The organism is Bradyrhizobium jicamae, from assembly GCF_001440395.1.
GTDB lineage: Bacteria > Pseudomonadota > Alphaproteobacteria > Rhizobiales > Xanthobacteraceae > Bradyrhizobium > Bradyrhizobium jicamae.
Genome location: NZ_LLXZ01000046.1, coordinates 18,529 through 64,935, shown reverse-complemented (window position 1 = coordinate 64,935; position 46,407 = coordinate 18,529). Strand labels below are relative to the sequence as shown.

Genomic DNA, 46,407 nt, shown 5'->3' with positions numbered 1-46,407 from the left:
GGACTGTTGTTCTGGTTCAGCGGCGGGAACACCACCCGCGGCGCGCCGGACCTCGTGACATCGACTGGAGTCTCTTCGCGCGACACCAGCTTCTCGCCGCCATCGCCGGACAGCATCCGGTCAGGGTTCTTGGCGGCGCCCCCGTCGGATGGCGCCGGGATTACCTTGGTCGGGCTGTTGTCGGCCCGGATGATCGGCGGCTCGCCTGAGCGCGGCGAACCGACATAGGTGCGATAGGCAAAGGCAGCGCCGGTCCCGACCACGGCGAGCGCCAGCACCGCGGCGACCGTGATCAGGCCGCTCGAACGCTTCTTGGGCTCGGGCTCTTCCTCGTATTCGCTCTGGTAGGCATAGGGATCGTCCGGATAGGCCGGATCGCGCTGATAATCGTGCTCGCCGTTTTCCAACCGGCCGTACAGCGCATCGTCGTAGCGCGACGGGTCCTGCTGCTGCGGATCGTCGGCATATTGCTGGTGTTGCGGAGCCTCGTAATAGTCATCCCGCACGGGCGCTTCGTGCGTAGGCACCTGCGGCGGCTGGGCCGAATAGCGATGCAACGGATGCACCGGCGGCGCCTGATAGTCCGGCTCGTCGTCGTAGTTCTGCGGCAACGGTGACGGAAGCGGCGGCGGCGGGGTGGTGGTTTCCTGACGCGCGCGCTGCATCCATGCCGGCAGTGCCGGCGGCGCACCGCGCTCCTCTTCCGGCGGATCATACGTCGGCGGATCATATTGCGGCGGACGCGCATTGGCCCGCGACTGCAGCGGGTACGGCGCCGGCTTGGGGGCGTTCGCGAACGAGTCGTTCTGCCCGATCAGCCTTGCGAGCTCAGCCAAAGGATCGCTCTCGCCGCGAGCCTGGTCGGCGGAGGGAAAAGGTCGGTCCTGATATCGATCAGCCATCGTGATGATGCATCCCTACGGGACAGCGCCAACCCGCCATGTCAAACAAACCATGACGAGCGGCCCCTGCCAGATACCCTCACGAACCCCCATTCGTGAAGGCCTTCGCCCCTGCCTACCGCATCTCGGTCGGAGCGTGGACGCCGAGAACGGCTAAGCCCGATGCCAGAACCGAGACGACGCCCTGGACCATAGCCAGTCGCGCCCTCGTGATCTCTGCATCATTAGTCATAATGAAGCGTAAATAGGGCAAATCCCGCCCCTTGGTCCACAACGCATGAAATTCACTGGCCAAATCATATAGATAAAAAGCGATTCGGTGTGGCTCATGTGCGACCGCCGCCGCCTCGATTATTCGCGGATAGAGCGCCAGCCGCTTCAAAAGGTCCGTTTCGGCCGGATCTGTCAGCCGCTCGACCGGGGCGGAACCCAGCCAGGCGGCCCGTGCGGCATCGTCCTCGGGCAACTCGGGAACCACTTCGCGGGCATTCTTGAAAATCGAATGTCCACGGGCGTGACCGTACTGCACGTAGAAGACGGGATTGTCCTTCGACTGTTCGAGCACCTTGGCGAGATCGAAATCGAGCACGGCGTCGTTCTTGCGGAACAGCATCATGAAGCGAACGGCGTCGGAGCCGACTTCGTCGACGACCTCACGCAGCGTGACGAAATCGCCTGAGCGCTTCGACATCCTGACTTGCTCACCGGCGCGCAACAGCCGGACGAGTTGCACGACCTTGACGTCGAGCGCGGCCTTGCCGTCGCTGACGCCCTTCACCGCCGCCTGCATGCGCTTGATGTAGCCGCCGTGATCGGCGCCGAACACGTCGATCATGTCGAGGAAGCCGCGATCGACCTTGTTCTTGTGATAGGCGATGTCGGACGCGAAATAGGTGTAGGCGCCGTTCGACTTGATCAACGGACGATCGACATCATCGCCATAGGCGGTGGCGCGAAACAGCGTCTGGATACGATCTTCGTAATCCTCGACCGGCTTGCCCTTCGGCGGCGGCAACCTGCCTTCGTAGATGTCGCCCTTGGCGCGCAGGAAATCGATGGTCTCGGCGACCTTGTTGTTGCCGGTCTCAATCAGCGACCGCTCCGAGAAGAACACGTCGTGCTTGATGTTCAGCGCGGCGAGATCGCCCTTGATCATGTCCATCATCATGGCGATCGCCTTGGCGCGCACGATCGGCAGCCGGGCGGCCTCCGGCATCGCCTGCAGCTTGTCGCCATGTTCGGTCGCAAGTGCCTGACCGACCGGCACGAGATAGTCGCCGGGATACAGCCCTTCCGGAATTTCGCCGATGTTCTCTCCCAGCGCTTCGCGATAGCGCAGGAACGCGGAGCGCGCGAGCACGTCGACCTGCGCGCCGGCGTCGTTGATGTAGTATTCGCGCGTGACGTCATAGCCGGCAAAGTCGAGCAGGCCGCACAGCGCGTCGCCGAACACTGCACCCCGGCAGTGGCCGACATGCATCGGCCCGGTCGGGTTGGCCGAGACGTATTCGACATTGACCTTGGCGCCGTGGCCGATCGCGCTTTGGCCGTAGGACGCGCCCTCACGCAGCATCGTGAGCAGTTCGGCTGTCCAGACCTGGGGCTTCAGGGTGAGATTGATGAATCCCGGACCGGCGACCTCGACCGCGGCGACCAGATCGTCAGCACGCAATTTTTCCGCGATTTTGTCGGCGAGTTCGCGCGGTTTTACCTTCGCGTCCTTGGCCAGCACCATCGCGGCGTTGGTCGCCATGTCGCCATGGCTGGCGTCGCGCGGCGGCTCGACCACGACGCGGGAGAAATCGATGCCGGCGGGCCATTGGCCCTCGGCTGCGAGCGCGGCGCAGATCGCCTGCACGCGCGCCAGCGCGTCGGCAAACAGGTGTTGTGAAGCTGGCTTGTCGGACATGGGCGCCGCCTAACGCAAATCCGGGGTCGAGTCAAAAAGCCTTTGATGCTCGATTAAGGCAAAACGATCGGTCATTCCGGCGATGAAATTGCCGATCCGGCGCGCCCTTTCGCCCTCCGTTTCGCGCTCGGTGCCTTCGACCCATTCGGCCGGCAGGTCACCCGGCGAGGATTGGTAGCGCGCGAACAGGTCAAACAGGATGCCTTCGGCCTCGCCCATCACCCGCATCACCCGGTGATGCCTGTACATATGCAGCTTGAGGAACGACTTGATGGCGGCCTCCTGCTCCGCGACCTCGGGCGGAAAGGCGACCAGCGGCTGATGGTAATGGCGGACGTCATGGGCCGATTGCGGTTTCGCCGCCGCAAGGCGCCTGCCCGCCTCCGACATGACGGCGCCGATCATGTAGGAAATCAGCTCGCGCACCAGTTCCGCGCCACGCCTGGCGTCGTCGAGATTGGGATAGTGACGGTCGATCTCGCCGATGATCGCCTGCGTCAGCGGCATCACCTTGAGGTCGTCGACGGCAAACAGGCCGGCGCGCAGGCCGTCATCGATGTCGTGGGCGTCGTAGGCGATGTCGTCGGCGAAGGCTGCGACCTGCGCCTCCAGCGAGGCATAGCTCCACAGCTCCAGATCGAATTTCCGGTTGAACTCGGCAATGCCGATGGGAATCCCGCTTTCGGCCGCCACGCCCCGCGCGGTGAGCGGGCCGTTGTGCTTGACGATACCCTCCAGCGACTCCCAGGTCAGGTTCAGCCCGTCGAACTCAGGGTAGCGGTGCTCCAGCGAGGTTACGACCCGCAGCGCCTGCGCGTTATGATCGAAGCCGCCATGGGCGGCGAGGCACTTGTCGAGCGCCCGCTCGCCAGCGTGACCAAACGGGGGATGGCCGAGGTCATGGGCCAACGCCAGCGTCTCGGTGAGGTCCTCATCGAGGCCAAGCTGGCGGGCCAGCGCGCGGGCGATCTGCGCCACTTCCAACGAATGGGTCAGGCGGGTGCGGTAATGATCGCCCTCGTGGAACACGAAAACTTGTGTCTTGTGCTTCAGCCGCCGGAACGCGGTGGAATGGATCACCCGGTCGCAATCGCGCCGGAACGGGCTGCGGGTCCGGCTCGGCGGCTCCGAAAACAGCCGGCCGCGGCTCAAATCGGGATCGCAGCCATAAGGCGCACGGGGGGCAGCCATTCCGACCGACACGATTTTTTAGTCCTTATCCATTTGATTCCGCGAGACTACGCACTTAACTATGTCTGAGGCGCCATACCAAATGAATTGGGTATGACGGCTCTGGAGACGATGCCATGACCACTGCCATCACCGTCAGCGAGCGGGCTGCCCGCCGCATCGGCGAAATCCTCAAGGGCGAAGGCGACGGCGCCATGCTGCGCATCTCCGTCGAGGGCGGTGGCTGCTCCGGCTTCCAGTACAAGTTCGACGTCGACCATGCCAAGGCCGAGGACGATCTGGTGATCGCGCGCGAGGGCGCGGTGGTGCTGGTCGACCCGGCCTCGGTGCCGTTCCTCGCGGGCTCGGAAGTCGATTTCGTCGACGATCTGATCGGCGCGTCCTTCCGCGTGGTCAATCCGAACGCCACCGCATCGTGCGGCTGCGGGACGAGCTTTTCGGTCTGAGGCCAAGGCGCGGCCTATTTCCATCTGGCTCCGTGAAGCTTGCAATGACGCTGAGATAGCGGTCGCGCACCGCCACGACCCCCGTCGCTGCCAGCGTGGCGCCTAGTCGTCTCGGGGCGGCACATTCCTCGGACCTGATACGTCAAGCCGCTCGGCAATCGTGACGAGTTCGGGCAACGTTCGAACCTTCATTTTTTTCATGATCTCCTGCCGATGAGCCTTGATCGTTCGCTCGGTGCATCCGAGTTCGCGCGCGGCATGCTTGTTCGTCTTACCCCGCACGACCAGCTCAAAGACCTGCCGTTGACGTGGCGTCAGCGTCGATAGCCGAGCCCGTAGCGCCTCCAGTTCGCTGTTTAGCGCGCGCTCTGAATCGTGCCGCGCTATCGCCGTTCCAATTGCTCTCAATAGCTCATCCGCGCTTACAGGCTTGATCAAGAAGTTATCTGCCCCCGCCTTCATTGCCTTCACCGTGGTAGTGATATCCTGGTAACCCGTCAGAAAGATGATCGGCAGGATTGAGCCGCGTTCAGTCAAACGGCGCTGCAGCTCAGGCCCGCTCACGCCGGGCAGTCGGACATCCAGAAGAATGCAACCTCTCGCATTTTCGTCTGGCCGCTGATTCAGTAATTGCTGAGCCGATGGATAAGTGATGACTCTGTATCCGGCCACTTCCAGTAGTCGCTGAATGGCTGTTCGGAACGACGCGTCGTCATCCACGACATGGACGATGCCGGGCAAAATATTCTCCAGGGACGAAAAGTAGCGCTGTGCTTGCTTTTCTTGTTTGTTGTTGCAGCGCCTTCTCGCCCGGCCATTGCCAGTCGTGTCGCTCTTGGAGGGCAACTATCGATTTGGGATTGGGAGGGCAAATTAAATTCAACACCGCTTGCCGCACCGAAAGCCGGGGTGTGTCCTTCTGATTGCAAATGCCTCGCAAGTGCGGGCCGATCTGCTGAACGGGATCAGGTGCGTTCTTGAGCCATTAAGTTTGCTTATGGAGATTACGTTACCGCCGCGCCCTCAGGAGCATGCGCGCTCGCCGCTCCTCCGTCTCTAACAAATGATGTGGTGCTGACAACCGCGTGAAAGCGAAGCGTGCCTACCATCAAGCAGCGCATTCGGTGATGGATGGTGCGCAGGTTGCCGGCGCTGCTTGCTCACCCTGCGCGACTTCAGATCGTCATTGCGAGCGCAGCGAAGCAATCCATAGTGCCGCAAGTGGAGACGTGGATTGCTTCGCTTCGCTCGCAATGACGTTGGACCAGATTGCACCGAGCCCCTACGCCTCTCGCGCGTAGCGCGGCAAATCGGCTTTCAGCATCTCCAATACGTCGTCCCTCACGGGATCGCGCGTGCCGCGGGTGAAGGCAGCCGCGAGCGGCAGCTTGTTCATGTCGGAGGTGGCAAGGCGGATGAAGCGAACGCCGCGGGTTGCCATGCGCGATGTCCAGCGCGGGACGATGGCAACGCCAAGACCCGTGGAGACCAGGTTGACGATGGTCTGCTTCTCGTCGGCGATTTGTGCGACGCGCGCCTCGCGCCCGGCTTCGGCGAACAGTTTCATGGTGAGGTCATGGCTGTGCGGGCGCGACCGGCGTTCCGGTACGATCAGCGGCTCATCTTCGAGATCGGCGATGGTCAGGCGTTTGCGCTGTGACAGCGGATGACGCTCGGCAACGGCGACGACGGCCGTCTCGTGCAGCAGGAAGAGAAACTCCAGCCGCTTGTCGGGTCTATCCGGCGGACGCACGAAGGCGAGATCGAGCCGGCCGGACAACAGCCGCGGCAGCAAGCGCACGGTCTTGTCCTCGACCAGTTGGACGGTGACGCCGGGGCACCGCTTTCGGAAATCGTGCAGGAGCGGTGGCAGCAAGCCCGCGGCGGCGCTGTCGATCGCGCCGACGCGGATGATCGCGGCCCGCTTGCGACCGCGTGTGCGGAATTTTCCGGCGAGCGCATCGGCCTGCGCGAGTAGCGCCCTCGCCTCCTTCAGCAGCACGGCGCCATCGTCCGTCAGCGCGACGCTGCGCGTCGTTCGCATCATCAGCCGCGTGCCGAGGTCGTCCTCGAGCAGCCGGATGAAGCGACCGAGCGCCGACGGCAGCATGTCGAGCCGCTGCGCGGCGCGGCCAAAGTGCAGTTCCTCGGCGGCAGCCACGAAACAGCGCAAGTGATGCAGGTCCATCGGTCCTCCCGGGACGCGATTATATCAATTTTTTGTATAAACGCGAAGCTGTTGTCGATCAACAAAAGCGGCCTCAGGATGCCCTGAGAGCAAGACCCGCAGCAGCCCCCGTCATTGCGAGCGCCGCGAAGCACCGCTGGTGGAGAGGTGGATTGCTTCGCTGCGCTCGCATGACGGCAAGATGGCCGTTCTCAAGGAGATTTCGATGCGTGAATACTCAATCGCGGCGATCCCCGCCGATGGTATCGGCCCGGAAGTGATCGCCGCCGGCGTTCAGGCGCTCGAGAGCCTGCAGAAGCGCCTCGGCGACGTGAAATTCAATGTCGAGACCTTCGACTGGGGTTCCGATTACTACCGCAAGCACGGCGTGATGATGCCGGCCGACGGCCTCGCGACCTTGAAAAAGTTCGATGCGATCTATTTTGGCGCGGTCGGCGCGCCGGACGTTCCCGATCACATCACGCTGTGGGGCCTGCGCCTGCCGATCTGCCAGGGCTTTGACCAATACGCCAATGTGCGGCCGACCCGAATCCTGCCCGGCATCACCTCGCCGTTGCGCCATGCCGGCCTCGGCGACCTCGACTGGGTGATCGTGCGCGAAAATTCCGAAGGCGAATATGCCGGCTGCGGCGGCCGGGTGCATCGCGGGCTGCCGGAGGAAGTCGGCACCGAGGTTGCGGTTTTTACCCGCGTCGGCGTCCAGCGCATCATGCGCTATGCGTTCCGTCTCGCGCAGTCGCGGCCGCGAAAACTGCTCACCGTCGTAACCAAATCGAACGCGCAGCGCCATGGCATGGTGATGTGGGATGAGATCGCCGACGAGGTGTCGAGAGAATTTCCTGACGTCACCTGGGACAAGATGCTGGTCGATGCGATGACGGTGCGCATGACGCTCAAGCCGCAGAGCCTCGACACCATCGTCGCCACCAACCTCCACGCCGACATCCTGTCCGACCTCGCCGGCGCGCTGGCCGGCAGCCTCGGCGTGGCGCCGACCGCGAACATCGATCCCGAGCGGCGGTTCCCTTCGATGTTCGAGCCGATCCATGGCTCGGCGTTCGACATCACCGGCAAGGGCATCGCCAATCCGGTGGCGAGCTTCTGGACGGCGTCGCAGATGCTCGATCATCTCGGCGAGTCCGAGGCGTCGGCGCGGCTGATGCGCGCCGTGGAAAAGGTCACGGGCGCCGGCATTACTACGCCCGATGTCGGCGGCACCGCGACGACAAAGGATGTCACCCAGGCCGTGGTGGACGCCATCCATAGCTCCAACGTGTGACGGCCCAACACCGGCGTGGCCAACCGTGCGCGAGGCAAAAATGCCCGCGCTACAAATCAGAACAAGAATATTGGGAGGTGCAGATGAAAATGAGAAAGACGGCCGCTATCGCGCTCGCGTTGGCCATGGTCAGTTCCGCAAGCCAGGCGCAGAACTACCCGAGCCGGCCGATCACGCTGCTGGTGCCCTTCGCCGCCGGCGGCGCCACCGACACGGTGGCACGGGTGACCGCGCAGTCGATGTCGAAACTGCTCGGACAGACGATTGTCGTCGAGAACGCCACAGGCGCCGGCGGCACCATCGCGGCGACGCGGGCCTCGCGCGCCGAACCGGACGGCTACACGATCCTGATCCACCACATCGGCATCTCCACGGCTGCGACGCTCTACCGCAAGCTCGCTTACGACACCAAGACGGCGTTCGCGCCGATCGGCCTCGTCACCAACGCGCCGATGACGATCATCGGCCGCCCCGATCTGCCGCCGAAGACGCTTGCCGAGCTCGTCACCTACATCAAGGCCAATGGCGACAAGATGACTTTTGGCAATGCCGGGCTCGGCGCGGCCTCGCATCTCTGCGGTATGCTGTTCATGACGGCGGTCGGCAAAGAAATCCTCACCGTGCCCTACAAGGGCAATGCGCCTGTGATGAACGATCTGATCGCCAAGCAGATCGACCTTTCCTGCGATCAGACCACCAACACCACGAGCCCGATCGCGTCCAAGCTGGTCAAGGCCTACGCCATCACCACGAAGACGCGACTCGCGTCGATGCCCGATCTTCCGGCTGCCGACGAGTCCGGCTTGAAAGGCTTTGAAGTCGCCGCCTGGCACGGCATCTATGCGCCGAAGGGCACGCCCGACGACATCATCCAGAAACTATCCAAGACACTGCAGGAGGCGCTGCGCGACCCCGATCTGGTGAAGCGGTTCAACGACATCAACACCGAGCCGGTGCCGCAGAACGAAGCGACGCCCGAAGCCCTGAAGGCGAAACTGATCAGCGAGGTCGACCGCTGGGCGCCGATCATCAAGGCGGCGGGACAGTTCGCGGATTGAGTAAACCGCTGATTGGAGTGCGCGCTGCCTTAAAACTTGTAGCGGTGATAATTGGGCAGCCGCACTGCCGAAAGCATTCGCCAAAAAAATTCTGGTAGGTCCATTTCCGAACAGACACGCGGTTTTGGTTGCCAATATAATCAAGCCTCATCATTTTCATTCCGCGCGAGGGCAGGCTGATGAAGAATTCGTCAGACGAGGCCATGACACCCCTCAAACAACATGCCGTCGACGCGCTGCGGCGCGCCCGAAAATTACCTGTGGGGCCGCATCGCAATGACCTGAGACAGCTGGCCATGGGGCTGCGCCGCCTCGACCGGGAAGGGATCGGGAGAAATTTCCATCATCGGGAAGCCGGTCTGCAAGGGGGCGCCGAAGCGCGATATCCGGGCTGACGTTGCGCTGCCTGAAAACCTCAACGTTCGCCGGTTGCGTAGCGTGAACTCATGCGCATGAGCGGAGCCGCGCCTCACGGCACTAGCGTGGCGGAGGCGCGGCTGCGCATAAGGCGTCTTATGTGCCAGGCGTTCTGACGACCAGTTTTATGTTGAAGAGGTTGACGCCCTTGAACGGGTTCGGCGCGCTTTCGATGGTGCCCGTACCCGTGGCGTTCGCATAGGCGCCCGTGCCCGAGAGGATGGTATATTCGCCGTTTGAGCGACCGTCTTTGACCGAGCCGGTGTAGCGCGCCGTGATCGAGCCCTCCTCGAACGTGTAGGTGCTGTAGCCGAAGAAGGAGCCGGTGCCTTTGAGCGTGTCTGAGGAATTGACGAACTCTTTCACCCCCATACGGCCATCCTTGAAGACGGCGACACCGAACAGTTTGCCGGACGCGACGGTCTGTCCCTCAATGTTTGCGACCTCTGTTATTTTGAAGTCGATTGGCTTGGTGACGAGTTTGAATTCGAGTACCTGCTCTCCGGCCAGAGCGGGCGACGCCGCCATGGCCAGAGCCACGCCGGAAAGGAAAACGGCGAGTGACTTGCGCATGTGCTCCTCCTGCGTTTGCTGATGTGGAATGCTTGCCGTGCCTCGCCAGCGGCTGACGTTCCCGGAATTGTCCAGCATGCAGGCTCGGACACAACTATAGGTCTTAGCGAGGGAGGAAAGGTTCAGCACTTGTTCTCGTGATCCGGAACATGATGCCGTCAATTGCCCAGGAAGCCTCCGAAACCGCCTGCGTCCTGCCATTTTCGACGATGAAACCCGGCTTCCAGCGCGGGAACCGTCGCGGCGCGCGTCGGTGTTCACCGAAAGACGCTGGCGTCACGTCATCTCGGAATTCCGCTTCGGCAACATCGTCGGACGCGAGCTATTTGGCTGCAGCACGCGGGTTTGCGGATTGAGGCGTCCGCTCACCGCGCCCCGCCGAACAGCGCCCGCGCATTGCCATGCGCGACCTGTGCTGCGATCTTCGGCGGCAACTGCGCGAGCCATGCGCGATAGCCGGCCATGATCTGGCCGTAGCTGTCCCAACGCTCGTTGATCCAGGTGTCGGAGCCGAGCAGGAAGCGGTCCGGAAACCGCTCGAACAGCGCGCGCCATTCGGCCGTCAGCTTGCCGCCGCCGTCGGTGATGCCGCCGCGATAGGACAGTTCGCCCCACAGTTTTGGATATTTTGTCAGCATCTCCGCGACGCGATCGGTCGAGAGACCAAGGCCGGTATGGGCCCAGATGATGCGCGCACGCGGGTTGTGGCGCATCAGGATTTCGACGGCGACGTCGTCGGCATGGGCATGCAGATAGAGGTCGTGCTCGACCGCGAAATCGACGGTCTTCTTCACCCACTCGGTATCGGCGGCCTTGCCCGAGATGTGGAATTCGCCGATGCCGCGGTAATAGCCGCGTTTGAATTCGTCCTGCACGAGGTCGAAGATGAAGGGATCGCCGAACCAGGTCTGGATGTCGGCGCGCACCCGGTACGGCCGGATGAAGGGGACGATCTGCAAGCCTTGCGGTTTCGCGTCCATCAGCGCATGCGTGCCGGTATTCGGACGGCTGGTGGCAAGGATGCCGGTAACGCGGTGCTTTCTGAACAGCGCCAGCACCTCGTCGATGCCAAAATGGGGCTTTGGCTCCCAATTGTAGTGCAGGTGGGCGTCGAAGATCTCGATCGGTTCGTCCGCCCTCGCCTGCCCGGCTGTCCCCGCCATCCATGCGAGCGCCACGACGGCGGCGCATCGCAATGCGGATCGAACCAGCTGCCCGATGGCGCTCATTCGGCGGCGACCACGTGTGGCCGCTCCTCGCCCGGCTCTTCCAGTTGCGGTTCGAGCTTGCGCCGCAGGCGGCGGTCGATGCGGTCGAGATAGATGTAGATCACGGGCGTGATGTACAGCGTCAGCAGCTGCGACAGGCAGAGGCCGCCGACGACCGCAATGCCCAGCGGCTGGCGCAGTTCGGCGCCGGCGCCCGCGCCGATGGCGATCGGCAGCGTGCCGAAGATCGCGGCAAACGTCGTCATCATGATCGGGCGGAAGCGCAGCAGCGCCGCCTCGCGGATCGCGTGTTCGGCGCTCAAGCCGACGCGGCGGCGCTCCAGCGCGAAGTCGACCATCATGATGGCGTTCTTCTTGACGATGCCGACCAGCATCACGATGCCGATCATGGCGATGACCGACATCTCCATGCCGAACAGCATCAGGGTCAGGATCGCGCCGATGCCGGCCGACGGCAGGCCCGAGATGATCGTGATCGGATGGATGAAGCTCTCGTAGAGAATGCCGAGGATGACGAAGGCGGCAAACACCGCGGCGAGGATCAGGACGCCCTGCCCGCGCAGCGAATCCTGGAACACCTGGGCGGTGCCGGAGAATCCGGTCGCAATCGTCGCCGGCAGGTTCGAGGCCTGTTCGAGCTCGGTGATCTTGTCGACCGCATAGCCCAGCGAAAAGCCGGGCGCGAGGTTGAAGGAAATCGTCACCGCCGGCTGCTGGCCCTGGTGGTTGATCTGCAGCGGCCCGACGGTCGGAACCAGTTTCGCCACCGCCGACAGCGGGATCGTCTGGTTGTTCTGCGTCTTCATATAGAGCTTGGAGAGGTCAGACGGATCGACGCGGAATTGCGGCTGCACTTCCAGAATGATCTGGTAGTCGTTCGACGGCATGTAGATGGTGCCGACCTGGCGCGAGCCGTAGGCGTTGTAGAGCTGGTTGCGGACCTGATCGACGGTGACGCCGTAGACAGCAGCCTTCTCGCGATCGATATCGACCGTCATCTGCGGGTTCTTGATGTAGAGATCGGTGGTAACGTCGAGCAGGCCCGGCAGCTTCTCGATCTTCTCACGCATCTCCGGCGCCAGGCGGTACAGCGACTCGGTATCGCCGCTCTGCATCACGTATTGGTACTGGCTCTTGGAGATCCGTCCGCCGATATTGAGGTTCTGGATCGGCTGGAAGAACGCCTGAAGGCCCGGGATCTCGCGGGCCTTGAGGCGAAGCCGGGCGATGATCACGTTGAGGCTGTCGCGCTCCTTCTTCGGCTTCAGCGCGAGGAACAGGCGCCCATAGTTGGCCGTGGCGTTGGGGCCGCCGGCACCGACGGTGGAGTTGATATATTCGATCGCGGGATCGGCTTTCAGCACGTCGACCAGTGCCTGCTGCCGCTCCTTCATCGCATCGAATGAGGTGTCGGTGGCGGCCTCGGTCACGCCGATCAAAAAGCCGGTGTCCTCCTGCGGGAAGAAGCCCTTCGGCACGATCATATAGAGGTAGATGGTGCCACCCAGCGTGCCCAGCGTCACCAGCAGCATCAGGAATTTGCGCGCCAGCACCCAGTCGAGCGTCCACTCATAGGCCCGCAGCCAGGAATCGAACATCGCCTCGAAGACCCGGAGCACGATGTTCGGCCGCTTGGTCGCATCATGCGCCCGCAGCACGCGCGCGCATAGCATCGGCGTCAGCGTCAAAGAGACGAAGCCGGACACCACGATCGCGACCGAAATCGTCACGGCGAATTCGCGGAACACGCGGCCGACGATACCGCCCATCAGCAGTACCGGAATGAACACGGCGATCAGCGAGAAGGTGATCGAGATGATGGTAAAGCCGATCTCGCGCGCGCCCTTCAGCGCGGCCTCGAACGGCCGCATGCCGTGCTCGATATGGCGGACGATATTTTCCAGCATGACGATGGCGTCGTCGACCACGAAGCCGACGGAAAGCGTCAGCGCCAGAAGCGTCATGTTGTTGATGGAATAATCGAGCGCGTACATCACCGCGCAGGTGCCGAACAACGAGATCGGGACCGCCAGCGCCGGTATGAAGGTCGCGGACGCCGAGCGCAGGAACAGGAAGATCACCAGGATGACCAGTCCGATCGCGATCAGCAGCGTTTCTTCGACGTCGGCCACCGCCTGACGGATGGAAATCGAGCGGTCCATCAGGACGTTGATGGACACCGATGGCGGAATCTGCGCCCGCAATGCCGGGAATTTGGCGAGAATGGAGTCGACCACCGCCACCGTGTTGGCGTCCGGCTGCTTCTGGATCCCGAGCACGATGGCACGCTCGTTGTTAAGCCAGCTCGCAACCCGCTCGTTCTCGACGCTGTCGTAGATCCGCGCCACCTCGTCGAGCTTGACCGGGGAACCGTTGCGCCAGGCCACCACGATCTGGCGATAATCCACCGCCTTGTCCATCTGGCCCGAGGCCTGCAGCGCGACGTCCTGTTTCGGCCCGTTCAACGTGCCGACCGGGGTCGAGGAATTGGCGCGGGACACCGCCGTGCGGATATCATCGAGTGACAGCCCGCGCGCCGCGGCGGCTTCGGGATCGGCCTGGACGCGAATGGCGAATTTCTGCGCGCCATAGACACTGACCTGGGCGACGCCCGGAATCTGCGAGAGCGTCTGGCCGATGGTGATGTCGCCATATTCGTGGACCGTCGACAACGGTAGCGTCGACGAGTTGAGCACGACGAACAGAACGGGGAAATCGGCCGGGTTCACTTTGCGGAAGCTCGGCGGGATGATCATCTCGACCGGCAACCGGCGCTGCGCGATCGTCAACGCCGTCTGCACGTCGAGCGCCGCGGCGTCGATGTTGCGGTTGAGATCGAACTGGATCGTGATGGTGCTGATGCCCTGCGACGAGTTCGACGACATCGAGGAGATGCCGGCGACCGTCGAGAGCTGACGCTCGATGACGCCGGCCACAGATGCCGCCATGGTGTCCGCGCTGGCGCCGGGCAGCGTCGCGGTCACCGCAATGGTCGGGAAATCGACCCGTGGCAGCGCCGAGACCGGCAGCAGGCGGAAACCGAAGATGCCGAACGCGATGATCGACGCCGTGATCAGCGTCGTCATGACCGGCCGGCGGATGCAGAGTTCGGAGAGGGTCATCTTCTATGCCCCGGCCTTCTTGACTCGTGCCTCGACCCGCGATCCATCTGACAGCAGCAGCTGGCCATCGACAACGACGCTTTCGCCGCCGCTAAGGCCTTCCGAGATCACCGACATGCCCTGCGCGGTACGATCGACCTTGACCGGCTGGACCTTGGCGACACCGTCCTTGACCATGAAAACGAAATTGCCGCTCTGGCTGCGCTGCACGGCGACCGTCGGCACCACGATCGAATCCTCAGATCGGATGATGAGCTTGGTGGCGACCAGGGTTCCCGGCCACAGCGCCTCCTTCTCGTTGGCCATGATGCCGCGCACGGTGACCATGCCGGTGGTCTGATCGACAGTGTTCTCGACCATCGCGACCTTGCCGCTCTCGGAATGCTGAGAGCCGGGGATGGTGGCGGTGACGCCGGAGGCGCCCTTGGCCATCGACCCGCGCAGATCCACCAGCACGCGCTGCGGCACCGTGAAGGTCACGTAGACCGGCGCCATCTGGTTGATGACCGCCAGCGGGGTGGTGTCCGCCGGGCGGACGAAATTGCCGACCTTCACATTGGCGACGCCGATGCGCCCGGAGAACGGCGCGCGGATCGTGGTGTAGCTCTTCTGGACTTTCAGATTGTCGAGCGCGGCCTGGTCGGCCTTGATGGTGCCGGTCAGGATGTCGGACTGGGTCCTGGCGTTGTCGACATTGACCTGCGTGGTGGCGCCCTTGCTGACGAGGTCGTTGAAGCGGCGGAGGTCGCGCTGCGCGCCCTCGAGCTGCGCCTGGTCCTTGGCGAGCACGCCCTCGGCCTGCTCGATCTGCGCGTCGATCTGGCGGCTATCCAGCGTGAACAAGAGATCGCCCTCGTTGACCTTGGCGCCGTCCTCGAAATGAACCGCGACGATGGTGGTTTCCAGCCGCGACTTCAGCGCCACGCTGGAGATCGGCGTTACCATCCCGATGGCGTCGACATCGACCGGCATCGATTTGCGCTCGGCCTTGGCGAGCTCGACGGAGACCATGCGCGGACGCTGCGGGCCCTGGGCGTTGCTGCTGCCGCCCATCCACGAGGAGCGAGTGATAAAGCCGGCTGCCGTGGCAATGGCGATAGCGCCGACGAGAAGGATTACGGAACGCTTTTTCATATTTTTTTCACGCCCGCCGGTCCTCAAAAAGAAAGGACGGGAAGGTCTTCTCCTAGCCCCTTGACGGCGATCTTCGCGCCTTATTTCTAAACGGTTATCACAGCCTCGCTGCACATGGTATGCCACTGGCGGAACAATGTGTAGTTACAATCCCGAGCCATTTTCATGCGCGTTGCAACCTGGAACGTTAATTCGATCCGCCAGCGGCTCGAGCACCTTCTGACCTGGCTCAGGGAATGCTCGCCCGACATCGTCTGCCTACAGGAAATCAAATGCGTGGACGATGCGTTTCCGCGACTTGAGATCGAGGCGCTCGGCTACAACGTCGTCACCCACGGCCAAAAGACCTTCAACGGTGTCGCGCTACTGTCGAAACTGCCGTTCGACGAGACCAAATCCGGCCTCGCTGGCGACGACGAGGATGCCCACGCCAGATTTCTCGAAGGTGTGGTGACGCTCAAGACCGGGGTCATGCGGATCGCCTGCCTTTATCTGCCCAACGGCAACCCGCCGGACACCGATAAATACCCCTATAAACTCAAATGGATGTCGCGGCTTCTTGAGTATTCGAAGGAGCGGCTTAAGGCGGAAGAACCGCTGGTGCTCGCAGGCGACTTTAACGTCATTCCCGCGGCAGCTGACGTTTATAACCCCGCCGCCTGGGGCAATGACGCGCTGTTCCGCCCGCAGACCCGCGAGGCCTTCCAGTCCCTGCTCGGCCTTGGCCTCACCGATGCGCTGCGTGCGGTGACCGACGAGCCGGGCCTCTACACCTTCTGGGACTATCAGGCAGGCGCCTGGCAGAAGAACTGGGGCCTGCGAATCGATCACCTGCTGCTGTCGCCGCAGGCAAGCGATCGGCTGACCGATGTCGGGATCGACAGCTATGTGCGCGCCTGGGAGAAGCCGTCCGACCATGTGCCGGTATGGGCGGATTTCGATCTGGAGACGGCGTGAGCGCGGCCTTTGCCGCAAAGGTGGAGATTCGCGACGCAACGCCCAGTGACGCTGTCGCCGCCTGCCACGTCCTCAGGAAATCGATCTCGCAATTATGCTTTGCCGATCACCGCAATGATCCGGTGATCTTGAACGCCTGGCTGGCCAACAAGACACCGGAAATCGTGGCGGGATGGGCAAGGCAGAACGGAAGCTCGCTCCTGCTCGCGGTCGAGGGCGATGCCGTTCTGGCTGTCGGGGCCGTAACCGACGCTGGAGAGATCAGACTGAACTATGTCGCACCCAATGCGCGGTTTCGCGGCGTCAGCCGTGCATTGCTGAGGGCGCTCGAAGCCAGGGCCGTGGAGCGAGGCAATAAGCGTTGCACGTTGACCAGCACCGAGACCGCGCATCGCTTCTATCGGTCGGCGGGGTACATCGACGACGGCGCGCCGACCGGAAAGTTCGGCACGGCCGGCGGCTATCCGATGTCGAAGGAGATTGTTGCGGAATCATAGGGTGGGCAAAGGCGCCCTAGCGCCGTGCCCACCATCTCTCGGAAATCGTTGATGTGAATGGTGGGCACGCTGCGCTTTGCCCACCCTACGGCAGTGTCCGTGCCGTTCAGTCCCGCTTGCCCTGCACCCAGTGCTCGAGCATCTGCAGCGCGGTGGCGCGGTCGTCGTCGGAGGCCTTGGCGAAGGCGCGGTTGTAGCTTTCGCGGATCCAGGTCTCGTCGGGAGCGGCATTGTCGCGCGCCAGTGTCAACCACATCAGGCCGCGGGCAGCCTGCCGCGGCAGCCGGTCGCCGTTGAACAGCATCTGGCCGAGCATGGCCTGCGCCTGATGCTGACCCTTCTGGGCAGCAAGGCCGAGCCAGCGTGCGCCGTAGCGGAAGTCGTCCCGCGAAGCGTCCGGGGTCTTCAGGTAGAGCCGCGCCAGATCGTATTGCGCGTCGGCATTGCCGAAATAGGACGCGGCATAGGAGAACATCTCCCGGGCGCGATCAGAGTCCGGCTTGATCTTCGAGTTCGGGATGCCGTTGAGGTAGTAGCGTCCCAGCGCCACGAAGGCGTTGGCGACGATCGTGGCCTGCGGCGCCGACGGGCTGTCCTCGGCATGCGCGTTGGCGATACGGCTGAAATATTCGAAGGCGCGCAGATCGTCCTGCACGACGCCATCGCCATCGGCATACATCCGGCCAAGCTTCCACTGCGCCACGGGATGGCCGCCCTCAGCGGCGTATTGCAGCGAGTTCAGGGAGGGAGCTGCGACCGCCGTCGCCGTCGGCGCTGTGGCCGGGGCCTTCTTCAGCGCCTGTGCGGTGACGGCCTGCGCGGCAGCCGGCTGGTTCATCATGGGCAGCGTGGCGTCCGGCTTCACCGGCGCGCCATCGAATGCGAATCCGGGAGCGGCCACCGGTGTGGCCCCCAGCATCAACGCAAGAATGATACGCCTAGATGTCCGCATAACACTGTTTCTCGTGCGCACCGCCAGGATGGGTCACAGCCCCGTCCACCGCCGGCCCAACCTGTTGGGCATATTTCCACAGCGCACCCGACGTATGGTTAGTCGGTCGAGGTGCCCATTTGGTTTTACGTTCTGCGAGTTCGGCGTCGGTCAATTTTACGTTAAGAGTCCCGACCTCGGCGTCGATCTCGATAATGTCACCATTCTGCAACAGGGCGATCGGACCGCCCACGGCGGCTTCCGGCCCGACATGGCCGATGCAGAAGCCGCGGGTGGCGCCGGAGAACCGGCCGTCGGTGATCAGGGCGACCTTGCCGCCCATCCCCTGCCCGGTCAGCGCCGCCGTGGTCGAGAGCATCTCCCGCATGCCGGGACCGCCGCGCGGCCCCTCGTAGCGGATCACGATGACCTCGCCTTCCTTGTAGGTTCGCTTCTGGACGGAATCGAAGGCGTCCTCTTCCCGATCGAAGCAGCGGGCAGGACCGGTAAATTTCAACTTCGACATTCCCGCGACCTTCACGATCGCACCCTCCGGAGCGAGATTACCCTTCAGCCCGACAACGCCTCCCGTGACGGTGATCGGGTTGTCGGCGGACCGCACCACATCCTGGTGCGGATTCCATTTCACGCTCTTGAGGTTTTCGGCGATCGTACGGCCCGTTACGGTTAGGCAATCTCCGTGTAGGTGGCCATTGTCGAGCAGCGTCTTCATCAGAAGCGGTATGCCGCCAACCTCGAACATGTCTTTGGCAACATAACGGCCCCCCGGCTTCAAATCCGCGACATAAGGAGTCTTTTTGAAGATTTCGGCGACGTCAAATAAGTCAAACTTGATGCCGCACTCATGCGCGATGGCCGGTAGGTGCAGCGCAGCATTGGTCGAGCCGCCGGAGGCCGCGACCACGGCCGCCGCGTTTTCCAGCGAGCGGCGGGTGACGATGTCGCGCGGCCGGATGTTGGCTGCGATCAGCTCCAGAATCTTCTCGCCGGCGGCGGCGCAAAACGCGTCGCGAATCTCGTAAGGCGCTGGCGCTCCTGCCGAATACGGCAGCGCCAGACCGATCGCCTCGGACACCGTCGCCATGGTGTTGGCAGTGAATTGTGCGCCGCACGCGCCAGCCGACGGGCAGGCCACCCGCTCGATTTCGTCGAGATCGGCGTCTGACATTTCGCCGACCGAGTGCTTGCCGACCGCCTCGAACATGTCCTGGACCGTGACCTGCTGGCCGCGGAAATTGCCCGGCAGGATCGAGCCGCCATAGATGAAGATCGAGGGCACGTTGAGCCGGACCATTGCCATCATCATGCCCGGCAGCGACTTGTCACAGCCGGCCAGCCCGACCAGGGCGTCATAGGCGTGGCCGCGGACGGTCAGCTCGACCGAATCGGCAATGCATTCCCTCGACGGCAGCGACGAGCGCATGCCGTCATGGCCCATGGCGATGCCGTCGGTCACGGTGATGGTGCAGAATTCGCGCGGGGTGCCGCCAGCGGCAGCGACGCCCTTCTTGACCGCCTGGGCCTGGCGCATCAGCGAGATGTTGCAGGGTGCGGCCTCGTTCCAGCAGGAGGCGACGCCGACGAAAGGCTGGTGGATCTGCTGGGTGGTCAGCCCCATCGCGTAGAGATAGGACCGATGGGGAGCGCGCTCCGGCCCCTCCGTCACGTGACGGCTCGGCAATCTCTTCTTGATGTCGGTCTTGGCGTCCATCCGCGGAACCTGTTTCCAGCCATCTCCTTATCGGTCTCGGGAGCAATTTCCCGTCGCCTTCGGGCCAATCAGCTTTGAAAGAAATGGTTTCATCAAGGGGTGTGGCTAAATAGCGGCGCAAGCAAGAGGCCGCCGGGGTGGTTAACCAAATCTTCCCTTACTGTTGCGACCTCGCAACAATCGTGGCTTGGCGGCAACCATTATTCGGACTTATCAAAGCCACCGTGTTGCCCGCTTCCGGGTAGAACGCCCCTTGATTGCGAGCCTGGGACCCCTCGTCGCATACAACCTCGAAGCGATCGACGGGAATGTCTCTCCGCCGTTGCGTCGGCCTCGCCTCCTCCGTCCTCATCGAATTTCGACGTTCGACTTGCGTGCGCAAATGTCATTCGAGCGACAAACGCCGCAGCATCGAATCGTTTCGCGTCTCGCGCAATTGCAGCACGTCGAAAGTTCGCGTGCTTGCGTTCGAAGCGATCGCGTCAACATTGTGCGACCGGCACTTTTTGCGTCAGTTTTTCGTCACGCATGATCCTTATCGCGATAGGCGCGCATCAACGAATTGATCTGTTGATAGCCGAGATGAAACAACGTCGTACGTGATCTGCCGCAGCGGTTTTGATCGCCGACACAATTCAACGGATGCGCGGAAGATCGGTCGCAGTGATGCCTTTCGCGTCACCGTATTGCCCCTGCGAAACGCAAATCCGCCGCGCGCACGTCCAGCCACCGGCCCGTTTTCCTGTTCTTCCTTCGATGCGAGTGAAGGATCCTGCCTCACGTCCTTCCCGCGCGTCACGCGAGGCTTTCCCAAAGTCCGTGATCGTTTTCTAGTTCGTGAGGCCTCTGAGTAAGAGGTTTGAATAATGGCACGCTTCAATCTGAACAGATTCTTCGATGACGGCCGCTTCGAAGATATTTTCGCCAGGTTCGGCGGCGGCAGCTCCGACCATGATCATCTGAACGGCACGACGGGCAACAACACGTTGTTCGGGGGTGCCAAGGAAGACACCCTCGCCGGCATGGCCGGCAGCGACACGCTCAACGGCGGCTCCGGCGACGACAAGGTGTGGGGCGGCTCGGGCAACGACACCCTCTCGGGCGGCTCCGGCGGCGACCTTCTCGTCGGCGGCTTCGGCGCCGACCGGATGGACGGCGGCAATGGCAACGACGTGTTGCTCAGCCGGTCGGATTCCGGCGAGATGGTCGCGGCGCAAGATGGCACGACGCGGATCTTCGCGGCCGAATCGGCGGCGTTCAAGGCGGTCAACGACACCATCACCGGCGGCAGCGGGTCTGACACCTTCCGCTTCGAGATGAACGTAAATGCGAAGGAGGAGATCGTCGCCAAGCACGTCAATGCCGACGGCACCATCGACTGGGTCGGCGTGACCGGCGAGAACAACGCCACTCACGACCACTGGGTCGACGGCATCGGCAACGACGTGATCCGCGACTTCAACCGCGCCCAGGGCGACAAGATCGAAATCTCCGGGCACACCGCCGAGGTCAAGTCGATCCAGCACAAGGACAGCAACGGCGACGGCAAGAACGACTACAGCGTGATCACCGTCATCAGCCAGCAGGGCAATGCCGGCGCGCATGACGAGGATCTGCTTGGCACCATCACTGTCTACGGCAACCTCGTGAACAAGAACGATATCGCCGTTACCCAGACGGTATATGGCGCCTACGAGAAGGTCGATTCGCTCGCCGATGGCGTCCACTTCCAGCTGGAAGACGACGGCGTGCTGGCCAATGGCGGCACCGACGGCGGCCACCACAACGAAGCCACCGCGATGGCCAACATGTACATGTAAGCCGAAGACAACAAGACACGATCACGAACAAGGGCCGCCTCCCGGCCCTTGTTCTCCAGCGTCCGGTGTCGATTGCAGCGTCGCCGGGCGCTGGACTGCGTCGAAGCGTTCTCCTTAAGCCATCCGGCAAGTAGCCCCGCATGGATGAAGCTACATGCAGGGCTACCATCCCGGATGTCGCTTCCGTTGAATTACGGCGTACACGTCGCCCTAACGGGACGGCGCCCGCTGCTACATTGGAACTCGTCGCGTTCCATCTGCCTCATTTTGCGCGTGTTTGTTGTGTAGATGCGACAATTGCATCTTGTGGGTTGTGGCAATCTTTCGAACAGTTGGGGCCACACGCATCACGCGATCTCTTGGTTTTGACAGTGTTTGTGACGTGGCTTTCGCAGGGGGACCATGGAATGAACCGATGCTTGCGCTCGCTGTCCTGTTTTTTCACGCTGGCTGGACTCACCCTCTTCTCGACGGATGCGACCGCGCGGGCTAGCCATAAGCCACACGCCCAGAAGGCACACGAAGCGACCAAGAAGTCGCACGCGGTGAAGGAATCTCGGCCGCATCGCAAGGCTGCGCTCGGAAAAAATCGGCACGCCAAAAACGCTTCCGCCCAACGCAAGGCGAAGCGGCCGGAGGCTCCGCCTGCTCCCAAGGAGGCCATCGCGCCGCTAACGGGCGATCTGGCACTGGTGAAGGAATCCATCGAGCTCGCGCGCAAGGCAAAGACCGAAGAGGCTACCGACATCAGGAACAGGATCGCGGATCCGGCAGCGCAGAAGCTCGTCGAATGGTTCATCCTGCGCCATCCGGCGACGACCACGACTTTCAGCCGCTACGCGGCGTTCATCGCCGCCAATCCGCAATGGCCGAGTGCGGCGTTGCTGCGCCGACGCGCCGAGGCGCGGCTGTGGGAGCAGCGCATCGACGCGGCAACGGTCCGCAGCTTCACCGCCGATCGGCCCACCTATGCCAAGGGCAAGTTGGCGCTGGCACGCGTGCTGCTCGCCGAGGGCGATCAGGACGGCGCAGCCAGGCTGGTGCGCGACGCATGGCAATCGGACGAATTGTCGGAGCGCCTGGAGACCGATGTGCTCGAGACGTTCCGTGACCTTCTCAATCGCGACGACCACCGCGCGCGCATGGACAGGCGCATCGGCGCCAAGGATCTCGCCGGCGCGAAGCGCGCCGCGCGGCGCCTTGGCGACGACGAGCTTGCGATCGTGAAGGCTTGTGCCGCGGTCAGGGGAAAATCAGACAAGGCGAAGGATGCACTCGACGATGTCGCAGCCGAGGCACGGCAGGATCTCGGCTACACCCTTTGCCGCATCCAGTGGATGCTCGCCGAAAAGCGCATTGACGATGCGGCCCGCCTGATGCTGGCCGCGGCTCCTGAGACCATGGCGCTGCAGGACACCGATCAATGGTGGCGCGAACGGCGCTTCCTCGCCCGCAGGCTGCTCGATGACGGCAAGTTCCAGACGGCCTACGATGTGATCCGCCCCGCCGCGCTGCCGGCCAATGAATACTACCGGTCCGACTACCACTTCATGTGCGGCTGGATAGCCCTGCGCTACCTCCACGACCCCGCCACCGCGGCCCGGCATTTCGCCCGCATCGATGAGGGGCAGGTCAATCCGACCGTGCTGTCGCGTGCGAACTACTGGCGCGGACGCGCGGCCGAAGCCCTTGGCCAGGCGGATGCGATGCGCTTGAGCTATGAGGCGGCCGCCCGCTATCCGACCGCCTATTACGGGCAACTCGCGCGCGCCAGGCTCGGCCGTGACCAGATCGAGCTACGCGCGCCCTCACCCGTTCTCGCGTCCACCGATGCTTCCGCCACGGACGAGCGTGTGCGCGCCGCCGAGATGCTCTACGAGATCGGCGAGCGCGATGTCGTGCTGTATTTTGCTGCCGATCTCGGCGAACAAAGCTCTGATGTTGCCCTGCTCGAGGCGCTGGGCGAGCTCACCGGCCGCCGCAACGACGCCCGCGCGATGCTGCAGGTCGGAAAGCCCTCGCTCGGCCGCGGACTGCGGCTCGACCATTACGCGTTTCCTATCATCGGGATTCCGCCGCACCGCCAGCTCGCCCCCGAAATCGAGCACAGCATGATTTATTCGGTGGCGCGCACGGAGAGCGCGTTCGACCAGCGCGACAAGTCCACGGCAAATGCCGTCGGCCTGATGCAGGTGACGCCGGAAGCAGGACGCGATACCGCGAAGCGCTTCAAGGTCAGCTACGACTGGGACCGCATGGTTTCCGATCCGGTTTACAATACGCAGATGGGCGCGGCCGAACTGAGCGCGTTGCTGAGCGAATACAAAGGAAATCACATCATGACCTTTGCCGGCTACAACGCCGGCAGGGGCCGGGTGCGGGACTGGATCAAGGCCTATGGCGATCCGCGTGACCCCAAGGTCGATCCCGTCGACTGGGTCGAGCGCATTCCGTTTTCGGAGACGCGGAACTACGTCCAGCGCGTGATGGAGAATCTGGCGGTCTACCGCGTGCGGTTTGGCAGCGACGCCGCGGTGGCGTCGAAGGCCGACCAGCGCGTCAATACGCGGGAGGTGAATGCGGCAGCACCGACAGGCTCGCAGTAAGCGGACCCCGGCGAGCAAATGCGAGTTGTGCCTTCCGCCGTCGGGCCGCGCTACGTCCGCGGGCCAGAAACACCGATTTGCGGTGGTGACATCAATTCACATTCACCTAAGTGAGAAATCCCATGCGCCGAAGCGATCGCACGAACTCGTCGTCGAGCGTATCGAGCCACAGGACGCATGCCTCGGGAATTACAGCGATGCCATCGTTCGCCAGTTGGATAAAGTCCGGCGGTACCCAAGCGATCAGGTAGTTCGCCTCCATTTCCCCGCGGGCACCGTCCGCATACGCGAAGGTTCTGACATTTCGGACCATCCACACCCAGGTATCGTATGGAGGGATGTTGTTGACATCGAAAAAGCCCTGCGATTCCGCCTCTGCCGTTCCACAGGCGAGGTTGTCATCAGGGAAATACGCCAGAAGCCGGCCTCCGCAGAGATCGGCGACCGGCGAAAGATCGCGCTTTCCGGAAGATGAGAGGCGTCGTGAGCGCTCCAAACACACACTGAAGACCTGAGTGCCTTGGGACGTCAGGTCGTCCAGCACGGGCTTGCATGTTCGCAAGGACGTTCTTGGCTGTGCTGGCGAGCCCGCATCGCGGCACCAGGCAATCGTCTCAGTGAGGTACTTGATGAACGCCCGCTCGTCCTGAATATTGTTGAGGCCAGTGGCCATCTCACTGCACCCCGCCATTAGCCCAGATCTTTTCAAAATCGCTTTGCTCGAACTTGTTCGATCTGCCTTCACACTGGCCGGGGCGAAGAACCAGAATACCGACGCGATGCACGCAAACGCCGCGCTGGACGCGCGCCACGCCACTGCAAGATTTTTCATTGGCGTTTCGCTTGCGCGAGATCAATCCACCTTCACGTTGGCGGCCTTGATCATCGGCCACCATTTTGCGATCTCGGCCTTCTGCCAGGCGCCGAGCGCTTCGGGTGTCAGCTTGTCCTTGGGCGGCATCTGCAGGCCGAGGTTTTCGAGTTGCTTGCGTACGGCCGGGTCGCTCAGCGCATCGACGGTCGCGTCATTCAGCTTAGCGACGACATCCTTGGGCGTGCCCCTCGGGACCCAGAGGCCGGACCACAGCGTCATGTGAAATCCCGGCAGTCCCGCCTCGTCCACGGTCGGGATGTCGGAGGCGGATTCGACGCGCTTGGAATCCGTGATGGCGTAGGCACGGATGTTGCCGGCGCGCACTTGCCCGATCGAGTTCGAGGTCTGGTCGACAATCAGATCGATCTGGCCGGCGACGAGATCGTTCATCGCGGGACCCGTGCCGCGGTACGGCACATATTGCAGCTTGATGCCGGCGACGTTCTCGAAATAGAGCCCGGCGATGTGGCTGCCGGAGCCGGCGCCTGCCGTGCCCGCGGTCGCCGGCGTCGGCTGCGCCTTCAGCCACGCCAGGAACTCCTTCAGCGACGTGGCGGGCACCGCCTTCTTGCTGACGATGATCATCGGATTGCTCGGCAGCAGCGCGACCGGTTCGAGATCGGTGACGAGGTCGTAGCCGAGCTTGTAGATCGCACCGTTGGCGACGTGGGTGCCGAGATGACCAAAACTGACCGTGTAGCCGTCAGGCGGTGAACGCACCGCGCGGCCGACGCCGACCGAGCCGCCTGCCCCGGTCACGTTCTCGACCAGGACCTGCTCGCCGAGCGTGACCTTCATGCGCTCGGCGAGTATCCGCGCCATCGCATCCGAGGGACCGCCGGCGGAGAACGGCACGATGATGGTCAGGGGACGCGAGGGGAAGTTCTGGGCGGTGCCCGAACTGACGAGAACGAGCGTTGCAAATGCGGCCAGAACGAACCTTCGCATAACTACCTCCCTGAAACGCCCGCCACCGTCATTGCCTGCGACTAACGCGAAGCGTTTGTGCAAGGGAGCGAAGCGACGAAGCAATCCATACTTCCGTCGCAGCGAGATGGATTGCTTCGCTGCGCTCGCAATGACGGCTTAAAGGCTAGCGTAGTCGATCGGCTTGTGTCGGTCGAGCGTGCGCGTGACCGGCGGCAGCGGATATTTAAGCCCCGTCGCGCAATTGAACAGCATGACGCGATCGTTTTTCGTCACGCGGCCCTCGGCGAGGCTTTGCTGATAGGCAGCATACGTCGCCGCCCCTTCCGGACACAACAGCAGTCCCTCCTCGCGCGCGACTTCGTTGAGCGCAGCAGAAATCTTCTCGTCCGGGACCGCAATCGCAAATCCCTTGCTCTCACGGACCGCGCGCAGGATCAGAAAATCTCCGACCGCCTGCGGCACGCGAATGCCAGAGGCGATGGTGTGCGCGTCCTCCCAGCGCGGCGCGTGCTCGGTGCCTGCTTCAAAAGCACGCACCATCGGCGCGCAGCCGGACGCCTGCACCGCCACCATGCGCGGGCGCTTCGATCCAATGAAGCCGATGGCTTCCAGCTCGGCGAACGCCTTCCACATCCCGATCAGGCCGGTGCCGCCGCCGGTCGGGTAGAAGATCACGTCGGGCATCTCCCAGCCGAGCTGTTCGGCAAGCTCAAGCCCCATCGTCTTCTTGCCCTCGATGCGGTACGGCTCCTTCAGCGTAGAGGTATCGAACCAGCCGGCTTTGGCTTTTCCTTCCCCGACGATCTTGCCGCAATCGTCGATCAGGCCGTTGACGCGATAGACGGTGGCGCCCTGCAGCTCGATCTCGCTGACGTTCACTTCCGGCGTATCGGCCGGGCAGAAGATCGTGATCTTGATGCCACAAGAGGTGGCATAGGCCGCCAGCGCCGCGCCCGCATTGCCATTGGTCGGCATCGCCATGTGCCTGATGCCGAGCGCCTTGCCCATCGACACCGCCATGACGAGGCCGCGGGCCTTGAACGAACCGGTCGGCAGCCGTCCCTCGTCCTTGATGATGATCTCCCCGCCGCCAAGCTTCTTCGCCAGCTTCGGCAGGCGAATAAGCGGCGTCATGACTTCGCCGAGGCTGACGATGTCGCTGACCTTCCGCACCGGCAGCAATTCGCGATAGCGCCACATGTCCGCGGGGCGCTGCGCCAGCGCATCCTTGGTCAGTGCCTTCTTCACGCCGGCGAGGTCGTAGCGCACCAGCAGCGGCTTGCCGGCCTTGGAGAGGTTGTGGATCTGGTCGGCTTCGTACCGATCGCCCTCCATCGCGCATTCGAGGTGGGTCACGAAGGTCGGGCGTTCGATGGTGAGGTTGTCGTTGTCTTTCACGCTTGGTTTTCTTTCTTGTTCACGTGGTCTCTCAGCGTCATTGCGAGCGAAGCGAAGCAATCCATACCGCGGCATAACGGATAAAATGGATTGCTTCGTCGCTTCGCTCCTCGCAATGACGGCGGCGTCAGATATTCAGTACCCGCCCGTAGGCATCCAGCACGGCTTCCTTCATCATCTCCGACAGCGTCGGATGTGGGAAGACGGTATGCATCAGCTCTTCCTCGGTGGTTTCCAGATTCATCGCGACCACGTAGCCCTGGATCAGCTCGGTCACCTCGGCGCCGATCATGTGCGCGCCGAGTAACTGACCGGTCTTCTTGTCGAAGATCACCTTGACCAGACCCTGATCCTCGCCGAGCGCAATCGCCTTGCCGTTGCCGACGAAGGGGAAGCGGCCGACGCGGATCTCGCGGCCGCTCTCTTTCGCCTTCGCCTCGGTCAGACCCACAGAGGCGACCTGCGGGTTGCAATAGGTGCAGCCGGGGATGAGGTTCTTGTCCATGGCGTGCGGGTGCAGGCCCTTGATGGCCTCGATGCAGACCACGCCCTCATGCTCGGCCTTGTGCGCGAGCATCGGGGGACCCGCGACATCGCCGATGGCGTAGATACCGGGGACATTGGTCTTGCCATAGCCGTCGATCACGATGACGCCACGGTCGGTCTTGACGCCGAGCTTCTCCAGCCCGAGGCCCTCGACATTACCGACCACGCCAACTGCGGAAATCACCCGCTCGAACTCGACCGTCTGCGGCTTCTTGCCGTCGTCGATGGTGGCGACGACGCTGTCAGCCTTCTTCTCCAGTTTCGTCACCTTGGTGTTGGAGAGGATCTTGATGCCCATCTTCTCGAAGCGCTTGCGCGCAAGGCCCGCGATCTCGGCATCCTCGACCGGCAAGATCTGCGGCAGCACCTCGACCACGGTGACGTCGGCGCCCATGGTGTGGAAGAACGAGGCGAACTCGATGCCGATCGCGCCGGAGCCGACCACCAGCAGCGATTTCGGCATCCGGTCCGGCACCATCGCCTCGAAATAGGTCCACACCAGCTTCTTGTCGGGCTCCAGCCCCGGCAGCACGCGCGGGCGGGCGCCGGTGGCGATAATGATGTGCTTGGCCTGATAGGCGCCCTCGCCCAGCGCGCCCTTCGGCGCTTCCACGGCGGACTTCTTCACCGTGACCTTGCCGGGCGCGTCGATCGAGGCGTCGCCCCAGATCACCGTGACCTTGTTCTTCTTCATCAGGAAGCCGACGCCGTCATTCAGCCGCTTCGAGACGCCGCGCGAGCGCTGCACCACGGCCTTCGGATCGAACGAGACTTTCTCGGCGGAAAGCCCGTAATCCTTGGCGTGCTGCATGTAGTGATAGATTTCCGCCGAGCGCAGCAGTGCCTTGGTCGGGATGCAGCCCCAGTTCAGGCAGATGCCGCCGAGATAGGATTTCTCGATGATGGCAGTCTTGAAGCCGAGCTGCGCCGAGCGGATCGCGGTGACGTAGCCGCCGGGGCCGGAGCCGATGATGATGACGTCGAAGGATGTGTCGGCCATGGCGGCTCCCGTTCAACTCACGCAGTTGTTCCGCCGCGCGCGCGGCGATTGATAATAAGCACCCTTACCAGCCATTCGAGCGCGCCGATCAGAGCGAGGATCGCCATCGCGGTCAGGACGATCGGCTGGGCGATGTTCCGCGCCAGTTGTTCGCCGGCGAAGAAGGCGGAGCGAAGAAAGTCGATTCCGACGGGGTTGAGCGCCACGGCGACCGTAAGCAGCATCGATATCCATGGCCAGCGTGTCCGGACATTCAATGTTGCCCCCAAACCGGCACCCGGCTCACACCATCATCATGACGGGGTTTTCGATCAACTGCTTGAACGCGCCGATCAGTTCGGCGCCGAGCGCGCCGTCGATGGCGCGGTGATCGCAGGACAGCGTCACGCTCATCATCTGCGCGATCTCGATCTTGCCGGCGCGGACCACGGGGCGCTCCTCGCTGGTGCCGACGGCGAGGATCGTCGCATGCGGCGGATTGATCACGGCGGTGAAGTGGTTGATGCCGTACATGCCGAGGTTCGACACCGCGGTGGTGCCGCCCTGATACTCTTCAGGCTTCAGCTTGCGCGCCCGCGCGCGCGCCGCAAAATCCTTCATCTCGGACGAGATGGTCGACAGCGTCTTGGTTTCCGCTTTCCGGATGATCGGCGTGATCAGGCCGCCGGGCATCGCGACGGCGACGCCGATGTCGGAATGCTTGTGCTTGAGCATGCCGCCTTCGGTCCAGCTCACGTTGCAGTTGGGAATCTTCTGCAGCGCGACCGCCATCGCTTTGATGACGAAATCGTTGACCGAGAGCTTGTAGGCGGGTTTCTTCTCCTTGTCCTTCGGTGCGGCCGCGTTGATCTCCTCGCGCGCCACCAGCAGCTTGCCGATGTCGCAGTCCATCGTCAGATAAAACACCGGCACGGTCTGCACCGAGGCGGTGAGGCGCTGGGCAATCGTGCGGCGCATGCCGTCATGCGGCACGACCTCGTAGGAGCCCGGCTCGAACAGCGCCAGGATCTGCTTGTCCGACATGGACGGCGCGAGGCCCGGGCCCGCGGCAGGCGCGGCAGCCGGCGCCTTTAGGCCCTTGCCGGACTTCGCGTCCTCGACGTCACGCGCCACGACGCGGCCGTGCGGGCCGGAGCCGGTGATGCGCGAAAGATCGATGCCGGCGTCCTTGGCAAGACGACGGGCCAATGGCGACGAGAAGATGCGGGCGTGACCGTTGCCCTTGGAAGGGGCAGCCGCTGCTTGAGCTGCCGGTGCGGGCGCGGCAGCCGGTGCAGGCGTTGGCGCAGGTGCCGCGGCAGCGGGCTTCGGCGCTTCCTTCGGTGCCTCGGCGGGCTTTGCTGCGGGCGCAGTCCCTGCCCCTGCGCTGGCGGCCTTCACGTCCTCGCCGTCGCCGGCCATCACCGCGATCACATCGTTGACCGGGACGTCCTGCGTGCCCTCGGGCACCAGGATCTTGGCGATGGTACCCTCGTCGACCGCCTCGACTTCCATCGTCGCCTTGTCGGTCTCGATTTCCGCGATCACGTCGCCGGACTTGACCTTGTCGCCCTCCTTCTTGAGCCACTTGGCAAGGTTGCCCTTTTCCATCGTGGGCGACAGCGCGGGCATCAAAATGTTGATCGGCATTGTCAGTGACCCTGTTGCGACCGCGGCGTGGTGGAGCCCGTGTCGGTCGGCCGGTTGATTTCGGCTTCGAACATATCGACGATGCGCGCGAGCGCTTCGTCCTCGGTGTAGCCGCTCTCGCGCGCATAGGCGCGGGCGGCGTGGCGGGCGATATCGACCAGCATCAGGCCCCACATGTCAGGCTCCTCGAACGCGCGCTGGAACGCGATCGAGAGTCCGCCATCGACGCCGAACGCCCGCAGGACCTCCACGGCGTCATCGCGGCCGATCACGTCGGGCGGCAATGGCTGTTCGTTGGGACCGGCCATCTGGACCTACCGATACGAAACGGCCTTGGCGGCCGCGACCACCTCGGCCACCGACGGCAATGCCAGCTTTTCGAGGTTCGCCGCATAGGGCATCGGCACGTCCTTGCCGGACACCCGCGCCACCGGCGCGTCGAGATAGTCGAAGGCGTGCTCCATGATGCGGGCCGCGATCTCGGCGCCGACGCCGGACTGCTGCCAGCCTTCCTCCACCGTCACCGCGCGGCCGGTCTTCTGCACGGAGGCGATGATCGTTTCGGTATCCATCGGACGCAACGTGCGCAGGTCGATCACCTCGGCCTCGATGCCCTCCTTGGCGAGTTCTTCCGCGGCCTTCAGCGCATATGTCATGCCCATCGACCATGAGACGATGGTGACGTCCTTGCCCTTGCGCACCACGCGCGCCTTGCCGATCGGCACGACGTAGTCGTCGAGCTTCGGCACCTCGCCGGTGTGACCGTAGAGCACTTCGTTTTCGAGGAAGATGACCGGATTGGGATCGCGGATCGCGGCCTTCAGCAGGCCCTTGTAGTCGGCGGCCGAGAACGGCGCGATCACCTTCAGCCCCGGGATCTGCGAGTACCAGGCCGAATAGTCCTGGCTGTGCTGGGCGGCGACGCGGGCGGCGGCGCCGTTCGGTCCGCGGAACACGATCGAGCAGCCCATCTGGCCGCCGGACATGTACAACGTCTTGGCCGCGGAGTTGATGATCTGGTCTATCGCCTGCATGGCGAAGTTGAAGGTCATGAACTCGACGATCGGCTTCAGCCCCGTCATCGCCGCACCGACGCCGACGCCGGCAAAGCCGTGCTCGGTGATCGGGGTGTCGATCACGCGCCGTGCGCCGAACTCCTGCAGAAGTCCCTGGGTGACCTTGTAGGCGCCCTGATATTCCGCGACTTCCTCGCCCATGATGAAGACGTCGCCGTCGCGGCGCATCTCTTCGGCCATTGCGTCACGCAGCGCTTCGCGGATGGTCTGGGTGATAAATTCGGTGCCTTCAGGCACTTCCGGCTCCGGCTCGCTGACGGACGCCGGCGCTGTCGGATGATGTGCGGCCTTGGGCTGCGGCGCTTCCGCCTTGGCTTCTGCGGGAGGCGCAGACTCCGCGGCCTTGGCAGCGGGCGCCGGCGCCTTCGCAAGCTCGGCCGCGTTCTCGCCGTCAGCGAGGATCATCGCGATCGGCGTGTTCACCGCGACGTCGACGGTGCCTTCCGGAATCAGGATCTTGCCAAGCGTGCCCTCATCGGTCGCCTCGACCTCCATCGTCGCCTTGTCGGTCTCGATCTCGGCGATGACATCGCCCGACTTGATGGTCTCACCTTCCTTTTTCAGCCATTTGGCGAGGTTGCCCTTCTCCATCGTGGGCGACAGCGCAGGCATCAGAACTTGAATCGGCATGATGGCTCCGGATACTTTTGGGGCTTGCGCTTAGCGATAGATGTCGGTCCAGAGTTCGGACACATCAGGCTCAGGATCGCGCTGGGCGAAATCGGCTGACGCGTTGACGATCTCGCGGACCTCGGCGTCGATCTTCTTCAACTCCTCCTCGGTGACCTTGGCGGCCAGCAGGCGGCTACGCACCTGCTCGATGGGGTCGGAGTCGTGGCGGACCTTTTCCACCTCCTCGCGGGTGCGATACTTCGCAGGGTCCGACATCGAGTGGCCGCGGTAACGGTAGGTCTGCATCTCCAGGATAAAGGGGCCGTTACCGGCGCGACACCAGGCGACCGCCTCATCCGCGGCTGCCTTGACCGCGCGGACGTCCATGCCGTCGACCTGTTTGCCGGGGATGTTGAAGGAGGCGCCACGCTTGGAGAAGTCCGACTGCGCGGAAGCGCGCGACACCGAGGTGCCCATGGCGTAGCGGTTGTTCTCGATCACATAGATCACCGGGAGCTTCCACAGCTCCGCCATGTTGAAGCTTTCGTAGACCTGCCCCTGGTTGGCGGCGCCATCGCCGAAATAGGCGAGCGAAACATTGTCATTGCCGCGATAGCGGTTGGCGAAAGCAAGGCCGGTGCCGAGCGAAACCTGGGCGCCGACGATGCCGTGGCCACCGTAGAAATTCTTCTCCATGCTGAACATGTGCATGGAGCCGCCCTTGCCCTTGGAGTAGCCGCCGCGGCGGCCGGTGAGCTCGGCCATGACGCCGTTGGCGGACATCCCGCAGGCCAGCATGTGGCCGTGGTCCCGGTATCCGGTTATGACCTGATCGCCCTGCTTCAGGGCCATCTGCATCCCGACCACGACCGCTTCCTGGCCGATATAGAGATGGCAGAAACCGCCGATCGCACCCATGCCGTAGAGCTGGCCCGCCTTCTCCTCGAAGCGGCGGATCAGCAGCATGTCCCGCAGCGCAGCCAGCTCCTGCGCCTTGGTGAATTCCGGTGGGGATTCGTTTGCCTTCTCCTGTCCAGCTTCCTTCGCGACGACGCTTTTCTTGGGTGCGGCCATGGCAATTCCGGGGGTGAGAAAGAGAGACGGGATCAGCCCTCTCTATCCCAACTCAAACCGCCGTGAAAGGATTGCGTGCGCTGGAGAAAATATTGCTATGCCGCACTGCAACGTGGCGGGACATTTTCGAAATTGATTTTGCAGTTTTTTGAAATTTGCGGACGGTGACGGAAGTATCGTGCCGACAATTGCGCTGTTGATGACAGCGGCTTGAAAATCAGTTCGGCTTGATGGTCCGGATCAGGTCGCGCGGATTGGCGTAGTCGAGCTGGAAGCGCGCGCGCTCATCCAGCATGTCGGGGTCGACCCGGTCGGAGCGCAAGAGCGATACCCGCTGCTCGCCCTCTGCCCGCTCCCGCTTCAACCGCGCCAGCTCCGAGGTCAGCGCGATGATCTCCTGATCGAGCTCCTGGCGGGCGTTCAGGCCGTATTTGCCGGTATAGGCGTTGATCCCGAAATAGCTGACCATCAGCGCCGCCACCGTGTAGAGGGCGAGGCCGGTCAGGATGGATTTCAATCGAGCGCGAGAGACCATGCGCCCAAGATGCGATGGCTGGGTTAATGGATTCCTAAAGAAGTGGCCCGAATGCCGGCCCGTCATTGCGAGCGAAGCGAAGCAATCCATAGCACGGCATAACGGATGGATGGATTGCTTTGTCGCTTCAGCGCAAAATTGCTTTGCAATTTTTCGCGAGCTCCTCGCAATGACGAGGAGAGACCGCTTACCTGTTCTGCTTCTCAACGAACGCCGCAAACGCGTCGATATATTGCTGAAGGAGTTTCTGCACCGATTCCTTGGTGAGCTGGCCCTTGTCGTCGAAGGCATCGCCGATGGCATTCAAATAGATTTCAGGCTGGCCCAGGATCGGGCCGGCAATGCCGGGCAGGATGTTCTGAAGATGCTTGACCGCGCTGACGCCGCCGAGCGCGCCGGGGGCGTTGCCGACGATACCGATCGGCTTGCCGAGGAACGAGCTCTTGCCATAGGGGCGCGAGGCGACGTCAATGGCGTTCTTCAGGACGCCGGGGATCGAGCGGTTGTATTCCGGCGTCACGAACAGCACGCCGTTCGACTTCTGCAGCTTTTCGCGGAACGCCAGCCAGTCGGCCGGGGGATTGGCTTCGAGGTCCTGGTTGAAAAAGGAAACGCTTTCGAGCGTGGTCACGTCGAGCTTGAGGGACGCCGGCGCCAGCTTGGCGAGCGCGTTGGCGACCTTGAGCGAAAAGCTCTCCTTGCGGAGCGAGCCGACGATCGTGACGATGGTATGCGTAGCCATTGGATATCCCTGTTGGAGTGGAAGCGTCTGCCCCTTCCCTTACGTCAGATTGCCGGAAAGATGCAAGTGCATGAAATAGCCTTTAATAGGTTGACCGCGCTCGTTCGGCCAGCTTTCGGTCACTCCCCGGCGCGCCCGATCCGTTAGGGAGCCAGCGCTTTCCGGCTAACGGGACAAAAATCCGCGACAGTCAGCTCCAAGGCCAGGCGCAACCGATCCCGTTGCTGGACGATGTCACGGCGTCATCTTCGAGACATGGAACCAGCAGTTCTACGGTCTAGATCGTTCCAACGACAGTGTTTAGCGTGCGCCTCGCTACGAAGGGGTTGTCATGCGTAATCGAATGTCTGTGCGAACACCAAAGTATCGGTTTGACGTTGCGAAGGCCTATCTGGAACTGCAAATAATCAGGCGCGCCGTCGAACTCGAGGAAGCGGCAGCGCTTTCCACGCGAACGCTCCATCCGAAAAGAAAACCAGCGGACGCCGGATCGAAATCACAACGATAATCCCGCGATCTTCTGTCTCAGATCACGCAGAGCAGGCCGCCCCGTCGGGCGGCCTGCTCTGTTGATGGCTGGGCAGAAGCCCCGTGCCATCAACCCTTGTTCGGGTTGATCAGGAATTTCTCGCCGGTGGAGCGCTTGTTGTACACGGCGATATTGGAGAGCTGCAGCGTCTCCTGCAGCGACACCACCTGCGTGTAGTGGCTGGCAAACGTGGTCTTGAGTTCGGACGCCACGCGCTGGCGCAGGCGGCCGATTTCGGCGGGGCCGATCTTCTGCAGGAACGGCGTCAACAGCCAGCCGCCGACGCCCCAGGTCAGGCCGAAAGCGCGGCTGAGTTCAGTCGGGCGGTTGTCGAGGCTGCCGTAAATATAGACCTGCTTGTACACGTTCGAGCCGTAGCGGCTGTACTCCTTGGCAGTCTTGTTGGCCGCCATCTCCATGCTGGTAAGAATCTGGCTTGCGAGCTTGCCGCCGCCGATGGCGTCGAAGGCGATGGTGGCGCCGGTTTCCACCAGCGCATTGGTGAGATCTTCCATGAAGCTCGGCGCCGTGGAATCGACGACATACTTGGCGCCGATCTGGTGCAGGATATCGGCCTGCTCCTTGCTGCGCACGATGTTGACGAGGCCGATGCCGTCCTTGATGCAGATCTTGTTGAGCATCTGGCCGAGGTTGGAGGCGGCGGCGGTGTGCACCAGCGCCTTGTGATTTTCGCGCCGCATCGTCTCGGTCATGCCGAGTGCGGTCAGCGGATTGACGAACCATGACGCGCCGTCGGCTGCCGTGGTGCCATCAGGCAATTCCATCACGTCCCGCACCCTGATGGTGCGGTACTGCGTGTACATCGCGCCGCCGATCATCGAGACGGTCTTGCCCATCAGCGCCTTGGCGGCGTCTGAGGACCCGGTCCGGATCACGACGCCGGCGCCTTCATTGCCCGCAGGAAGTGACTGATCGAGCCGCGCCGCCATCATCCGCATCGCCGCATCCGGCATCTTCGCCGTGATGACAGGCGCATCCGAGCTGCCGGATTCCCTGGCGGTCGACATGTCGGCCGGCCCGATCAGAAGCCCGAGATCGGACGGATTGATCGGCGTCGCCTCGACCCGGACCACGACCTCGTCGTCGGCCGGTTCAGGCGTCGGAACGTTCGCCAGCGACAGTTCGAGTTCGCCGCTCTTCTTGAGCAGCGTACGCAGTTGAAGCCCGCTGTTGCCGTCACTCATCACAATCCCTCCCCTGTGGTGCTCGTTCTATCTGGATGCGCCGGCGCGTTATGCCAAGGCCTTCAGCGCCGATTTGCCGGCATATATCGCCTGCTTGCCGAGCTGCTGCTCGATGCGCAGGAGCTGGTTGTACTTGGCGGTACGGTCGGAGCGCGCCAGCGAGCCGGTTTTGATCTGGCCGCAATTGGTGGCGACCGCGAGGTCGGCGATCGTGGAATCCTCGGTCTCGCCGGACCGATGCGACATCACGGAGGTGTAGCCGTATTTGTGGGCCAATTCGACGGCGGCAAGCGTCTCCGTCAGCGTGCCGATCTGGTTGACCTTGATCAGGATCGAATTGGCGCGACCGTTCTTGATGCCGTCGGCCAGGCGGGTGACGTTGGTGACGAACAGGTCGTCGCCGACGAGCTGGCACTTCTTGCCGATCAGGTCGGTCAATTCCTTCCAGCCTTCCATGTCGTCTTCGGACATGCCGTCCTCGATGGTGACGATCGGATAGCGCGAGACGAGGTCGGCGAGGTATTTAGCCTGCTCCGAGCGCGAGCGGGTCTTGTTCTCGCCGCCATAGACGTAATTGCCGTCCTTGAAGAATTCGGTCGCGGCGCAGTCCAGCCCGAGCATCACATCGCCGCCGGCCTTGTAGCCGGCCTTGCCGATTGCGCTGACGACGAATTCAAGCGCTGCATCCGCCGACGGCAGGTTCGGCGCAAAGCCGCCCTCGTCGCCGACATTGGTGTTGTGTCCCGCCTTCTTCAATTCGCTGCGCAGCGTGTGGAAGATTTCCGAGCCGCAGCGCAATGCTTCGGCAAAGCTCGCCGCGCCTACCGGCAGGATCATGAATTCCTGGAAGTCGATCGGGTTGTCGGCATGCGCGCCGCCATTGATGATATTCATCATCGGCACCGGCAGCGTCCGCGCCGAGGTGCCGCCGACGTAGCGATAGAGCGGCATGTCGAAGGATTCGGCGGCCGCCTTGGCGCAGGCCAGCGAGACACCGAGGATGGCGTTGGCCCCTAACCGGCTCTTGTTCGGCGTGCCGTCGAGATCGATCATGATCTGGTCGATATGGACCTGGTCCTCGACGGCCTGATCGCTCAGCGCCTCGAAAATTTCACCGTTGACGGCCTCAACCGCCTTCTGCACGCCCTTGCCGAGATAGCGCTTCTTGTCGCCGTCCCTGAGTTCAACCGCCTCATGTGCGCCGGTGGAGGCGCCCGACGGCACCGCCGCGCGGCCGATCGAGCCGTCTTCCAGCACCACATCGACTTCAACGGTGGGGTTGCCACGGCTATCGAGAATTTCACGGCCAATGATATCGACGATGGCGGTCATGTCTGAACTTTCCTGGAATGTTGGTCCGGTTTCGGGGGCGTCTTACACGGCAAGCAAGCAAATGTGAACGCTTGACCGCTGGCCTTTTCCGGACGGCCAAAACCCGTCAGGATAGACTGCTCCAAGGTCGATATCGGCGTCCAAACCTTCACTTCACAAGCCGGGGTAACGCAATGAATCGCCGCCAGTTTCTTGGAACCGCCGCCATTGGCATCCTCGCTGCGCCCGCCCTGCTGAAAAGGGCCGCCGCCCAGGAAGGCCCGTTCCGCGTCAAATATTATCCGGTCGCCGCAGGCATGGGCTCACGCGACACCACCCCCGCCCCCGACGGCACGATCTGGTTCTGCGGCCAGCGCAACGGCACGCTGGGCCGTCTCGATCCACGCGACGGCTCCTACAAACTGGTCGACCTCGGCAAGGGTGCCGCGCCCCATGGCGTCATCATCGGCCCGGACGGCGCACCCTGGGTAACCGAAGGCGGACAGAACGCCGTCGCCCGCGTCGACCCCGGAGACCACAAGGTGACGCTGTTCCGCCTGCCCGAAAAGGAGGCACACGCCAATCTCAACACCGCCGTGTTCGACAAGAACGGCATCTACTGGTTCACCGGCCAAACCGGCATCTATGGTCGGCTCGACCCGAAATCAGGCGACATGACCGTGTTCAAATCGCCGCGCGGCCGCGGCACCTATGGAATGACCATCACGCCGAAAGGCGACATCTGGTACGCCTCGCTCGCCGGCAACCACATCGCCAAAATCGACCCGGCAACCGGCAACGCGACCGTGGTCGAACCGCCGACGCCGAACCAGGGCGCGCGGCGCGTCTGGTCGGATTCCAAGGGTCGGATCTGGGTCAGCGAGTGGAATAGCGGCAATGTGTCGATGCACGACCCCGCTGACGGCTCCTGGAAGGCATGGAAGCTGCCCGGCAGCAATCCCCGAACCTATGCGGTCTATGTCGACGACAAGGATAAGGTCTGGCTTACCGATTTCGGGGCGAACGCAATTGTACGCTTCGATCCCGTGACCGAAAAGTTCAACGCAATCCCGAGCGACAAAGCGGGCGCGAATGTGCGCCAGCTCGACGGCCGGCCCGGCGAAACCTGGGGCGGCGAATCCGGCAATGACCGTCTCGTCGTAATCCAGACGGTCGCACCTGCGTGAAGTCACTCGGCGTTCTGCTGCTGTCTCTCCTCCTGCCCGCTTCCGCCCATGCGGCGGAAGACGGCGCGCTGGCCTTCACCCCCTGCCGTGCCTGCCACAGCCTCGATCCGGCCGAGCGCAACCTCCCCGGCCCCAATCTCTCAGGCCTGATCGGTCGCGCAGTCGGCAGCGATGCCGGCTTCGACTACTCGCCGGTGCTGCGCAAGGCGCGTGACGAGGGCTTGCGCTGGGATGCGAAGCGGCTGGAGAGCTTCCTGGCCGATCCCGCGGCGATGTTTCCGGGATTATGGATGTCGATGCGCGGCATCGAGAACGCCGCCGAACGGCAGGCGCTGGTGAAGTTTCTCGCCGACCCCGCCTCGCGCTGACGGTTGACGGCCACGCCTTGTTGCGTCCATGTCAGCCCTCGCAACAGGACGATCATGATGGCCAAAAAATCATTGCCAAAATCACTGCAACTCGGCCGCGCCGTGGAATGGCCCGACAGCCCCGAGAAGGCCAAGCTAGACCGCGTACCCAATCCGCAGGCCGGCACCAATTATCTGGTCCGCTTCACCGCGCCGGAATTCACCTCGATCTGCCCGGTGACGGGCCAGCCGGACTTCGCGCATCTCGTGATCGACTATGCGCCCGGACAATGGCTGCTGGAGTCGAAATCGCTGAAGCTCTATGTGGCAAGTTTCCGCAACCACGGCGCCTTTCACGAGGATTGCACGGTCATGATCGGCAAGCGGATCGCGGCCGAGATCAAACCGAAATGGCTGCGCATCGGCGGCTACTGGTATCCGCGCGGCGGCATCCCGATCGACGTGTTCTGGCAGACCGGAAAATTGCCGAAGGACATGTGGGTGCCGGATCAGGGCGTCGCGCCCTATCGCGGGCGGGGATGAACGCTGATCGACAAGAAGGGGCTATCCTCGGACTTCCGGTAACCGTTTACGCTCAGAGAGAAAGGTCAGTTGCGCTGCCACGACCACATACTCATTCAAGCACAGCCACGAAAGTCGTATAGTACATCTATTCTTTTCTAGATTTGCCAAACGGAGGAAGTCCATGCGGAAGTCTCTCCTCGCGTCTACCGTCGCAACTCTTACCCTCTCGACGTCCCAGCCGCTGCTTGCGCAAGACGATGTGGATCGGCAGCTCGGTCAAGTGCATTTCAAGACCTCTTGCAACGAGGTGGCGCAGCGTCGTTTCGATCGCGCCATGCGCTATCAGCATTCCTTTTGGTACATTAACGGCAAGGAGATCTTTGAGGAGGTCCTAGAGGCAGACCCGACATGTGCCATGGCACATTATGGCATTGCTCTCACGCTGATGGACAATCCGCACAACGCGATTCCGCGGCCGAATCTGGCGCCCGGCCTTGCCGCCATCACCAAGGCCAAGGAGATCGGGGCAAAGACCGAGCGCGAACGCGACTACATCGATGCGCTTATGGTGATGTATACGGATTACGACAAAGTGCCCCACGCCCAGCGTATGCGTGCCTTGCGTGATGCCCAAGCGAAAGTCGCGGCGAAGTATCCAGATGACGACGAGGCTCAGATCGCCTACGCCATCACGCTCAACGCGTCGGCGGACCTGAACGACAAGACGTACACACAGCAGACCAAGGGCGCCTCAATCCTGGAGCCGCTTTCCATGCGGCTTCCGCAGCATCCGGGGGTGACGCATTACCTGATCCACCTCTACGACTATCCGACGACCGCGCATAAAGGTCTCGACGCCGCCAACCGCTACGCCAAGATCGCGCCGGCCGCGCCGCATGCCCAGCATATGCCGTCGCACATCTACACCCGCGTCGGCTATTGGAAGGAATCGATTGCTTCCAACATCGCTTCCGTAAAGGCAGCCAAGGCCGAGAAGTCGGTGGGCAATTATCTGCACGCGCAGGATTATATGGTTTACGCCTACCTTCAGCTTGCCCAGGACCAGCAGGCACGTGCCGTCATGGACGAGATGGCAAAGGAGACTAACTTCAAGGCCACAGTCGCGGCGGCCGACTACGCGCTGGCGGCGGCGCCGGCCCGTTATGCAATCGAGCGCGGCGAGTGGGACGCCGCCTCACAACTAACTGTCAGGCCGAGCGGCTCAAACTTCGCGATGGCGATCTCGCACTTCGCCCGCGCTCTCGGCGCCGCGCACACTGGCAAACCGGAGGCCGCCAGGGCCGACGTCCAAAAACTTGCCGAAATGCGCGACAAGTTGCGCGAAGCCAAGGATAATTATTGGCCAGATATCGTCGACATCCAGCGTCAGGTCGCCCTGGCGTGGGTGCTTCACGCGGAGGGCAAATACGACGAGGCCCTCAGGGCCATGAGCGCCGCAGCGGATGCCGAGGACAAGACCGAGAAACACGCCATCACGCCCGGCCCGCTGGCCCCGGCGCGCGAACTCTACGGCTTCATGCTGCTCGATCGCGGCATGACCAGGGAAGCCCTTGCGGCCTTCGAGGCCACCAAGACCAAGGAGCCGAACCGCCTTCAGGGCTACGCAGGCGCCGCCAAGGCCGCCGATACGCTCGGTGACAAGGCTGCGGCACGAGACAACTATCAGCAACTCGTGGCGCTGACGGCGAATGCCGACACTGAACGCCCAGAAGTCGCGGCGGCGAAGAAGTATCTCGCCAGCAACTAGTCCAACCACGGTGGTGAGATGAGGCCGGTCGGTCGTGTCGCCATTGTATCGGTGTCTCTGGGAAGCGTGCTGGCTGCGATGCTGGCATGGTCCGGTCTGTCACAGCGCGCGGCCGCAACCGCGACCGCGCCGGTATGGACCGAGATAGCCTGGCCCTTCCCCGCCGATCCGTGGGGCAAAGGAAAGGCGTTCCGGTGCAGGGCCGCGGACTGCGGTACCGAGGTGAATGTCTATCTGCGCGCCAAGATCGGCTTTTGCAATTGCACGACAGGCATAGCCGATGACGACGATGTGGACCGTATGGGAGATCTTGCTCTCATCGGCGACGTCTCGCCGCTCGGCGCCAGCCGTCCAATCAGAATCGCGCGGATGGATGGTCGCAGCCGCGCCTACACGCTCAACGCCCGCAATCCGCTTGGCAAGACGGCGATATCGGTCGTCTTTAGGGACCGCTGCGACATGATCACAGCGACCGCTGTGCTCGGCCACGACCGGCCGGCAGCCATCGAGCCCGGCGTGATCGAGTTTCTCAATGGCAACACCGTGATGCGCTGGGCCGAGATCACGCTTGGCCTCTAGTCTCACAGCGCTGGAGAAGCCAGAAATCGTCAGGCAAATCGGTTAAATCATCCGTGACGCTGGCTGCGCCCGTGAAATCCTCGTCTCGAAAATACAAGCTGCGGGTAATCAGGACCGGGGCACCGGCAGAGGCCGCTGCCACCAGACCGTTACGAGAGTCCTCGATGGCCAGGCAAGACGCGGCAGGCAGACCAAGAGTGTCGAGAGCCACGAGATAGGCGTCTGGTGCCGGTTTTTTGTTGGGCACGTCTTCCCCGGAAACGATCACGTCGAAATTCCGGTTCCAGTCCGGTCCCAGATTTTGGCTAAGTAGTGCGCCAATATTGTCCCGCGACGTGGTCGTAACGATCGCTAGCCGCAACCGCCCGTCGCGTGCTCGAACGATCAGGTCGACCACTCCCGGTCGCAGTCCGCAGGCGCCGCTGCCAACCAGTTCCGCATATCGGCGCGTCTTGAAGCGGTGCACTTCGTTGATGCGACCATCTGAAAGATCGAAGCGGTCCTCGGAGAGCGAATCCCAAAAATACCTGATACGCTCTCTTCCGCCTGCGATCCGCAGCAGCTTGCCGTAAGTTGCGACATCCCAGCGCCACGGCAGATCGAAATGGCTGAACGCGTCATTGAATGCGCGTCGATGAAATTCCTCCGTCTCCGCCATGGTTCCGTCGACGTCGAACATGATGGCCCTGAACCTGTTCAACCTGGCCTCACTCCCAGTTGCGGCGTGGCATTTGGCGAAGCGCCAACGCCGTTCGAGATCACGAGGCAAAATTGGCCCGCGCGTCTCGGAATTGCGACTTTGAAATTTTTATGGACCGCAAAATTTTTGCTGATGGCGCCGAGCCTCACCCCCACCGCTTGAACCGGAAGGCCGGTACGGCCGACCACCGCCCATGAACAATGCCCGCTCCGCCGTCCTCCGGCTTCTCGTCCCGCTCTGCCTCGCCGCAACGATCTCGAACGTATCAGCCGCGCCACCGGCAAAATCAGCTGAGGATCGCTACATCGCTGCACGCGATGCGGCGATCGACAAAATCTCGGCCATCTACGATGCCGGCAACGCAGACGAGGCCGCGCGAAAGGCCGAGGAGGCGGCAAGCGCCGATCTCGGGGCGCAGATGCGCGCCATGCTCAACGAGCCGGCCCGCGAGGGCTTTGGCCCGGCCAGGCTGCACATCGACACCTTCGCCAAAGGCGACGAAGGCTTTGGCATGCTCGATGGCCTGCGCTTCGACGCTCTGCTAGGCAAGAATGGCGAGAAGGCCGGCCAGGATGGCACCGACGGCAAATATGTCGCGCCGAAGGCGCACATCGTCGTCACGACGCAGACGCTGTTCGAACGCTGGCTGCGCGCCCACAAGGACTGGTGGGACAAAGGCGTCAGGAACGTGCCGCAGCAGATCGGCGCGGCGCTGAAGGACGAGAGTTTTTATACGCAGGCGGTGTCGAGCGGCGCTGCGGTCATCAGTTTCAATTCGTTGCCGATTGCAAAACCTGCCGGCGCCAGTTTTGCCAACGCCATGCTGGCTGGGCGAACCCAGTCCGATATCCCAGATGCGGCCGACCACGTGTTCGTGTCCGCGATCGCCGGCGGCAAGGTCTACGTCGCCTACGGATCGATCGCGCCCGAGGTGACAATCCCGGCCTGCATCGCGATCCGGACCGGCTTCAACCAGAAGGCCGAACAGGCCGATGACGATCTCCGCTCAGGAAAGATCGATAGGAAGGCCTATGACAGGCTGGGAAACCTGCGCCAGAAGGGCGAGGACGCGTATAAGCGCTGCTTCACTGAACGCGCGCCGAAGCAGCCAGCCTTTGCGGAAGCAACCCGGCAGGCCGAGCGGCTGTTGTCGGCGGCCTTGAACGCACGCTGAGGGGCTACGTCGACGGCGCATCCGCCGGTCGCGTCTGGCGCAGCAGTCTGGCGCAGACAAAGCCCAGTACGATCATGATGGCCCCCGCGGTCAGCAAGGTCGGAACCTTGCCGGCATGCTGGATTCCAAAACCGTAGGCGATCGGGCCGACGGTCTGGCCCATGAAGAAAAAGAACGCGTGCAACGACAGCGCCGTCGCGCGCGCTTCCGCTGACAATTCGCTGGCGAATACCTGGAGGCTGCCGTGGATCATGTAGAAACCCCAGCCCATGAAGACCAGATTGAGTAGCTGCAATCTCCATTCCAGCCCCAACGCAACCGCCATGAGCTGTACACCGACCAGCGCCGCGCCGCCGATGATCATCCCGTTGACGCCGATAACAGGCAGAAGCCGCGACACCGTCATGGTGTAGAAGAGGCCGCCGACCGCGAAGCCGGCGATGACGACACCCGCGATCGACAGCGAGGTTTGTCCGAGGTCGAACAGGAAAGAGGCAATGAACGGAAACAGGCCGAGCACGCAACAGCCTTCAATAAAGACGGCCGAGTAACAGATGTACGCGTTCGGGTTGGTGAAGATCGTGCGATAACCCTGCTTGAGGGCCGACAGGCTGGTGCGCGGCGGACGTGTCAGCGCCGCGCCGCGAAACCCGATCGCAACCACGATCGAGGCCAGCACGACGATTGCCCCGAGCACGGCGAGCACGCCGCGCCAGCCGAGGAAATCGCCGATCAGGCCGGACACGGTGGCGCCCAGCAGATTGCCGGTCATGGCGCCGGCCAGCGTGCGCCCGATCGCGACCTGGCGCTTTTCGGCGCCGACGAGATCGCTGGTCAGCCCCAGCGCAATCGGAAACACGCCGCCCGAACCGATGCCGGCCAGAATGCGGCTCGCGAACAACAGCGGAAACGACGTCGCCATCGCGCCGAGAATGTTGGCGAAGCCGAGCAGCGTAAGCGCCACGATCATCAGCCTCGCCTTGCCGAAAATGTCGGCGAAGGCGCCGAGCACCGGCTGGATGATGGCAAAGGTGAAGGCGAAGGCAGCGGCGAAACTGGCGGCGGTGGCGATGCTGACCGAAAAATCCTCGGCTACGTGCGGCAACACCGGATCGAGCGCGCGGGCGGACAGGGCCGCCGAAAAGGTTGCGAGCGCAATGATATTAAGCGCCGGCGGCATGCCGCTGGCAGCGGTCACGACGCAGCGTTCTTGGAAAGCGCGTCGAACGCCATCAGCCGCTTCACCAGCGCCTCGAACTCGCGCAGCGGCACCATGTTGGGTCCGTCAGACGGCGCGCGATCAGGGTCCGGATGGGTCTCGATGAACACGCCGGCGACGCCGACGGCGACCGCCGCCCGCGCCAGCACGGGGACGAATTCGCGCTGGCCCCCTGATGAAGTGCCCTTCCCGCCCGGTTGCTGCACCGAATGGGTGGCGTCGAAAATAACGGGCGCGCCTGTCGTCTGCGCCATGATCGGCAGCGCGCGCATGTCTGATACCAGCGTGTTGTAGCCGAACGAGGCGCCGCGTTCGGTCACCATCACGTTCGGATTGCCGCCGCCGGTGATCTTGGTGACGACGTTGGTCATCTCCCACGGCGCGAGGAACTGTCCCTTCTTGACGTTGACGACCTTCCCGGTCGCCGCAGCTGCCAATAGCAGATCCGTCTGCCGGCAGAGGAACGCCGGGATCTGCAGCACGTCGACCGCCTGCGCGGCTTCCGCGCATTGCGAGGCCTCGTGGACGTCGGTCAGGACAGGCAAACCGAGCGAGGAGCGAATCTCGGCGAAGATCGGCAGGGCCTGCGCGAGACCGACGCCGCGCGCGGCCGAGCCTGAAGTGCGGTTGGCCTTGTCGAAGGAGGTCTTGTAGACGAGGCCAATCCCGAGGCGGCTGGCGATTTCCTTCAGCGCGCTCGCCACTTCGAGCGCATGCGCCCGGCTTTCGAGCTGGCAGGGACCAGCAATGATCGAAATCGGCAGGCCGTTGCCGAATTTGACCGGGCCTACCGAGACGACCGGAGCTGCTTCGACTTTCGCGTTCAAGGGATTTTTCCTTTGTATTCGGCGCGGACCATGCCGGTCCGCGACCCCAGGATCAACCCCGTTTAACCCCTGAATATCAGGGTTGCACCCGCGGCTATTTTACCGCGGAGAACGCCGTCGGCACCAGCAGCTGGCTGACGATGTTGTCGATGATCTGGCCGTCCTCCTCGCTCTTGGCGCGGCCGGCGATCCAGTCCGGATCGGACTGGAATGCGGTCCACTTCTTTTCGCGGTCGGCCAGCGAGTCCCAGGCGACGAAGTAGGTCAGTTCCTGATTGGAGGTGCCGATCAGCGTGGTGTAGAAGCCGGCCTGCTTGATGCCGTGCTTGTCCCACAGTTTCAGCGTCAGCGTATCGAAGCGCTTCATCAACGCCGGCAGGCGGCCCGGCAGACAGCGATAGACGCGCATTTCCATGATCATCGGCTTTGCTCCCAAGGTTGTTGTTCTTGCGGGCGGGAGTTGTCGCAACAATCGACGCGCTCGTCAAAGGCGCCCTCACTTCACCCGCCCCTTGAGGGGGCGGGTCGGCTCGCATGGAGCGCAAGCGGAATGCGAGACGGGGCGGGGTGACGGTCCCTCCGCATCCAACAGCGCACGCGTGGAGAGACCGTCACCCCGCCCCGCCGCG

At 63.0% G+C, this 46,407-nt stretch carries 41 protein-coding genes and 1 pseudogene; 14 read left to right on the top strand and 28 right to left on the bottom strand.

Annotated elements, in window-relative coordinates:
• The 3 genes and pseudogenes from CQ12_RS46120 to CQ12_RS07095 all read right to left on the bottom strand — a co-directional run.
• A pseudogene (locus tag CQ12_RS46120) lies at positions 1–902 on the bottom strand (SPOR domain-containing protein); the annotation flags it as partial.
• 115 nt (positions 903–1,017) lie between these two features.
• Entirely contained in the window at positions 1,018–2,811 is a 1,794-nt protein-coding gene (gene argS / locus CQ12_RS07100) for an arginine--tRNA ligase (RefSeq protein WP_057834620.1), read from the bottom strand.
• Between the two features lie 9 nt (positions 2,812–2,820).
• The gene (locus tag CQ12_RS07095) at positions 2,821–4,014 is read right to left on the bottom strand and encodes a deoxyguanosinetriphosphate triphosphohydrolase (protein WP_057834619.1); all 1,194 of its coding nucleotides are present in this window, start codon (positions 4,012–4,014) and stop codon (positions 2,821–2,823) included.
• Positions 4,015–4,118: 104 nt separating this feature from the next.
• Here CQ12_RS07095 and erpA point away from each other — a divergent pair, with 104 nt between their 5' ends.
• Positions 4,119–4,448, top strand: coding sequence for an iron-sulfur cluster insertion protein ErpA (gene erpA / locus CQ12_RS07090; RefSeq protein ID WP_057834618.1), 330 nt, complete (start codon positions 4,119–4,121; stop codon positions 4,446–4,448).
• Between the two features lie 102 nt (positions 4,449–4,550).
• Here the strand turns inward: erpA and CQ12_RS07085 are convergent, their stop codons facing one another.
• On the bottom strand, positions 4,551–5,189 hold the full coding sequence (locus tag CQ12_RS07085; RefSeq protein ID WP_057834639.1) for a response regulator transcription factor: 639 nt from the start codon (positions 5,187–5,189) through the stop codon (positions 4,551–4,553).
• Between the two features lie 541 nt (positions 5,190–5,730).
• Positions 5,731–6,636 (bottom strand): LysR family transcriptional regulator, encoded by a 906-nt coding sequence (locus CQ12_RS07080; protein WP_057834617.1) that lies wholly within the window; start codon positions 6,634–6,636, stop codon positions 5,731–5,733.
• 205 nt (positions 6,637–6,841) lie between these two features.
• Here CQ12_RS07080 and CQ12_RS07075 point away from each other — a divergent pair, with 205 nt between their 5' ends.
• The 3 genes from CQ12_RS07075 to CQ12_RS43455 all read left to right on the top strand — a co-directional run bounded on the left by CQ12_RS07075 (position 6,842) and on the right by CQ12_RS43455 (position 9,368).
• Entirely contained in the window at positions 6,842–7,915 is a 1,074-nt protein-coding gene (locus CQ12_RS07075; protein WP_057834638.1) for a tartrate dehydrogenase, read from the top strand.
• An 89-nt stretch (positions 7,916–8,004) separates the two neighbouring features.
• Positions 8,005–8,973 (top strand): tripartite tricarboxylate transporter substrate binding protein BugD, encoded by a 969-nt coding sequence (locus tag CQ12_RS07070; protein WP_083519166.1) that lies wholly within the window; start codon positions 8,005–8,007, stop codon positions 8,971–8,973.
• A 179-nt stretch (positions 8,974–9,152) separates the two neighbouring features.
• A complete protein-coding gene (locus CQ12_RS43455) occupies positions 9,153–9,368 on the top strand; it encodes a hypothetical protein (RefSeq protein WP_157088042.1) in 216 nt (71 codons plus the stop codon).
• Positions 9,369–9,486: 118 nt separating this feature from the next.
• Here the strand turns inward: CQ12_RS43455 and CQ12_RS07065 are convergent, their stop codons facing one another.
• The 4 genes from CQ12_RS07065 to CQ12_RS07050 form a co-directional block, all read right to left on the bottom strand.
• Positions 9,487–10,041, bottom strand: a complete 555-nt coding sequence (locus CQ12_RS07065; protein ID WP_245309776.1) for a hypothetical protein — start codon at positions 10,039–10,041, stop codon at positions 9,487–9,489.
• 287 nt (positions 10,042–10,328) lie between these two features.
• Positions 10,329–11,126, bottom strand: a complete 798-nt coding sequence (locus CQ12_RS07060) for an amidohydrolase family protein (RefSeq protein ID WP_057834635.1) — start codon at positions 11,124–11,126, stop codon at positions 10,329–10,331.
• Positions 11,127–11,188: 62 nt separating this feature from the next.
• Positions 11,189–14,314: an efflux RND transporter permease subunit gene (locus CQ12_RS07055; RefSeq protein ID WP_057834616.1), complete on the bottom strand. Its 3,126-nt coding sequence runs from the start codon at positions 14,312–14,314 to the stop codon at positions 11,189–11,191.
• A 3-nt stretch (positions 14,315–14,317) separates the two neighbouring features.
• Entirely contained in the window at positions 14,318–15,448 is a 1,131-nt protein-coding gene (locus tag CQ12_RS07050) for an efflux RND transporter periplasmic adaptor subunit (protein ID WP_057834615.1), read from the bottom strand.
• Between the two features lie 165 nt (positions 15,449–15,613).
• On the opposite strand from CQ12_RS07050, the gene xth reads away from it, so the two are divergent.
• Both xth and CQ12_RS07040 read left to right on the top strand, forming a co-directional pair.
• Complete coding sequence (gene xth, locus CQ12_RS07045; protein WP_057834614.1) at positions 15,614–16,405, top strand: exodeoxyribonuclease III; 792 nt, start codon at positions 15,614–15,616, stop codon at positions 16,403–16,405.
• Positions 16,402–16,902, top strand: coding sequence for a GNAT family N-acetyltransferase (locus CQ12_RS07040; protein ID WP_347337417.1), 501 nt, complete (start codon positions 16,402–16,404; stop codon positions 16,900–16,902). The genes xth and CQ12_RS07040 overlap by 4 nt, the downstream gene beginning before the upstream one ends.
• A 106-nt stretch (positions 16,903–17,008) precedes the next feature.
• Here CQ12_RS07040 and CQ12_RS07035 read toward each other — a convergent pair whose 3' ends face one another.
• Entirely contained in the window at positions 17,009–17,854 is an 846-nt protein-coding gene (locus CQ12_RS07035) for a tetratricopeptide repeat protein (RefSeq protein WP_057834613.1), read from the bottom strand.
• Complete coding sequence (gene ilvD, locus CQ12_RS07030) at positions 17,841–19,565, bottom strand: dihydroxy-acid dehydratase (protein ID WP_057834612.1); 1,725 nt, start codon at positions 19,563–19,565, stop codon at positions 17,841–17,843. Before ilvD ends, CQ12_RS07035 begins: the two co-directional genes overlap by 14 nt.
• Before the next feature lie 866 nt (positions 19,566–20,431).
• Here ilvD and CQ12_RS43450 point away from each other — a divergent pair.
• Both CQ12_RS43450 and CQ12_RS07010 read left to right on the top strand, forming a co-directional pair.
• Positions 20,432–21,385, top strand: a complete 954-nt coding sequence (locus CQ12_RS43450) for a calcium-binding protein (protein WP_057834609.1) — start codon at positions 20,432–20,434, stop codon at positions 21,383–21,385.
• Between the two features lie 407 nt (positions 21,386–21,792).
• Positions 21,793–23,991: a lytic transglycosylase domain-containing protein gene (locus CQ12_RS07010; RefSeq protein ID WP_057834608.1), complete on the top strand. Its 2,199-nt coding sequence runs from the start codon at positions 21,793–21,795 to the stop codon at positions 23,989–23,991.
• 106 nt (positions 23,992–24,097) lie between these two features.
• Here CQ12_RS07010 and CQ12_RS41910 read toward each other — a convergent pair whose 3' ends face one another.
• From CQ12_RS41910 to eno, 13 genes are all read right to left on the bottom strand, one after another.
• Positions 24,098–24,823 carry a hypothetical protein gene (locus CQ12_RS41910; protein ID WP_057834607.1) on the bottom strand — a complete coding sequence of 242 codons (726 nt, stop codon included), beginning with the start codon at positions 24,821–24,823 and terminating at the stop codon, positions 24,098–24,100.
• 21 nt (positions 24,824–24,844) lie between these two features.
• Positions 24,845–25,813 carry a tripartite tricarboxylate transporter substrate binding protein BugD gene (locus CQ12_RS07000; RefSeq protein ID WP_057834606.1) on the bottom strand — a complete coding sequence of 323 codons (969 nt, stop codon included), beginning with the start codon at positions 25,811–25,813 and terminating at the stop codon, positions 24,845–24,847.
• Between the two features lie 138 nt (positions 25,814–25,951).
• On the bottom strand, positions 25,952–27,193 hold the full coding sequence (locus CQ12_RS06995) for a threonine synthase (protein WP_057834605.1): 1,242 nt from the start codon (positions 27,191–27,193) through the stop codon (positions 25,952–25,954).
• 127 nt (positions 27,194–27,320) lie between these two features.
• Positions 27,321–28,739: a dihydrolipoyl dehydrogenase gene (lpdA, locus tag CQ12_RS06990; protein WP_057834604.1), complete on the bottom strand. Its 1,419-nt coding sequence runs from the start codon at positions 28,737–28,739 to the stop codon at positions 27,321–27,323.
• Positions 28,740–28,756: 17 nt separating this feature from the next.
• Positions 28,757–28,963 (bottom strand): hypothetical protein, encoded by a 207-nt coding sequence (locus CQ12_RS06985; RefSeq protein WP_057834603.1) that lies wholly within the window; start codon positions 28,961–28,963, stop codon positions 28,757–28,759.
• Between the two features lie 58 nt (positions 28,964–29,021).
• Complete coding sequence (locus CQ12_RS06980; RefSeq protein WP_057834602.1) at positions 29,022–30,368, bottom strand: pyruvate dehydrogenase complex dihydrolipoamide acetyltransferase; 1,347 nt, start codon at positions 30,366–30,368, stop codon at positions 29,022–29,024.
• A gap of 2 nt (positions 30,369–30,370) precedes the next feature.
• Positions 30,371–30,676, bottom strand: a complete 306-nt coding sequence (locus CQ12_RS06975; RefSeq protein WP_057834601.1) for a DUF5076 domain-containing protein — start codon at positions 30,674–30,676, stop codon at positions 30,371–30,373.
• Positions 30,677–30,682: 6 nt separating this feature from the next.
• Positions 30,683–32,074 (bottom strand): pyruvate dehydrogenase complex E1 component subunit beta, encoded by a 1,392-nt coding sequence (locus CQ12_RS06970; protein ID WP_057834600.1) that lies wholly within the window; start codon positions 32,072–32,074, stop codon positions 30,683–30,685.
• Between the two features lie 30 nt (positions 32,075–32,104).
• Positions 32,105–33,130: a pyruvate dehydrogenase (acetyl-transferring) E1 component subunit alpha gene (gene pdhA, locus CQ12_RS06965; protein WP_057834599.1), complete on the bottom strand. Its 1,026-nt coding sequence runs from the start codon at positions 33,128–33,130 to the stop codon at positions 32,105–32,107.
• A 217-nt stretch (positions 33,131–33,347) separates the two neighbouring features.
• Positions 33,348–33,665 (bottom strand): FtsB family cell division protein, encoded by a 318-nt coding sequence (locus CQ12_RS06960; RefSeq protein ID WP_057834598.1) that lies wholly within the window; start codon positions 33,663–33,665, stop codon positions 33,348–33,350.
• A 187-nt stretch (positions 33,666–33,852) separates the two neighbouring features.
• A complete protein-coding gene (locus tag CQ12_RS06955; RefSeq protein ID WP_057834597.1) occupies positions 33,853–34,407 on the bottom strand; it encodes an NADPH-dependent FMN reductase in 555 nt (184 codons plus the stop codon).
• Positions 34,408–35,004: 597 nt separating this feature from the next.
• A complete protein-coding gene (locus CQ12_RS06950) occupies positions 35,005–36,141 on the bottom strand; it encodes a zinc-binding dehydrogenase (RefSeq protein ID WP_057834596.1) in 1,137 nt (378 codons plus the stop codon).
• A gap of 48 nt (positions 36,142–36,189) precedes the next feature.
• Positions 36,190–37,473 carry a phosphopyruvate hydratase gene (gene eno, locus CQ12_RS06945; protein ID WP_057834595.1) on the bottom strand — a complete coding sequence of 428 codons (1,284 nt, stop codon included), beginning with the start codon at positions 37,471–37,473 and terminating at the stop codon, positions 36,190–36,192.
• Positions 37,474–37,646: 173 nt separating this feature from the next.
• Between eno and CQ12_RS06940 the strand changes: the two genes are divergently transcribed.
• The 5 genes from CQ12_RS06940 (at position 37,647) to CQ12_RS06920 (ending at position 41,858) form a co-directional block, all read left to right on the top strand.
• Positions 37,647–38,639, top strand: a complete 993-nt coding sequence (locus CQ12_RS06940; RefSeq protein WP_057834594.1) for a Vgb family protein — start codon at positions 37,647–37,649, stop codon at positions 38,637–38,639.
• Positions 38,636–39,007 (top strand): c-type cytochrome, encoded by a 372-nt coding sequence (locus tag CQ12_RS06935; RefSeq protein WP_057834593.1) that lies wholly within the window; start codon positions 38,636–38,638, stop codon positions 39,005–39,007. Before CQ12_RS06940 ends, CQ12_RS06935 begins: the two co-directional genes overlap by 4 nt.
• 57 nt (positions 39,008–39,064) lie before the next feature.
• Entirely contained in the window at positions 39,065–39,529 is a 465-nt protein-coding gene (gene queF, locus CQ12_RS06930; RefSeq protein ID WP_057834633.1) for a preQ(1) synthase, read from the top strand.
• Between the two features lie 163 nt (positions 39,530–39,692).
• Positions 39,693–41,279 carry a tetratricopeptide repeat protein gene (locus CQ12_RS06925; protein WP_057834592.1) on the top strand — a complete coding sequence of 529 codons (1,587 nt, stop codon included), beginning with the start codon at positions 39,693–39,695 and terminating at the stop codon, positions 41,277–41,279.
• A gap of 18 nt (positions 41,280–41,297) precedes the next feature.
• Positions 41,298–41,858 carry a hypothetical protein gene (locus tag CQ12_RS06920; protein WP_057834591.1) on the top strand — a complete coding sequence of 187 codons (561 nt, stop codon included), beginning with the start codon at positions 41,298–41,300 and terminating at the stop codon, positions 41,856–41,858.
• Here CQ12_RS06920 and CQ12_RS06915 read toward each other — a convergent pair.
• Positions 41,842–42,537 carry an HAD-IA family hydrolase gene (locus CQ12_RS06915; protein ID WP_083519164.1) on the bottom strand — a complete coding sequence of 232 codons (696 nt, stop codon included), beginning with the start codon at positions 42,535–42,537 and terminating at the stop codon, positions 41,842–41,844. The two genes, CQ12_RS06920 and CQ12_RS06915, sit on opposite strands and share 17 nt — an antisense overlap.
• A 214-nt stretch (positions 42,538–42,751) precedes the next feature.
• Between CQ12_RS06915 and CQ12_RS06910 the strand changes: the two genes are divergently transcribed.
• The gene (locus CQ12_RS06910) at positions 42,752–43,732 is read left to right on the top strand and encodes a hypothetical protein (RefSeq protein ID WP_057834589.1); all 981 of its coding nucleotides are present in this window, start codon (positions 42,752–42,754) and stop codon (positions 43,730–43,732) included.
• Positions 43,733–43,736: 4 nt separating this feature from the next.
• On the opposite strand, the gene CQ12_RS06905 is transcribed toward CQ12_RS06910, so the two are convergent.
• The 3 genes from CQ12_RS06905 to CQ12_RS06895 all read right to left on the bottom strand — a co-directional run bounded on the left by CQ12_RS06905 (position 43,737) and on the right by CQ12_RS06895 (position 46,199).
• Positions 43,737–44,912: an MFS transporter gene (locus CQ12_RS06905; RefSeq protein WP_057834632.1), complete on the bottom strand. Its 1,176-nt coding sequence runs from the start codon at positions 44,910–44,912 to the stop codon at positions 43,737–43,739.
• A 14-nt stretch (positions 44,913–44,926) separates the two neighbouring features.
• Complete coding sequence (gene kdsA / locus CQ12_RS06900; protein ID WP_057834588.1) at positions 44,927–45,778, bottom strand: 3-deoxy-8-phosphooctulonate synthase; 852 nt, start codon at positions 45,776–45,778, stop codon at positions 44,927–44,929.
• Between the two features lie 94 nt (positions 45,779–45,872).
• Complete coding sequence (locus CQ12_RS06895) at positions 45,873–46,199, bottom strand: NIPSNAP family protein (protein WP_057834587.1); 327 nt, start codon at positions 46,197–46,199, stop codon at positions 45,873–45,875.
• Positions 46,200–46,407 lie beyond the last annotated feature (208 nt).

What these genes read in the sequence shown, in the direction of transcription:
- CQ12_RS07010 (WP_057834608.1), top strand. Translation starts at nt 21,793, where the DNA reads ATGAACCGATGCTTGCGCTCGCTGTCCTGTTTTTTCACGCTGGCTGGA.
- ilvD (WP_057834612.1), bottom strand. Translation starts at nt 19,565, where the DNA reads ATGGACGCCAAGACCGACATCAAGAAGAGATTGCCGAGCCGTCACGTG.
- lpdA (WP_057834604.1), bottom strand. Translation starts at nt 28,739, where the DNA reads ATGGCCGACACATCCTTCGACGTCATCATCATCGGCTCCGGCCCCGGC.
- CQ12_RS43455 (WP_157088042.1), top strand. Translation starts at nt 9,153, where the DNA reads ATGAAGAATTCGTCAGACGAGGCCATGACACCCCTCAAACAACATGCC.
- CQ12_RS06940 (WP_057834594.1), top strand. Translation starts at nt 37,647, where the DNA reads ATGAATCGCCGCCAGTTTCTTGGAACCGCCGCCATTGGCATCCTCGCT.
- CQ12_RS06920 (WP_057834591.1), top strand. Translation starts at nt 41,298, where the DNA reads ATGAGGCCGGTCGGTCGTGTCGCCATTGTATCGGTGTCTCTGGGAAGC.
- CQ12_RS07050 (WP_057834615.1), bottom strand. Translation starts at nt 15,448, where the DNA reads ATGAAAAAGCGTTCCGTAATCCTTCTCGTCGGCGCTATCGCCATTGCC.
- pdhA (WP_057834599.1), bottom strand. Translation starts at nt 33,130, where the DNA reads ATGGCCGCACCCAAGAAAAGCGTCGTCGCGAAGGAAGCTGGACAGGAG.
- CQ12_RS07060 (WP_057834635.1), bottom strand. Translation starts at nt 11,126, where the DNA reads ATGGCGGGGACAGCCGGGCAGGCGAGGGCGGACGAACCGATCGAGATC.
- argS (WP_057834620.1), bottom strand. Translation starts at nt 2,811, where the DNA reads ATGTCCGACAAGCCAGCTTCACAACACCTGTTTGCCGACGCGCTGGCG.
- CQ12_RS07070 (WP_083519166.1), top strand. Translation starts at nt 8,005, where the DNA reads ATGAGAAAGACGGCCGCTATCGCGCTCGCGTTGGCCATGGTCAGTTCC.
- queF (WP_057834633.1), top strand. Translation starts at nt 39,065, where the DNA reads ATGGCCAAAAAATCATTGCCAAAATCACTGCAACTCGGCCGCGCCGTG.
- CQ12_RS07065 (WP_245309776.1), bottom strand. Translation starts at nt 10,041, where the DNA reads ATGCTGGACAATTCCGGGAACGTCAGCCGCTGGCGAGGCACGGCAAGC.
- CQ12_RS06925 (WP_057834592.1), top strand. Translation starts at nt 39,693, where the DNA reads ATGCGGAAGTCTCTCCTCGCGTCTACCGTCGCAACTCTTACCCTCTCG.
- CQ12_RS41910 (WP_057834607.1), bottom strand. Translation starts at nt 24,823, where the DNA reads ATGAAAAATCTTGCAGTGGCGTGGCGCGCGTCCAGCGCGGCGTTTGCG.
- CQ12_RS07035 (WP_057834613.1), bottom strand. Translation starts at nt 17,854, where the DNA reads ATGCGGACATCTAGGCGTATCATTCTTGCGTTGATGCTGGGGGCCACA.
- CQ12_RS07000 (WP_057834606.1), bottom strand. Translation starts at nt 25,813, where the DNA reads ATGCGAAGGTTCGTTCTGGCCGCATTTGCAACGCTCGTTCTCGTCAGT.
- xth (WP_057834614.1), top strand. Translation starts at nt 15,614, where the DNA reads ATGCGCGTTGCAACCTGGAACGTTAATTCGATCCGCCAGCGGCTCGAG.
- CQ12_RS07080 (WP_057834617.1), bottom strand. Translation starts at nt 6,636, where the DNA reads ATGGACCTGCATCACTTGCGCTGTTTCGTGGCTGCCGCCGAGGAACTG.
- CQ12_RS07055 (WP_057834616.1), bottom strand. Translation starts at nt 14,314, where the DNA reads ATGACCCTCTCCGAACTCTGCATCCGCCGGCCGGTCATGACGACGCTG.
- CQ12_RS06970 (WP_057834600.1), bottom strand. Translation starts at nt 32,074, where the DNA reads ATGCCGATTCAAGTTCTGATGCCTGCGCTGTCGCCCACGATGGAGAAG.
- CQ12_RS06915 (WP_083519164.1), bottom strand. Translation starts at nt 42,537, where the DNA reads ATGTTCGACGTCGACGGAACCATGGCGGAGACGGAGGAATTTCATCGA.
- CQ12_RS06960 (WP_057834598.1), bottom strand. Translation starts at nt 33,665, where the DNA reads ATGGTCTCTCGCGCTCGATTGAAATCCATCCTGACCGGCCTCGCCCTC.
- CQ12_RS06905 (WP_057834632.1), bottom strand. Translation starts at nt 44,912, where the DNA reads ATGCCGCCGGCGCTTAATATCATTGCGCTCGCAACCTTTTCGGCGGCC.
- CQ12_RS06950 (WP_057834596.1), bottom strand. Translation starts at nt 36,141, where the DNA reads ATGAGTGACGGCAACAGCGGGCTTCAACTGCGTACGCTGCTCAAGAAG.
- CQ12_RS07075 (WP_057834638.1), top strand. Translation starts at nt 6,842, where the DNA reads ATGCGTGAATACTCAATCGCGGCGATCCCCGCCGATGGTATCGGCCCG.
- erpA (WP_057834618.1), top strand. Translation starts at nt 4,119, where the DNA reads ATGACCACTGCCATCACCGTCAGCGAGCGGGCTGCCCGCCGCATCGGC.
- CQ12_RS06895 (WP_057834587.1), bottom strand. Translation starts at nt 46,199, where the DNA reads ATGATCATGGAAATGCGCGTCTATCGCTGTCTGCCGGGCCGCCTGCCG.
- CQ12_RS43450 (WP_057834609.1), top strand. Translation starts at nt 20,432, where the DNA reads ATGGCACGCTTCAATCTGAACAGATTCTTCGATGACGGCCGCTTCGAA.
- CQ12_RS06910 (WP_057834589.1), top strand. Translation starts at nt 42,752, where the DNA reads ATGAACAATGCCCGCTCCGCCGTCCTCCGGCTTCTCGTCCCGCTCTGC.
- CQ12_RS06975 (WP_057834601.1), bottom strand. Translation starts at nt 30,676, where the DNA reads ATGGCCGGTCCCAACGAACAGCCATTGCCGCCCGACGTGATCGGCCGC.
- eno (WP_057834595.1), bottom strand. Translation starts at nt 37,473, where the DNA reads ATGACCGCCATCGTCGATATCATTGGCCGTGAAATTCTCGATAGCCGT.
- CQ12_RS06955 (WP_057834597.1), bottom strand. Translation starts at nt 34,407, where the DNA reads ATGGCTACGCATACCATCGTCACGATCGTCGGCTCGCTCCGCAAGGAG.
- CQ12_RS06980 (WP_057834602.1), bottom strand. Translation starts at nt 30,368, where the DNA reads ATGCCGATCAACATTTTGATGCCCGCGCTGTCGCCCACGATGGAAAAG.
- CQ12_RS06985 (WP_057834603.1), bottom strand. Translation starts at nt 28,963, where the DNA reads ATGCTGCTTACGGTCGCCGTGGCGCTCAACCCCGTCGGAATCGACTTT.